The 57671-nt window shown below is 38.9% G+C and carries 36 protein-coding genes, 4 pseudogenes and 1 riboswitch (2 of these 41 running past the window's edge); of the genes and pseudogenes, 31 read left to right on the top strand and 9 right to left on the bottom strand.

What is annotated here, in order from left to right:
* The 7 genes from EJF25_RS05150 to EJF25_RS05120 form a co-directional block, all read left to right on the top strand.
* Nucleotides 1–2029 carry the 3' portion of a RagB/SusD family nutrient uptake outer membrane protein gene (locus EJF25_RS05150; RefSeq protein WP_125040326.1) on the top strand. The gene continues 11 nt to the left of window position 1, outside the view, so 2029 of the gene's 2040 nt are visible here — the last part of the coding sequence; its start codon lies beyond the left edge, outside the window; the stop codon is at nt 2027–2029.
* 30 nt (nt 2030–2059) lie between these two features.
* Complete coding sequence (locus EJF25_RS05145; RefSeq protein ID WP_125040325.1) at nt 2060–3070, top strand: DUF4973 domain-containing protein; 1011 nt, start codon at nt 2060–2062, stop codon at nt 3068–3070.
* 868 nt (nt 3071–3938) lie between these two features.
* Nucleotides 3939–5348, top strand: coding sequence for an IPT/TIG domain-containing protein (locus EJF25_RS05140; protein WP_125040324.1), 1410 nt, complete (start codon nt 3939–3941; stop codon nt 5346–5348).
* 22 nt (nt 5349–5370) lie between these two features.
* Nucleotides 5371–8502, top strand: a complete 3132-nt coding sequence (locus EJF25_RS05135; protein ID WP_125040323.1) for a SusC/RagA family TonB-linked outer membrane protein — start codon at nt 5371–5373, stop codon at nt 8500–8502.
* Nucleotides 8503–8524: 22 nt separating this feature from the next.
* Nucleotides 8525–10564 carry a RagB/SusD family nutrient uptake outer membrane protein gene (locus tag EJF25_RS05130; protein WP_125040322.1) on the top strand — a complete coding sequence of 680 codons (2040 nt, stop codon included), beginning with the start codon at nt 8525–8527 and terminating at the stop codon, nt 10562–10564.
* 30 nt (nt 10565–10594) lie between these two features.
* Nucleotides 10595–11614 carry a DUF4973 domain-containing protein gene (locus EJF25_RS05125; RefSeq protein ID WP_125040321.1) on the top strand — a complete coding sequence of 340 codons (1020 nt, stop codon included), beginning with the start codon at nt 10595–10597 and terminating at the stop codon, nt 11612–11614.
* A gap of 350 nt (nt 11615–11964) precedes the next feature.
* A complete protein-coding gene (locus EJF25_RS05120) occupies nt 11965–14418 on the top strand; it encodes a DUF3987 domain-containing protein (protein ID WP_125040320.1) in 2454 nt (817 codons plus the stop codon).
* A 310-nt stretch (nt 14419–14728) separates the two neighbouring features.
* Here EJF25_RS05120 and EJF25_RS05115 read toward each other — a convergent pair whose 3' ends face one another.
* A complete protein-coding gene (locus EJF25_RS05115; protein ID WP_370685697.1) occupies nt 14729–14977 on the bottom strand; it encodes a DUF4248 domain-containing protein in 249 nt (82 codons plus the stop codon).
* Between the two features lie 246 nt (nt 14978–15223).
* Here EJF25_RS05115 and EJF25_RS05110 point away from each other — a divergent pair, with 246 nt between their 5' ends.
* From EJF25_RS05110 to EJF25_RS05025, 18 genes and pseudogenes are all read left to right on the top strand, one after another.
* Nucleotides 15224–15712 (top strand): HU family DNA-binding protein, encoded by a 489-nt coding sequence (locus EJF25_RS05110; RefSeq protein WP_125040319.1) that lies wholly within the window; start codon nt 15224–15226, stop codon nt 15710–15712.
* A gap of 106 nt (nt 15713–15818) precedes the next feature.
* Nucleotides 15819–16349 (top strand): N-acetylmuramoyl-L-alanine amidase, encoded by a 531-nt coding sequence (locus tag EJF25_RS05105; RefSeq protein WP_125040318.1) that lies wholly within the window; start codon nt 15819–15821, stop codon nt 16347–16349.
* A gap of 171 nt (nt 16350–16520) precedes the next feature.
* Entirely contained in the window at nt 16521–16622 is a 102-nt protein-coding gene (locus tag EJF25_RS24820; protein ID WP_200832868.1) for a smalltalk protein, read from the top strand.
* A gap of 105 nt (nt 16623–16727) precedes the next feature.
* Nucleotides 16728–19739, top strand: coding sequence for a hypothetical protein (locus EJF25_RS05100; protein WP_235016726.1), 3012 nt, complete (start codon nt 16728–16730; stop codon nt 19737–19739).
* 16 nt (nt 19740–19755) lie between these two features.
* Nucleotides 19756–24099, top strand: a complete 4344-nt coding sequence (locus EJF25_RS05095; protein ID WP_160119375.1) for an RHS repeat domain-containing protein — start codon at nt 19756–19758, stop codon at nt 24097–24099.
* 1782 nt (nt 24100–25881) lie between these two features.
* Complete coding sequence (locus EJF25_RS05090) at nt 25882–26469, top strand: hypothetical protein (protein ID WP_125040315.1); 588 nt, start codon at nt 25882–25884, stop codon at nt 26467–26469.
* 232 nt (nt 26470–26701) lie between these two features.
* A pseudogene (locus tag EJF25_RS26750) lies at nt 26702–27349 on the top strand (RHS repeat domain-containing protein); the annotation flags it as partial.
* Between the two features lie 544 nt (nt 27350–27893).
* A complete protein-coding gene (locus tag EJF25_RS05080) occupies nt 27894–28316 on the top strand; it encodes a hypothetical protein (RefSeq protein ID WP_125040313.1) in 423 nt (140 codons plus the stop codon).
* Between the two features lie 199 nt (nt 28317–28515).
* Nucleotides 28516–28944, top strand: coding sequence for a hypothetical protein (locus EJF25_RS05075; RefSeq protein ID WP_125040312.1), 429 nt, complete (start codon nt 28516–28518; stop codon nt 28942–28944).
* Between the two features lie 977 nt (nt 28945–29921).
* Complete coding sequence (locus EJF25_RS05070; RefSeq protein ID WP_125040311.1) at nt 29922–30314, top strand: hypothetical protein; 393 nt, start codon at nt 29922–29924, stop codon at nt 30312–30314.
* A gap of 438 nt (nt 30315–30752) precedes the next feature.
* Complete coding sequence (locus EJF25_RS05060) at nt 30753–32615, top strand: RHS repeat domain-containing protein (protein ID WP_235016724.1); 1863 nt, start codon at nt 30753–30755, stop codon at nt 32613–32615.
* Nucleotides 32596–33375: a hypothetical protein gene (locus EJF25_RS05055; RefSeq protein WP_125040310.1), complete on the top strand. Its 780-nt coding sequence runs from the start codon at nt 32596–32598 to the stop codon at nt 33373–33375. Before EJF25_RS05060 ends, EJF25_RS05055 begins: the two co-directional genes overlap by 20 nt.
* A 5-nt stretch (nt 33376–33380) precedes the next feature.
* On the top strand, nt 33381–33905 hold the full coding sequence (locus EJF25_RS05050) for a hypothetical protein (protein ID WP_125040309.1): 525 nt from the start codon (nt 33381–33383) through the stop codon (nt 33903–33905).
* A gap of 316 nt (nt 33906–34221) precedes the next feature.
* On the top strand, nt 34222–34680 hold the full coding sequence (locus EJF25_RS05045) for a hypothetical protein (RefSeq protein WP_125040308.1): 459 nt from the start codon (nt 34222–34224) through the stop codon (nt 34678–34680).
* Between the two features lie 353 nt (nt 34681–35033).
* A complete protein-coding gene (locus EJF25_RS26530; RefSeq protein ID WP_200832867.1) occupies nt 35034–36899 on the top strand; it encodes an RHS repeat domain-containing protein in 1866 nt (621 codons plus the stop codon).
* Nucleotides 36900–36902: 3 nt separating this feature from the next.
* Nucleotides 36903–37370: an Imm44 family immunity protein gene (locus EJF25_RS05035; RefSeq protein ID WP_125040306.1), complete on the top strand. Its 468-nt coding sequence runs from the start codon at nt 36903–36905 to the stop codon at nt 37368–37370.
* A 269-nt stretch (nt 37371–37639) separates the two neighbouring features.
* A pseudogene (locus EJF25_RS25485) lies at nt 37640–38281 on the top strand (RHS repeat domain-containing protein); the annotation flags it as partial.
* A gap of 681 nt (nt 38282–38962) precedes the next feature.
* A complete protein-coding gene (locus EJF25_RS05025; protein WP_125040304.1) occupies nt 38963–39415 on the top strand; it encodes an Imm44 family immunity protein in 453 nt (150 codons plus the stop codon).
* Nucleotides 39416–39568: 153 nt separating this feature from the next.
* On the opposite strand, the gene EJF25_RS05020 is transcribed toward EJF25_RS05025, so the two are convergent.
* Entirely contained in the window at nt 39569–40156 is a 588-nt protein-coding gene (locus tag EJF25_RS05020) for a hypothetical protein (protein ID WP_125040303.1), read from the bottom strand.
* Between the two features lie 353 nt (nt 40157–40509).
* Nucleotides 40510–40700, top strand: a riboswitch (cobalamin riboswitch).
* A 133-nt stretch (nt 40701–40833) separates the two neighbouring features.
* Between EJF25_RS05020 and EJF25_RS05015 the strand changes: the two genes are divergently transcribed.
* The 3 genes from EJF25_RS05015 to EJF25_RS05005 all read left to right on the top strand — a co-directional run bounded on the left by EJF25_RS05015 (nt 40834) and on the right by EJF25_RS05005 (nt 45275).
* The gene (locus tag EJF25_RS05015; RefSeq protein ID WP_125040302.1) at nt 40834–43227 is read left to right on the top strand and encodes an anaerobic ribonucleoside triphosphate reductase; all 2394 of its coding nucleotides are present in this window, start codon (nt 40834–40836) and stop codon (nt 43225–43227) included.
* A gap of 57 nt (nt 43228–43284) precedes the next feature.
* Complete coding sequence (nrdG, locus tag EJF25_RS05010) at nt 43285–43743, top strand: anaerobic ribonucleoside-triphosphate reductase activating protein (protein ID WP_125040301.1); 459 nt, start codon at nt 43285–43287, stop codon at nt 43741–43743.
* A 137-nt stretch (nt 43744–43880) separates the two neighbouring features.
* Nucleotides 43881–45275, top strand: a complete 1395-nt coding sequence (locus tag EJF25_RS05005) for an MFS transporter (protein WP_125040300.1) — start codon at nt 43881–43883, stop codon at nt 45273–45275.
* A gap of 439 nt (nt 45276–45714) precedes the next feature.
* Here the strand turns inward: EJF25_RS05005 and EJF25_RS05000 are convergent, their stop codons facing one another.
* From EJF25_RS05000 to EJF25_RS04990, 3 genes are all read right to left on the bottom strand, one after another.
* The gene (locus tag EJF25_RS05000) at nt 45715–46803 is read right to left on the bottom strand and encodes a 2-aminoethylphosphonate--pyruvate transaminase (protein WP_125040299.1); all 1089 of its coding nucleotides are present in this window, start codon (nt 46801–46803) and stop codon (nt 45715–45717) included.
* 111 nt (nt 46804–46914) lie between these two features.
* Nucleotides 46915–47703: a phosphonoacetaldehyde hydrolase gene (phnX, locus tag EJF25_RS04995; protein ID WP_125040298.1), complete on the bottom strand. Its 789-nt coding sequence runs from the start codon at nt 47701–47703 to the stop codon at nt 46915–46917.
* A gap of 39 nt (nt 47704–47742) precedes the next feature.
* Nucleotides 47743–49113, bottom strand: coding sequence for a DUF5690 family protein (locus EJF25_RS04990; RefSeq protein WP_235016723.1), 1371 nt, complete (start codon nt 49111–49113; stop codon nt 47743–47745).
* Between the two features lie 190 nt (nt 49114–49303).
* Here EJF25_RS04990 and EJF25_RS04985 point away from each other — a divergent pair, with 190 nt between their 5' ends.
* Both EJF25_RS04985 and EJF25_RS04980 read left to right on the top strand, forming a co-directional pair.
* Nucleotides 49304–50182 carry a hypothetical protein gene (locus EJF25_RS04985; protein WP_125040297.1) on the top strand — a complete coding sequence of 293 codons (879 nt, stop codon included), beginning with the start codon at nt 49304–49306 and terminating at the stop codon, nt 50180–50182.
* Nucleotides 50183–50298: 116 nt separating this feature from the next.
* Nucleotides 50299–50598, top strand: a pseudogene (locus EJF25_RS04980) (transposase).
* Between the two features lie 156 nt (nt 50599–50754).
* On the opposite strand, the gene EJF25_RS04975 reads toward EJF25_RS04980, so the two are convergent.
* Nucleotides 50755–52272, bottom strand: a complete 1518-nt coding sequence (locus tag EJF25_RS04975; protein WP_125040296.1) for a right-handed parallel beta-helix repeat-containing protein — start codon at nt 52270–52272, stop codon at nt 50755–50757.
* A 125-nt stretch (nt 52273–52397) separates the two neighbouring features.
* Here EJF25_RS04975 and EJF25_RS25480 point away from each other — a divergent pair.
* Nucleotides 52398–52666, top strand: a pseudogene (locus EJF25_RS25480) (IS982 family transposase); the annotation flags it as partial.
* Between the two features lie 201 nt (nt 52667–52867).
* Here the strand turns inward: EJF25_RS25480 and EJF25_RS04965 are convergent.
* From EJF25_RS04965 to EJF25_RS04955, 3 genes are all read right to left on the bottom strand, one after another.
* Nucleotides 52868–55171, bottom strand: coding sequence for a GH92 family glycosyl hydrolase (locus EJF25_RS04965; protein WP_125040295.1), 2304 nt, complete (start codon nt 55169–55171; stop codon nt 52868–52870).
* A gap of 35 nt (nt 55172–55206) precedes the next feature.
* Nucleotides 55207–56562, bottom strand: coding sequence for an RIP metalloprotease RseP (rseP, locus tag EJF25_RS04960; RefSeq protein ID WP_125040294.1), 1356 nt, complete (start codon nt 56560–56562; stop codon nt 55207–55209).
* 192 nt (nt 56563–56754) lie between these two features.
* Nucleotides 56755–57671, bottom strand: the 3' portion of a protein-coding gene (locus EJF25_RS04955) for a 1-deoxy-D-xylulose-5-phosphate reductoisomerase (protein WP_125040293.1). Its footprint extends 253 nt past the window's final position; only the last 917 of its 1170 coding nucleotides appear in the window; the start codon falls outside the window, past its right edge; the stop codon is at nt 56755–56757.

Here is a 57671-nt window from a genome sequence, read left to right as displayed (position 1 = left end):
TAAATACATTATATTGGGAGCGGTGGTGCTCGGTTTGGGACTCTCTTCCTGCTCCGATTACCTGAATGTAGATCGCTATTTCAGAGACCAGCAGTCTACAGAACGCATCTTTTCGAATAAAGATTATACACTCCAATGGCTGTCATTCTGCTACAGTCGCCTGCAAGGAGATAACCTGGAGGTGGGACACAGTGACGTATGTCCTTTCAATTTCTCTGATGACCAAGTATTCAACGAACGCGGAGATCGTTTTGCCAAATTCAAGCGTGGTGAATACCTGAATTCTATTGGTGGCCAGAATGCATGGAAATGGTCATATGACGGAATTTATCAAGCCTCTATTCTACTGAATGAGTTACATGAAAATGATGATCTTACTCCGGAGGAAGTGACGGATGTAAGAGGTCAGGCTCGTTTCTTACGTGCCTATTTCTACTGGATGCTGCTGAGAAAATTCGGTCCGATACTTCTTCTGCCGCCGGAAGGAGCCGACTATACAAAATCGTATGACGAGTTGGCGTATCCACGTAACACGTATGACGAGTGCGTGGAATTCATTACCTCTGAACTGGAAATTGCAGCTACTGAGTTGTTCGAGAAACGCGACAACCTGAACATTGCCCGTCCGACAAAAGGGGCCGCACTGGCTGTACGTGCCAAAGTATTCCTCTACGCTGCCAGCCCGCTGGCAAACGGGAATACGGAGATGGCAGACTTCGTCAATATGGATGGCAAACAGTTGATTCCACAAGAATACGATGAAGAGAAATGGGCAAAGGCCGCTGCTGCTGCCAAAGACATGATTGAGTATTCGGAGGCAAGCGGACTCTATAAACTTTATACTTTTGAAAAACGTCCGGTTAGTACAGATGAGGCTTATCCGACCACTATCGAACCGCCCATTCATGATATTTATTCCCATGAGAACTTTCCAAATGGTTGGGCAAATATCGATCCGTTTGAATCATATCGTTCTATTTTCAATGGTGACGTTTATGCAGCCGAAAATCCGGAACTGATTTTTACCCGCGGAACCAATGGTGACAACAATGACTTAACAACAGATAACACCATGGCAGATTTTGTAAAACATCAGTTGCCGGCAACGTTTGGAGGATATAATGTACATGGAATAACCCTAAAACAGAGTGAAGCTTATGCCATGGCGAACGGTGATCCGTTTGATAAAGACAGTTACACAAAGTGGAAAGGTAAATTCACCAACAATGAAAACAAAAACGAGCATCCGTATGACCATGTAAAAAATGGCGTATGGTGGGGATATACCAATCGTGAACCTCGTTTCTACGCTTCTGTAGCTTTCAACGGAGCTCTATGGAATGCGCTTAGTATCAAGGAAGAAGGTGGAAAAGACTCACGAAATAAACAGATCTGGTATTATCGCGGAGCAACCGACGGACGTATCAACGGCTCCGATAACTGGTGTATTACCGGTATTGGCGTTATGAAATATGTCAATCCGAACGATTGTGCCAAATGGGGAGGATCTATCTACAAGAAAGTGGAACCTACGCTCCGTTATGCCGACATATTGCTGATGTATGCAGAAGCACTGAATAACATTACCGAAGGAAAACACTATTCTATATCCTCATGGGACGGAACTGAGACTTACGATATCTTCCGTGACAAGGAAGAGATGCGCCGCGGAGTAAAACCGGTCCGTATGCGTGCCGGAGTACCCGACTATGATGAAGATATTTATGAGGACCCACAGAAGTTCTTTGAAAAACTTGTTCATGAACGTCAGATCGAATTCTTTGCTGAAACACAACGTTACTATGACCTGCGTCGTTGGAAAATTGTAGAAGAGCATGAAGGTGAACAAATTTATGGCTGTAACACGCTGATGAACGAGAACTACAAAGATATGTATTATCTGCCGGTCAGAGTAGCAGAGTTGCAGACTTCTTTCTCTCGCAAACAGTACTTCTGGCCTATCAGCTTCGATGAACTGAAACGGAACAAGAATCTGTCACAAGCACCCGGATGGGAGTATTATAATTAGTGTTATCATTAATAAAGTAAAAAAATCAATATGAGAAAATTATATATTTTAGGAATGATGCTGGGAGTCTGCGCAATGTTCAGTGCTTGCAACGACGAATGGAAAGATGAACTTTACAAACAGACCATTTCTTTCAAAGCGCCCGTAGGAGACAACGGGCTGAGTGAAATTTACGTACGCTACCAGCCGGACGGTACAGGAACCTTCCAGTTACCGGTCATTGTCAGCGGTTCGAAGACCAACGAGCGGAATATCGACGTGAAAATAAGCGTGGATGAAGATACGCTCCAAACACTTAATGAGGCGAGATTTCCAGTAGGTCGTCAAGACCTCTGGTATGTGCCCCTTGCGGAACAGCATTATTCTTTTGAATCAAACATTTGCCATATCCCTGCAGGAGAAAGCATACAGCTCTATCCCATCAATTTCAACTTTGACGGATTGGAACTGGATGATAAATACGTGCTTCCGCTGACCATTGAGGAGGATCCTTCTTATATGTCAAACAAATATAAAGGACGTTATAAAGCACTACTGGGAATCAATCTGTTTAATGACTATTCCGGAACATACAACACCACGCTGATGAACATCTACATTCAAGGAACGTCATCAGATCCTGCCAAAGTAGACACTCGTGTAGCTCGCGTGGTGGATGAAAATACCATTTTCTTCTATGCAGGTTCAACTTGGGTGGAAGATGAGCACCGTTCCAGATATAAAGTCTTTGCCGAGTTTGAAGAAGGAACAAAAGACGAAGAAGGTACTATTAAAGGAAAGGTGAGATTGTATGGTGACGATCATGAACCGGATATCAATATTCAACCGTTGGGTGAATGTACGTATGAAAAACGAATTGTTCAGCACGAAACCATCAAATATATGGAACGCCATCTTACTACTCTGCAGCTGAGTTATAAGTACACGGATATTACTTCTAATCCAGCTTATCCGATGACTTACGAAGTAAGAGGTTCCATGACAATGGAACGACAGATTAACCCGTTGATTCCAGACGAGGATCAAGCTATTCAATGGTAAAAAGAAGGTAGAAGGTAACCGTTTATTAACGTAAAAAAGGGTCGGATCTCAAACAAGGAATCCGACCCTTTTAGTTAATATGTCAATGTACGAACTCAGAAAAACAATTGATAAAGGAATAAGTGAAATAAATGCTCAAGTAAGTGAGAGCTTGTTTAAAAAGACGCTTATACAAAAAAGACACTACTATATATTATATGAAGACCCGGTCAGTATCATAGGTTTATATTCAAAATCTTTATTTCAAACCTGCAAAAGTCGGAAATCTGGAATCTTTCCTCCAAATCATTTTTTAAAAGAACATGGTTCAAATTAAACATTCTAAGCATAGTGCCCTTCACAGTTTTGCTGTAACTCTCCTGAATGGCATTGCAGCATATTATATCTCTCCTAAAAAGCGGACTATCAATATTGAAAGGAACCTTGTTTATCAGCTTACTATATTTTAGATGTTTTCGTCGAACTGAAGTTATTTTAAAGGAAACATGAATTTTTGTTCATAATTTCTTTGTACTTATGTAGTTTGATTATATATTTGTGCCACAATTAACCTATAATTAATAAAATACACACAAATTTAATTAAACACAAAGCACGATCATGAGACCTACACATACAATAATAAGGACGACTTATACAAAAGTTACACTATATCAATATTTACATTCTCAACTATTTGAATGATTAGAAGTCGGAAGAAAAAGAAATAGAAGAATCATTCATTTCATTCAAAAGACCTATTTGCTTTTCAATTAAAACATTTCCTGTTAGAAATTATATGAAATAAAAATTGGAATATTAGTTTTTTAAAAATATTCCGATTCTTTATCCAATATGATATATTTTTATTATTTAACTAATTATATTTATGAAAAAACATCTAGTCACAGCACTTATTTGCTGTTTATCATTCATCGGTTGCAAGGATGATAAGGTCGATTCTACCCAATACGACCCCTCCCAGCCGATAGTGTTTACAGATTTCAGCCCCAAAGAAGGAGGTATGCGAACCCGACTTTACATTGAAGGCAGTAATTTCGGTAGTGATCCTACCAAAATTCATATCACGATTGGCGGAGAAAAAACCAAAACCATCGGAACTGATGGAAAAAGTATTTATTGTATGGTTCCTTCCAAGGCTTTTGATGGAACAATCAATGTACGTGTAGATGGACCGGACGGCAAAACAGTTGCGGAACATACATTCGAACAGGAATTCCTGTATGAACCTGCAACGATTGTAGGTACCCTGCTACGTAAAGTAGATCAGGATAATAATTCTGCATTCCAAGAAGGTTCGTTTGATGAAGGAGCCTCTATTCCTTCCAACGACTGTATGGTGTTCGATCCCAAATACAAGGAGGGAGATGACCGGTTACTCTTCTCTTCAAACTTTTATGACGGTATCCATTTGGTAAACCTGACACAACGGACTGTGAAACGCCTCTTCCCAAGAACGGGATACAGCACCATGTACTCTTTCACGTTCACTGCCGATGGGGATACATTGCTGTTTACCGATGACCATGGTCAAGATAACACTAGTCGTGCAAACATCTATTATTCCCTTCGTCGTGAAAACTTCCGTCGAATCCGTCCCTACAACTATGGCAGGACGTCTTACAGCCTGATATATATGGATGACGGAACCGTCTTTTATACCACTTGGTGGGAGGGTAAAGTCTACAAAATGATACGTAACGGAGCCATTCCCAATATCGATGATAATGCGGAAGTTGCCTTTAGCCTGAGCCAGATATCGTCAGTAGGCGGTTCACATACGATATTGTTCAGACATCCGTCCAATAAATTTATGTATATGCTTTCCGACGGATTCGGAGCGGTGTTCAGAGCCGATTATGACCCGGTAAGAAAAACATTTGGTAATCCTACCATCATTGCCGGAAACATGAATGACAAAGGTTTCAAGGAAGGGACCGGAGGTGGTGCCCGATTCAGTAAACCACAATTCGGTATATTCGTTAAAAATGAGGAATACGGAGAAGGAGTCGGTCCTGACCAAGATCAATACGATTTTTACTTCTGCGACAGGGATAATCACTGTATCTGGAAACTGGATCCTCATGGGGTAGCCTCCCTTGTAGCCGGTAGAAGTAATGAAAACGCCGACAGTAAAGTCTATGGATATGTAGACGGTAATCCGTTGCACGAAGCACGTTTCAATCAGCCGTCCGGCCTTGCTTACGACCCTGATCAAGACATATTCTATATCGGAGATATTGATAACAAAGGGATTCGTTATATGACAACGGAATAATACTATTTAAGCATAAATGAATATGAGAAATATAATCTTATTATTTTTATTGATAGTAGGCTGGACAAGTGTAGTCTACGCTCAAAATGAACAAGAAAAACTTGAAGTGACGGGAATCGTCACAGATGCAAAGAACGAGCCTTTGGTGGGTGTGAACGTTACAGCAAAGAACATACCTGGCTTCGGTGCGATAACCGACATAGACGGACGTTATAAAATCAAAATCCCCAACTATTCTTACCTTGTTTTTTCCTATGTCGGCTTTGATAAACAGGAAGTCTTTGTCAAAGACAAAAAGAATATCAACATCGTCATGACAGAAACCAAAGCAACGGCAATTGACGAAGTCGTCATCACAGGAACAGGTGCCCAAAAAAAGTTAACTATGACGGGCGCCGTTACCACAGTCGATGTATCCCAGCTACGTACCCCAACGTCAAGCATCACGAATGCCCTTGTAGGTAACGTAGCCGGTATAATGGCACGCCAGACTTCGGGACAGCCAGGTAGTAATTTCTCTGAATTCTGGATCCGCGGTATCTCCACCTTCGGTGCCGGAAACGGTGCATTGGTGCTGGTCGATGGTTTCGAGCGTGATATGAATGAGATCAATGCGGAAGATATCCAAGACTTCTCTGTATTGAAAGATGCCTCTGCAACGGCCATTTACGGTTCGCGCGGTGCGAATGGTGTTGTCCTGATTACCACCAAGCGCGGTAAGGAAGGAAAGACACGTGTCAATGCCAAAGTAGAAACCTCGTATAACACACGTACCAGAACTCCGGAATTTGTGGATGGCCCCACATACGCCCGTATGATGAATGAAGCTCTGATTACCAGAAGTCAGGCTCCGGCTTATAGCGAAAGCGATTTGAAGCTGTTTGGAAATGGTTTGGACCAGGATCTTTTCCCGAATGTGGACTGGATGGGCTTAATACTGAAAGACGGTGCTCCTACTTATCGGGCAAATATCGATCTGACCGGAGGTGGTACGGTAGCCCGTTATTTCATTTCCGCCAGTTATGTGAATGAAGGCGGTATGTACGAGACAGATCATGCTATGACAGACTATAATACCAATGCCAACTACCATCGCTGGAACTACCGCATGAATGTAGACATTGACCTGACTAAAACCACGCTACTAAAAGTAGGCGTAGCCGGTTCTCTGGACAAGCAGAACTTACCGGGAAGCCAGTACCATGAAATTTGGAACTCACTGATGGGATACAACCCCATCGCTTCTCCGGTGCGGTACAGTGACGGAAAATGGGCAGCGGTCGGCAGTGCAGGCCAAAGAAATCCTTGGGTACTGACCACTCAGCAAGGATACCAGGAAACATGGAAGAATAAAATACAAACTACGGTAAATCTTGAACAGGATTTTAGTTTTATCACAAAAGGATTAAAGTTCTTCGGACGCTTCGGATTCGATACTTATACAGACAACGGTGACAACCGTTTCAAATGGCCGGAAAGCTGGTTAGCCGAACGTCAGCGTACCTCCGACGGAGAACTCCAGTTCAGAAGAATAGAAACAGAACAACTGATGAGCGGAACGATGTACTCAAGCGGACAACGGAAGGAATATTTAGAAACAGAGCTACACTACAACCGCCAGTTTGGTGATCATATGGTAGGAGCTGTACTAAAATACTCTCAGGATAAGACTACCAATACGTCTCACAATGGCAACTCCAACAGCTACGATAAGATTGTGCAAAGCATTCAGAACCGTCATCAAGGATTTGCAGGACGTTTTACCTACGGATGGAAGTACCGCTACTTCTTTGACTTTAATTTCGGTTACAACGGTTCTGAAAACTTCGCGACAGGCCAACAGTTTGGATTCTTCCCTGCCTATTCACTGGCATGGAACATTGCAGAAGAGCCAATTATCAAGAAGCATTTCAAATGGTTGAATATGTTCAAGTTACGTTATTCTTATGGAGAGGTAGGTAATGACAAATTAATGGATGGCAATAATCAGATACGCTTTCCATACGTACCGAAATTCACAGAATGGAACGGAAAAACAGACGATATGGATAACATAGGTAATCTGAACGGATACTATTACGGTGACATCGGTACCAGCAACTATTATTATCCGGGATTAACCTACTCGAGAATAACATCGGACATCATCACTTGGGAGATTGCCAAGAAACATGACCTCGGACTCGACTTCTCAATGTTCGACGATAAGTTCAGTGGTAGCATTGACTACTTCCACGAACAACGTGACGGTATTTATATGAAACGTAATTTCCTTCCCTATATTATCGGTCTGAATCATATCGGGACGAGCCCCTACGCCAACGTGGGTTCTGTCTTGTCCGAAGGGTTTGACGGTAACATCGCTTATAAGCAGAAACTAGGCGAGGTCGGTCTTACGGTACGTGCCAACATGACCTACAGTAAGAACAAAATCAAGGAGTACGACGAAGAAAACAGCCGCTATCCCTATAAGATGCAGTACGGATTTCGTGTAGACCAAGCACGTGGTCTGATAGCCGAAGGACTATTCAAAGATTACGAAGAAATCCGTAACAGACCATCACAGGGTGCAGGTATTATGCCGGGAGATATCAAATACAAAGATATCAACGGTGATGGAATAATTGACAACAATGACGAAGTGCCCATCGGTGCAACGACTCGTCCTAACTTGGTTTACGGTTTCGGTATATCTGTGGATTGGAAAGGATTTGACGTGAATGTTCACTTCCAGGGAGCCGGCAAATCATCCTTCTTTATCGACGGATTCACAGTATATCCGTTCAGAGATAAGTCTTGGGGTAATATCCTGACGGATGTAGTTGGTAACTATTGGTCACTGGAGACCAACGAGGATCCGAATGCCAAATACCCACGTCTGAGCTATGGCAACAATAGCAACAACTATCGTTCGTCTACTTATTGGCTGCGGAACGGTTCATACATCCGTTTAAAGAATGTGGAAGTCGGTTACACCATTCCGAAACAGTTTGTCAACAAGCTCCATTTAGATCGTGTACGTCTCTACCTGATGGGAACGAATCTGCTGACTTTCTCCAGCTTTAAGCTCTGGGATCCGGAACTGGGTAGCTCTAACGGACAGCAATATCCGTTATCTAAAACTGTTACCATCGGATTGACCGTAGGAATCTAAAACAATCATTAAAAGAAAAGTTATGAAAAAAAATAAATACATTATATTAGGAGCGGCGGTGCTCGGCTTAGGGCTCTCTTCCTGCTCCGATTACCTGAATGTAGATCGCTATTTCAGAGACCAGCAGTCTATAGAACGCATTTTCTCAGACAAAGATTATACACTCCAATGGCTGTCATTCTGCTACAGTCACCTACAAGGAGATAACCTGGAGGTGGGACACAGTGACGTATGTCCTTTCAATTTCTCTGATGACCAAGTATTCAACGAACGCGGAGATCGTTTTGCCAAATTCAAACGTGGTGAATACCTGAATTCCGTTGGTGGCCAGTACGCATGGAATTGGTCATTTGAAGGAATCCATCAGGCTTCTATTCTACTGAATGAATTACATGAGAATGATGATCTTACTCCGGAGGAAGTGACGGATGTAAGAGGACAGGCTCGTTACTTACGTGCCTATTTCTACTGGATGCTGCTGAGAAAATTCGGTCCGATACCTCTTCTGCCGCCGGAAGGAGCCGACTATACAAAATCGTATGACGAGTTGGCGTATCCACGTAACACGTATGACGAATGTGTGGAATTCATCACTTCTGAACTGGAAATTGCAGCTACTGAGTTGTTCGAGAAACGCGACAACCTGAACATTGCCCGTCCGACAAAAGGGGCCGCACTGGCTGTACGTGCCAAAGTATTCCTCTACGCTGCCAGCCCGCTGGCAAACGGGAATACGGAGATGGCAGACTTTGTCAATATGGATGGCAAACAGTTGATTCCACAAGAATACGATGAAGAAAAGTGGGCAAAAGCTGCTGCCGCAGCCAAAGACATGATTGAGTACTCGGAAGCGAGTGGACGCTACAAACTTTATACTTTTGAAAGACGCCCGGTTAGTACGGACGAAGCTTATCCGACCACTATCGAACCGCCCTATCATGAAATTTATTCCAATGAGAACTTCCCGAATGGTTGGGCAAACATCGATCCGTTTGAATCATACCGTTCTATTTTCAACGGTGACGTCTATGCATCCGAAAATCCGGAACTGATTTTTACCCGCGGAACCAATGGTGACAGCAATAACTTAAAAGATGATAACTCTATGGCAGATCTTGTAAAGCATCAACTGCCGGGAACGTTTGGAGGATATAATGTACATGGAATGACTCTTAAACAAAGTGAGGCTTATGAAATGGCTAATGGCGATCCATTTGACCAGGAATGCTACGAATTGTGGAAAGGGAAGTACACAAACGATGAAAACAAGAATCAGCACGAGTACGACCATGTAAAAAATGGTGTATGGTGGGGATATACCAATCGTGAACCTCGTTTCTATGCTTCCGTAGCCTTTAACGGCGCTCAATGGAATGCACTCAGTATTACGGAAGAAGGTGGAAAAGACTCACGAAACAGACAAATCTGGTATTATCGCGGAGCAACCGACGGACGTATCAATGGATCTGACAACTGGTGTATTACCGGCATCGGCATCATGAAATATGTCAATCCGAACGATTGTGCCAAATGGGGAGGATCTATCTACAAGAAAGTGGAACCTACGCTCCGTTATGCCGACATATTGCTGATGTATGCGGAAGCACTGAATAACATTACCGAAGGAAAACACTATTCGATAGCTTCATGGGATGGAAGCAAGACTTATGACATCTTCCGTGACAAGGAAGAGATGCGCCGCGGAGTGAAACCGGTCCGTATGCGTGCCGGAGTACCCGACTATGATGAAGATATCTATGAAAATCCGAAAAAATTCTTTGAAAAACTTGTTCATGAACGTCAGGTTGAATTCTTTGGAGAAACCCAACGTTACTATGACTTGCGTCGTTGGAAAATTGTAGAAAAGCATGAAGGCGAACAGATCTACGGTTGTAATACGCTGATGAACGAAAACTACAAAGATATGTATTATCTGCCGGTCAGAGTAGCAGAGTTGCAGACTTCTTTCTCTCGCAAACAGTACTTCTGGCCTATCAGCTTCGATGAACTGAAACGGAACAAGAATCTATCACAAGCACCCGGATGGGAGTATTATAATTAGTGTTATCATTAATATAGTAAAGAAATTAATATGAGAAAATTATATATTTTAGGAATGATACTGGGTGTCGGCACAATGTTCAGTGCTTGCAATGACGAATGGAAAGATGAGCTTTACCAGCAAACCATTTCTTTCAAAGCACCCGTAGGAAACAATGGTCTGAACGAAATTTATGTACGCTACCAGCCGGACGGAACGGGAATATACCAATTGCCGGTCATTGTCAGCGGTTCGAAGACTAACGACCGGAATATCGATGTGAAAATAAGCGTGGATGAGGATACGCTCCAAACACTTAATGAGGCGAGATTCCCCGCAAATCGTCAGGACATCTGGTATGTCCCCCTTGCAGAACAATATTATTCTTTTGAGTCAAACGTTTGCCATATTCCTACAGGAGAAAGTATACAGCTCTATCCCATCAATTTCAACTTTGACGGGTTGGAACTGGATGACAAATATGTGCTTCCGCTGACCATTGAGGAAGATCCTTCCTACATGCCAAACAAGTATAAAGGACGTTACAAAGCACTATTGGGAGTGAATCTGTTCAATAACTATTCCGGAACTTACAACACCACGCTAATGAACATTTACATCGAAGGAACATCATCAGATCCTGCAAAGGTAGATACGCGTGAAGCTCGTGTAGTGGACGAGAATACCATATTCTTCTATGCCGGTTCCACTTGGAAAGAAGAGGAAGAACGTTCCAGGTATAAAGTGTTTGTTGAATTTCAGGAAGGCACGAAGGACGCGGATGGAACTATTAAAGGAAAGTTGAGAGTATATGGTGACCCGGATGAGGTTGGAGAAAAGAAAACTAATGTTGAACCATTGGGAGAGTGTACGTACGAAAAAAGAGTCGTTCAGCATGAAACCATTAAATATATGGAACGCCATCTTACTACACTACAAATCAGTTATAAGTATACAGATGTTACTTCTAATAAGGAGTACCCGATGACTTACGAAGTAAAAGGCTCCATGACAATGGAACGTCAGATCAACCCATTAATTCCTGACGAGGATCAGGCTATTGAATGGTAAGATAAAGTAGCAGTTTATTAACCTAAAGAAGGGCTGGATTTCAAACAAAAAATCCAGCCCTTTTTAGTTCTTTTATACTTTATGTAGTTTAACGCAGATTCGAAAGTTAAAAAAAAACAGATCATTCGCACAAGCAAAAAAGAATGGCACTAATCTACTGATTTACAACAAACAATAAATCTATTTCATTACAATAGTGTTCGTTTTTAACATTTCATCATATTGACAATAAGTCTACCTTTGCACCCGATCTAAGGAACTGAATATAGTAAGCTTCTCCCCTGGCCAATCTTATTTTCTCTCCCTTCTTCACACAACTAATTTAAACAAAACCATTAAAACAATTAATTATGGGAGCAAGTATTCAACCAGAAATTAAAGACTTACAATTTTCGTTTTCTTTTTTTAGAAATCTCTGGAGTAAAGATTCAACTGTTATTACATTGCATGACCTTTATTTACAGGTCGTCAGTCCGCTTTGGAAACCACAAACCGAGTGTTACCGGAAACTGAAAGATCGTACTGACCGGGATAATGAGGCAAAGATGCTGAAAGACTCAATGCCGATTGTCATCGCTGAAGGAATATGCCGTCCCAATCATAGCCACGCTGCTGCCAACCTGACGGGCCTGAGCCTTCTCGCCATGTACGACCTCGACCATTCCAATGAACGCACTCCGGCCATCAAAGAGTTATTCCGGCAACTTCCTTACGTAGCCTATGCACACACCTCCATTTCCGGCGAAGGTCTCAAGGTATTTGTCTACCTCGACGCACGTACCCCCGAAGAGTATCCCCTCGCCTACGCTATCTGCCAGCAAACACTGGAACGTATCACCCAACACCCATGTGATCCGCAATGCGCCCGCATCACCCAACCATGCTCTTGTGTATGGGATCCGGATGCTTATTTCAATCCTTCCCCGACGCCTTATCCTTGGCGTGAAGAACTGGCTACCGACCCTTCACTGAAATCATTGGTCCAGACTGCCAATAACTTCCCCAACAACCAATCCACTTACACTTACCTCCCGACCGGCAACGGCAAAGTCTCCCCGATCCCTCCCGCTAGCGAAGCCTGTGGATACATCGAAAACTTTATCCGTTCCTTTACCCAATACCATTCCCTGCAGAAAGGCAACCGACACGAATCAATGCTGGCGATGGGAAGAAGCGCACGACGTAAAGGTTTTTCAAAAGTAGAAATAGAAAGTTTAATTTCAAAGATGACAGTAAGAATCGTAAATGACAGTTATTCCCTCCAAGAATTACGAAAGGACTTATACGCTGGTTATCAATATGTTGACCTATCATATACTCCTCAAAAAGACGATTTTTCGGCACTGTCACTTTCAACTGTCACCTATAGAGGTATTTCCCCTGTGAATGACTCGGCAACAGAAGATGATATGTCAATAAAAGATGAAGAACTACGTTCCTCCACTCCCTTCATTTCCAACGAGATCTACCAACATCTTCCCGACCTCATTAATGAAGCCCTCAAGCCAGCACGCAACCCGCGTGCGAAAGACATGTTACTCTTAGGGATACTAGCCAACCTAAGTGGTTGTATGCCTCAAGTCAGCCTCCTCTACGACCAATGTCCCTACAGTCCACACCTGTTTATACTCATTATCGCCAATTCGGCTGCCGGCAAAGGCCTCCTTTCATTAGCAAACAGTTTGCCCTCAGCCATCGACAATTACCTGAAAGGAGAAAACAAACGGAAAAAAACAACTTACGAACGTGAACTGCAAGCGTGGGAACAGCAGAGTCATTCTTCCGGAAAAGGAGCCAAAGTAGAAACAACAGGCTATATTCCCCGTCCTGAGGAACCGGAGTATTATCACCTATGTGGTTCTCCTAACACTTCCAAAAACCAACTCATCAGTCGCCTGAAAACTAACGGGCCCCTAGGACTCATCATCACAGCTACCGAACTGGATACAATTTCAGGAGCCATCAAGCAAGATTACGGTAAACACGACGACGTATTTCGTGCCGCTTTCCATCACGAATCCGTATCGACAGACTTTAAAACGGATAAAGAACTGATTTTTGCCGACGATCCGCATCTGGCACTTTGTCTCTCCGGTACTCCCGAGCAGCTTCCTAGTTTCATCCATTCTTCTACGAATGGAACCTACAGCCGTTTCACCCCTTACAACTGTTTAGTTCCCTGGAAATACCGTTCGGCAGCTCCTATCAAAGGTCAGGAGAATTATCACGATCTCTACAAACGGCTCAGTGCACAGGTGCTCGATATGTTTCTTATCTTCCAACAGTCGCCTACAGAGGTTACACTCACCGACAAGCAATGGGAAGAGCATACCGCCTATTTCAGCGAAATTCTGGACGAAGTTGCCAGTGAGCGTCCCAATGCTCCGGGGGGTATTGTCCTCCGTAGTGCGCTAACGGTAACTCGTATAGCATGTATTCTTACTGCCTTACGAAAATTCGAAGGAGGTATGCACATGAAAGAATATATCTGTACCGATGAAGATTTCCATACTGCCATGGAGATTGTAAAAACTACGATGCAACACAGTTTGTTGCTCGAATCATCGCTTCCGGGTAATGATGTGAAGGGAAAACCTTTGAGACCTTATTTTCGGATAGGCGAAATATTTAACAAATTGCCAACCACTTTTACGCTAAAGGAAATCAAAGAAAAAGTACTGTCAAATGGTATATCCGAGAGTAGTTTATATCGATTTCTCAATAAAATGGCAAAGTCAAAACACATTGAGAAACAAGACAATACATATCATAAACTAAAAATGGTTACTGGCAAAAGGGAGTAAAGTGACAGTGACAGTTTGAGAGTAACTAACAGAGCCTGAAAAAGAGGTTGTTTCAAGGTACAAAAACAAGAAACAACAATTTATAAAATCACACAAATGGTATAATATCCGGTTCTGTCTGATATAGTAAATGCAACCTCAAATCCTCAAAAAGAAACCATATAGAAGAGTGTCGCCAATCATGTAGAAGAGTTATATCAAACAAGTAGAAGAACAGGCGGAGAGAAGTACAAGAGTCTACTAAAAGAAGTACAGGAAACGGTCAAGAGATGTACTAGAGTAGCAGGAAAGAAGTACTTCATCCGCCTTTTCAAGGTTCTCCCAGATAGCGGACGATCTGTTCGACTTCTCTCCGCAGAAAGCGGTGACGTCTCGGATTATATCCGATGATATCCAACGCCTGCATCAACGATTCGCATCCTTTCATCCATCTTACTAATGTTTTAAGAGCCGTCTCGGCTGTACGCCCGGGACAATAGAGTAACGCCAGTTCTGACTTATCATACGCTCTCATCTCAAATTTTTTCTCTTCATTTTCTGCTTTCATTATTCCTTTCATTAATTGGTTTTACAGTGCTATAAAGATAGCAATAATACTTCAAATTGTCAAATTATAATCAATATTTTATCTACAAATACGGATAAAAATATACATTATCGGACAATGCCGGACACCCGCCGACAAATCCGGACACACCCCTTTTGTAATGCCTTACCTTCGTAGTGTCATAAGCAAGGAACCGCTTCTGACCAAGAGAATATCATTCAATTTATATTAAAAGTTTTTTAAACAGTAAAAAGAATTATGGCAAAAGTTTTTTCATTCACCAGCATACTCCGCAAGAATATGCTGGACAAAGAGAAACCCGATATGTACTATGCCTTGGCGAAGTCCAGCGGCGAGATCGGGATTGACGAGATGGCGGAACGCATCCAGCGTTCGAGTACGGTGAACTGGGCGGACGTGGTATGCGTGTTGCGAGCTCTCCAAACGGAGATGATCGACAGTTTCAAGAAAGGCGAGATTGTCCGTTTGGGCGATATCGGATCGTTTTACGTCACCTTGCGAAGTACAGGTGTACTCATCCAGAAGGATGTAAAAGAGGGAGTTATCAAAGGGGCACGTGTCCGTTTCCGCCCGGGTAAAGAGATCAAGGATGCACTGAAAACGCTAGCGTACAGCAAGTTTAAACAGGAAGGGAACGGTGAGAACACTGATGATCCCGATTCGGGAGGTGAAAAGCCGGATCCTAAACCGGACGAGGGAGGTGAATCTCCGGACCCTACTCTTTAAGATTCAGGAATTGAGAATTAGGGAAGAGGTGAGGTGGGAATTAGGAGTTGAAAGACTGAGAATCAAGAGTTAACAGTAACGAATCAAAAAAATAAACGAAAGGAAAATGAGAAAGATAAATCTGATTGTGATTCATTGTTCTGCTACGCGGGAGGACCGGACGCTGACGGCATTCGATCTGGATTTACTTCACCGCCGGCGTGGTTTCAACGGCACAGGGTATCACTATTATATCCGCAAAGATGGAACAGTGGTCCTCACCCGCCCTATCGAACGCATCGGGGCTCACGCGAAAGGTTTCAATGAGGGCAGTATAGGAATCTGTTATGAGGGTGGATTGGACCGCCGGGGACACCCGGCGGATACACGAACACTGGAACAATGTATGTCACTGTATTTACTGGTGAAAGAATTGGGGCAACGCTTTCCTGATTGTAGGGTATGCGGACACCGGGATCTTAGTCCCGACCTGAACGGCAACGGGGAGATTGAACCGGAAGAGTGGATTAAAGCGTGTCCATGTTTCGAAGTGAAAGAGTGGTTTTCAAAGGCTTTCGATGAGACGGGAAGTAGTTCGCTTCCGCAACTCCGGGTACTGCCGAAACCTCCGGAGATTCAGCAATCGACAAAGCTTTAACAAGTCTTATTGCTTCGGTAATTCACAGGATTTCAGCAACTTTCAAAACTTCAACAAGTGTGATTTTTCAGTTTTTCAGATAAAGTTCTAAGGTAGAAAGTTTTCGGGTAACATTTAAGTTTTCAGGTAACAAATCATTTTTTTAAGAATCGGAAAGGAGGTGTGGGAATTATGGCTATCAGTAGATCTCTTTGGGATACAATCCTGAAAGTGGTGATCGCAGTGGCTTCGGCAGTGCTGGGCGCAGTGGGCGGTAATGCGATGAATTTGTAGAAGCAAGAATCGTTGAATCATTGACATGAGAGGGAGTATATGAATATAATTATGCTTCCTCTCTTTTTTAGACAAAAGTACAAAAACAAGAATAAAAATATGAGAATGAAAAATAAATTAAAATATGTATTGTGCCTTTTCCTGTTGTTAGGAACGGCTACCGGCGTACGGGCAGACGGAGGATCACAATTTATCCCGAACAATCTTCAGGGATACTATTTCTCGCCAGAGAACCTAGGTTTCGCTACTCCACAAACAGCGGAGTTCGTACAATACGGCAATATCCCCATGAACTTATACAACGGGCTACTTAACCTGAATATTCCGTTGTTGGATTACAAAGATCCGGCTTTTCAACTGAATACATCCATCAAATATCTTTCGGATGGATTCAAACCGGGAAGACGACCTTCCATAGTCGGTAATAATTGGATTCTGAATGTCGGTGGATCAATTACGAGAAATGTAGTTGGAAATCCCGATGATATCCGTCAGGATCTACATACGGGCCTGTTGGCAGCTATCCGTGATGGTAAATTCAAGCAATATAGCAAAGAAGATTTGGTCAATCTGAGAATAGAGACCACTGACGACTACCAACAATTTCAAAAAACGAAATATGATATGACCCCGGATATTTTCGAATTTAATTTCGGAAATCACAAAGGTAAGTTTATCATCGACAATAGCGGTCAGGTGAAATGCCTGACAGGTGGCGGATACAAGATTGACCTAAGTGAAATGGCAGTTCAAAATTTTAGTAAAACAAACGCTCCAACTTCCTCCTGCATTCAAATTACAACTCCGGACGGATACCTTTACAGTTTCGGAGGTGGAACTTCTTTTTTGGAATATAGCATACCCAACAATCCGAACAAACTTAAGCCAAGGCCTGTCCAGATCAGCTCTTGGTATCTGAGTTCAATAAAAGACGTAACTAGAAATCGTACGGTTACTTTCAGTTATGAAAGTCGTTTACAGAAAAACAAATACCGGCTTTTCGTTCAAGATTACTACTTTGGAGACAAACGAACCCAATATAATCGTCCCATTAATGGACAAACAAAGCCGGATGAGATAAAATATTTCGATGATGGTCAGAGTGAACATTTTCTTTTGGAAGATAAAGTCTATACCCCTATCCTGAAGAAAATCAGCACAGATGACATTGCTATTCAATTCACAGTCGAAACATTTCCAACCAATTTTTACGGAGAAACAACCGGAAACGATTTGCTTTATTTGTCCAACGTACAAATGACAGAAAAATCACAGGTTATAAAATCATGTAAGTTTGATTATCAAACCAAAGGGAAGTATTTCTTTCTGAAAAAAGTAACTCTCGATGATCAGAGTGATAATCCTTCGGTCTACAACTTTGATTATGATCTGAGTCGTGAAGCTCCCGACCCACTGACTACCAGTATTGACCACTGGGGATTCTGGAATGGTAAATATGAAGCAATTGATAAAGCTAATATTTTTTTAGAATCCAAGGAAAAAATAGATGAAAGAAAAGCCGTCAATACAAATGTTGCTAGTTATGCAATGCTTAAAAAGGTGACCTATCCTACCCGAGGTGAAGAAAAGATTGATTACGAATACAACCGCTACCGATTTTATCAGACCAAAAGAACAGATATGTTTGGATGGGACAGTAATCAAACAACTTATGATACACCTTTCGGCGGAGTTCGTATTGGAAAACTGACAATGTACGACCCCAACACCGGGAAAACAAGACAACGCTCTTTCCGATATACTAATCCGAATACGGGAATGGAGTGCGGAAGAATTAACGAACTACCCAGATACATTATGCCGGTAGAAATCATAAAATGTGAGAATTCGAGCATTGATAGTATCGTAACCACCAACATCAATGTATATTCCAAAAGTAGTAATTGCATGGGACGTCTCAACAATATATCGGAACATCCAATCCGTTACAGCTATGTAACTGAGACTTACGATGACGGAAGTTACAGCCGCTATCACTTCTCCGACAATACAGGCGAAGCTGATCTCCACCAGAAACTAAGTTATTACATTCCCGATTTGAGAAGCAGAAATTTCAGCACCTATCAAATATTGGATAAAGCACTAAACTATGCTCCAAACGATCTATCTGCTTTCAGGGGAAAACTTCTTTCGAAAGAGACTTATAACAACCACTCTAAAAAAGTTGCAACGGAAGAATACGACTATAACTTCGCAAATCGGGTGTCCAGCTATGAAGTGTCGATATCAAACGTTGCCGGAGCATTTATATCCAACAAGATATTTACTACTCCCTGCCTGATGACACAGGAGAAACTGACGGACGAAAACGGGGTAACAGTGATTCATAATTTTGAATATAATGACAAAGGGATTGTTACACAAAAAGAGACGGTGAATAGTAACGGAGATCATGTGTATTTGAAGTATGTACATCCGGGAGAACAGAAAGGTTTGTATCCTGAAAATAATTACAATAGGTTAGTCAATGAAAACAGGATAGAAGAGCCTATCGCTGTTATCAAATATCTTAAGAAAGTTGGAGAAAGTGAACGAAAAATAGTTGATCTTATTCAGTTTATGTATAACTCATTCGAGGGTTGCGGGCTTCAGAAGATAAACCTGCTAACATTTAAACTACCTGAGCCACTCCCTGAAAACACAAACTTCACTGACATTAGTGTAGCATTAAAATACGAGCAGAGTATTGAAACCTATCACAATTATGATCGATACGGCAATATTATCACGTATAGCATTAATCGAGGTAAAGAAGAAACCAACTATATATGGGATTCGCCTACACAGGTAGCCGCCGAAATAAAAGGATCTACCTATGAGGACATAAAGGAGGCATTGGGCATGAAACCGGAGGAATATTCAATGAACTACTTCGACAAACCTAAACTGGAAGATTTACGCGAGAAACTGCCGAATGCACATATCACACTGTATGAATATAAACCTCAAATAGGAGTAAAACATCTTTCTGATCCTACCAAACGTGAGTCCTTTTACCAATATGACCGAAGTGGACGCCTAAACAAAACGTATCGCCTAGAAGAGAACGGGAAACTTCAGCTGATGGAATACAATAATTATCATTACACGAAATAATAAAATGAAATTCAATATGAAAAGATATTTAGTTTTTATAATATGCTTGGTGGCAATTGTCAATATAGCCAACGGGCAAGGCACACCTCCTTCGGAAGGGGGAGTGAGATTCAACATAGATATGAATGAGGCTACGAAAGCCATCCATCATACTTTTGATACGGAAAGAGCAACTAATGTATATGCAGATCCTTCCAATGATATCATTTACACCTTTACAATCGGTAATCATTCAACCTTATTTATGGCCAATGCAATGGGATCAAGGCTTTCATCCAGCCAAATGTTTCTTGTATACAAACCACTGAACAGCACACAGCCGGCAAAGATCATCGATGGAGCCACAAACAGCGGAAAGGCTCAAACTGCAATAACATACGAAAATATGTTTGACCTTACGTATGATGAAGATCTCACCAAGATACCTAGCCAGTGTCCACTTATTTTTCGATCTCTTGACCCGGGAGAGTACGCTCTTTTCTGTGAAGGAGGTCGGAGCAGTAACGGTCTGCTGACTACGAATCTTTATTTCTCAGCCATCGGATGCAGCCGTACCAATGCCATTGATTTAGGAACTTTCGTTAACGGGACTCACAATGATGTATTGCCCGGTATGTTTGGGAAAACAATCGTTTATTATAAACTCAAACTAAAAGAATTAAGTCTCGTTAGTATCGTTCATAAAGGTCCCGCAGCCATGAAACCTATCATATCCGTAAGTGGTCTTTCGGAAACCAGCGAATCGTTTCCTTTGACAGAAACAGGCGTACCACAAATAAAAGAAGTCAAGTTGAAAGCGGGAGAATATTATATTCAGGTAAATTACAAAGGGGAGGTATGTGCTCAAGCCGGACTAGACGTAAAATGTGTTGTAAACAACATAGGAAGTAGTTGGGAACAACCGTACGAAATGGGAGCTTATACGGATAGTCTGCGTTATACTCACAAATACAGCCATGCTTTTACTGAAACGATTTTTCATCGTTTTGAAATTAAAGATACAATGGATATTGCCATAGAAGTTCCTATATGGACCCCAAAAGGTAATAATCCTACTACAATAACATTATATGACGCAAGCCATCATCTGATCCGGAAAGCCGATAATGAAGAATACATACAATGTCTAAACGAAGACCGTTTATCCCCCGGTATTTATTATTGCACTACAAGCGGAGCTTCTTATTTAACAGATTTGAACGTGACAGGAAGAAAACCGATACGTCAAGTGGATGAGAGCAGAAATTACATCACTACCATAAAACCTATTGCCTATATGCCTTCTATGGTAGAAATGAAGAATCCGAAGTATGCCAGTCAAAACATAGTGTATGCCGATGTCTTTGGAAGAACGGAGCAGACTGTGCAATACGGGGCTAGTCCAAATATGAAAGACATCGTCAATGCGAAAGAATATGACCGGATGTATCGGGATAGTTGTACTTGGCTTTCTGTAGTGAGTCCTATTAAAGGAGCGTTTCTGTCCACACAGAAAGTTCGTCAGTATGCCCAAAACCAATACAATGATGCATACGCTTATGAAAAGTCGATGTACGATGATTCTCCGTTGAATCGGATGATTGAAAAGTATAATCCCGGAAGCAGTTGGCACACCACCGGACATAGTGAAAAGACAAACTACCTGACCAATACATCTGCTGCACGTTGCCGTCTGTTCGCCGTAACCGGAACTAAAGCAAATCCTCAGCTTTCCCAGAAAGGCTATTATGCAACAGGCGAACTAACTGTGACCGAAAATAAAGACGAAGACGGACACCTGACGTATATTTATACTGATAAACTAGGTCAGGAAATTCTGTCTCGCTCCATCAATGGGAACGATACTTTGGATACTTATCAGGCATACGATGATTTCGGTAACCTCTGTTTCGTACTGCCACCTCTGGCTATCGAAAAGCTACAGACTCTCGGATTACAAAAAGTATTGGATTTATACACTTACCAATATCGCTACGACGGACTAAACAATTACTCCGCCAAAAAGATGCCGGGTGCAAAATGGGTAAACTATGTATATGATAAAAAAGGACGGTTATTGCTAACTCAGGATGCGGGAATGAAGGCACAAAACAAGTGGAAATGTTTCTTCTATGACCAACTTGGAAGAAAAGTATTAACTGCTATTTATAACGGTGCCGAGCAGCCAAACATTCATTATATGATGATCAATTTTGATGCAAAAAACTCTAATTCCTTTTACGGCTATACCATCGAATATTATATCAATAAGTCCAACCTTGAAATGCAGGAAGTAATCTACTATGACACGTATGATTATAAAAGGGTGAATGCACAATTTACCACAGCCTATAATTACGTGGAAGATACGCAATATGGTCTCCGCTGTAGTGATGACACTGAACTGCTGAAATGCAAAGGTCAGCAAACCGGAATGATATCTCGTGTATTAGGTACAAACCAATTGTTATACACCAGTACTTATTATGACTATTATCAACGTCCGGTACAAACCCGTAGCACAGATATCAACGGAAAAGTATATGTCCAGAAGTTTAAATATGATTTTAACGGGAAGGTACTAGCTAGTCACAACGGTGTAGATCAGATCTCATTTACACAGACTATGACATATGACCATAGCGGGCGATTGCTGACAAATGCTCACCGAATCAATAACTCTGTATCTGCCACTCTTTCTTACAATTATGACGAATTAGGCCGACTCACCAGTGTTACAAGAAGTGGAGGAAGTAAATCTCTCACCACCACTAATCAGTACAACTTACGTGGATGGACGATCTCCACTCAAAGTCCTTTATTCTCTCAACGCCTCTATTATACGGATGGTAAAGGCACTCCATGTTATAACGGTAACATCAGCAGTATGACATGGAAAGCCGGCAATGAAACAGTCACCCGCGGTTATCGTTTTGAGTACGATCCATTGTCCAGATTGAAAAATGCAACTTATGCCGAAGGGGAAACTCTCTCTCCAAAGCCTAACTATTACGACGAACAAATAACCGGTTACGACAAGAACGGAAATATTCTGGGGCTCAAACGTTACGGACAGACTTCTGCCAGCGGATACGGTCTGATAGATAACCTGGCTATCACACTCAATGGTAACCAACTGTTAAGTGTAAACGACGCCGTAACAACATCAGCATTCAACAATGGTTTTGAATTTAAAGACAACTCAAAACAGGCTACAGAGTACATTTACGACGATAACGGTAATTTAATAAAAGATTTGAATAAAAAAATCACCAAAATCCAATATAATTACCTAAATTTACCAGACCGTATTGAATTTGAAGGCGGAAGTTCTATTTCTTACCTCTATGATGCAGCAGGGAAAAAACTACGTGCTGTACATACCATCGCAGGAAATACTACTACTACCGATTACTGCGGTAGCGTGATCTTTGAAAATGGAACTCCTAAGACTGTATTGACAGAAGCCGGATTCGTCTCGTTGAGCGACAACAAGTATCATTATTATTTGCAGGATTATCAAGGAAACAATCGTGTGGTAGCCGATCAAAATGGAAATGTAGAAGAGGTGAATCATTACTATCCTTTCGGAGGTGTGTTTGCTAATACATCTTCTATCCAACCGTATAAGTATAATGGTAAGGAACTGGATACAAAGAACGGACTGAATTGGTATGATTACGGAGCAAGACAGTATGATGCAGCGATAGGTAGATGGCATGTGGTGGATCCGATGGCAGAAAAGTGCTATGGGTTAAGTCCGTATAATTACTGTTTGAATAATCCTATGAAGCTGATCGACCCGGATGGTAAACAAGGGGTAGTCGTGGTTCCAAGAACTGTACCAATACCCTTTTTTACTCCTTATATGCAATCACTAGAAAAAGATATAGATCTAGTTGCAAACGAAATAGGAAAATCAATCGATAAAGGGATATATGATCTAAAAAAAGAAGTAAAGAGGACTTATAACTTTGCCAAATTCGAAGTTATAACAATGTATGCTCTAACGCAAAAAGCATTTAGTCCTGAATACGATCATCAAAGAAAAAGAGATAGAAGAAATAAGGAAGGATTGGATCGGAATCAGGCTAATATAGCAAAAAGCATCGAAAACAATATTACTGCTACAACACCTAGTGGAGATCCATTACCTAAAAAAGATCCGAAATATTGGGGAAAAGTAAGAACTTGGGGACTTGGAGTTACTTTTGGTACAGAAATTGGAGTTCAACTAACAAATCCAGATCCAAGTAAAGATGCTCATGAAGCTAAATTGGAACAATTAAAATCCATACAAAATTCAGAACAGTCTTCACAGCAAAGCCCCCAAAAAAGAAATTTTATTGATAATTTAATACAATGGTTATATAAAAAATAAGAATATGAAAGATGCCTTTTTCAAATTTGTTGGTAAATTAATAATGCCAATGTGTTTCATAATGATATGCATGTCATTATTCAGAGATTATTTATATATGTTGCCATACATATTTGTAGTAAGAATCATACTACTTATATGCGCAATAACAATGGTTATTGGAGCTATAATGAAACCATATACCCCAAAAAGTTTTAGTCATCGGGGAAAAAATCTGAAAGAATATTTCTACTTTAATTCTTATAACATTATTGAAAACATCTTCAGTTGGTATATCTGCATTTATATCTTACTAAGACTTGATAGGGTTTCGATTGTATTTTCTTATATTATGATACTAATTTTTGGAATTTACTATGGACATAGAATTGCAAATATTGCAGACATATATTATAAGAATAAGTATAAACAAGATTGATTATTAATTTGTCTTGACTAGATAGGGGGTATCATTAATTATACCCCCTACTTTTTTATTCATAAAAATAAATATCTCTATTCGATGAAATAAATACTATATTTGAGATATTGTTTTACCTGAGTCAAAAACTCAAAACAAATTAATCAAATGGTTTAATTCCATCTTTGAATAATTAAATAATAGTATTATGAAATTGATTTTTATAACGATATTTAGAAAAACATATTTACTAGCATGTTTTCTAATAATTGCTTATCATATATTCTATTTTGATATATGTGATCTTCCTTATATATTCTTTATCCAAATAGCACAATTGGCAATAGCTATAATAGAATTTACGGGCTTGATATTAAATCTAAAATATCCTCATCTATATCCCAAAAGTCTATTACCAGAAGTCAATCCTAAGATTAGGGAACCATATTATTTTATGGTAAGATTATATTGTTACAGTCTTACTATTTACCTTTTTCTCCCTAAGCATTATATATGGCCAAACTATTTAATAATGATTTTATCAGGATTATTAGTGGGATATTGGATAACAATAAAAGCAAGTCATTTTTCTAATAAATTAAAGAAACAATTAGATAATACCCGTTTGGTTTAATTAACATATTCCCAGCTACGTTTCAAAATATGTAGCTGGGAATAAACCTATAAAAAAAAACAAATGAAAAAAAACTTGATTTTTATTGACAAAATAATTCTACCACTATATTGTGTAGTTATCTGTATTGCGTTATGTTATGATTACGCATTTATATTTCCTGGCTATCAGATAATAAGAGATATTTCCATATTACTAGGAATATTTCCTATCGGAATAGGAAATATAATAAATCTATTCTATATAAAACATTTAATAAATAAGCAAGGAAAAAAGCTAAAAGAGATATTATTTCTCAATTCATACATCATCATAGAAACTTTATTTAAATGGTATTTCTTTTTCTATGTTATTTGTGAGCTATACACGTATTCTAATTTATATACTTATTTAATATTATTAATAGGAGGAATTTATTATGGAGTCAAAATCGCTAATCATAAGCTTTTAACATAATTAATTTATAAATATAAGGAAGAGTTGATCCCATAATTTATTTAACTACTTTTTCTGAATAATGGACTTAGGCAGAAGCCTTATAAAGTCATTTTATTAATAAAGAATAGAAAAGACGATTTATATTTTCTATATTCTGCTGATAGAAGTTAGTGTTTTAGTTAGAATTCATACCAGAATATTTCTAACTCACTCTGGTATGATACTTCTATTCACTAGAAATATTTTAGAAACTAGGGTAATCTTTCATAGTATAACTCCCAAGGATGGGATACAAAAAAAATAGTTAGTTATGAAAAAATATAAATTCATATTACTAAGTCTGGTTTTAGTATTGATTTCATGTAAAAATGAATATGTGCTAGACGACATCGAGAATGTACCAGAATTAAGAAATGAAATACTCGAATCGGAGAAGTATATGAAAAAGATAGAAGTGTTACCTGCTTATTCTGGTAGGTATTATGCCGAGTTCGGAAATTTACATTTTGGAAAAATAGGCCTACTTTATTCGATATTGAATTATGATCCAAATGATTCTATACAAGAAGGACATCTCAATCCTAACTGGCAAGCAGATGTTGATACTGTACAGAATATACCCGGATTGAATCAGGAAGAATGGAGAGAACTAAAGTGTAATCTTAAAGTTTTAGGAAAATACGGAATATACTTTAGCGAGCAAATAGCCTATCATGACGACAAATTTGAATTTTATGTTTATCTATACAAACTTGATAAATATAAAGTAATTGGTCCAAGAGCATTTTTAGCTGTTTTGTCTGAGAAACAGACTCAAACGAAGGACTTCAAAAAAAAATTTATTATAATGGATAAAAAAGAAGATTTGTACCTGTTGATTTCTAGTGATAGAAATTAGTTTTGGTGCAAAAAATCATACCAGAGTGCTTTTAATTCACTCTGGTATGATACTTTCTACTTATCGGAAGTATTTTTGAAGTTCTAGAAATCTTCAAAGAAACACTTCCCCTACAACTCTCCTTTTTCTATACGTTAAAGCAACTCTTCTTTCTTTTTCTTATATTTCTGTGAAAGCGGATTATAACGATAGAGACTGATATGTTTCATTCATTGCTCATCCTTCATTCAACAATGGTTTTGAATTTAAAGACAACTCAAAACAGGCTACAGAGTACATTTACGACGATAACGGTAATTTAATAAAAGATTTGAATAAAAAAATTATCAAAATCCAATATAATTACCTAAATTTACCAGACCGTATTGAATTTGAAGGCGGAAGTTCTATTTCTTACCTCTATGATGCAGCAGGAAAAAAACTACGAGCTGTACATACCATCGCAGGAAACACTACTACTACCGATTACTGCGGTAGCGTGATCTTTGAAAATGGAACTCCTAAGACTGTATTGACAGAAGCCGGATTCGTCTCGTTGAGCGACAACAAGTATCATTATTATTTGCAGGATTATCAAGGAAACAATCGTGTGGTAGCCGATCAAAATGGAAATGTAGAAGAGGTGAATCATTACTATCCGTTCGGAGGTGTGTTTGCTAATACATCTTCTATCCAACCGTATAAGTATAATGGTAAGGAACTGGATACAAAGAACGGACTGAATTGGTATGATTACGGAGCAAGACATTATGATGCAGCGATAGGTAGATGGCATGTGGTGGATCCGATGGCGGAAAAGTGCTATGGGTTAAGTCCGTATAATTACTGTTTGAATAATCCTATGAAGCTGATCGACCCGGATGGTAAACAAGGGGTAGTCGTGGTTCCAAGAACTGTACCAATACCCTTTTTTACTCCTTATATGCAATCACTAGAAAAAGATATAGATCTAGTTGCAAACGAAATAGGAAAATCAATCGATAAAGGGATATATGATCTAAAAAAAGAAGTAAAGAGGACTTATAACTTTGCCAAGTTCGAAGTTATAACAATGTATGCCCTAACGCAAAAAGCATTTAGTCCTGAGTACGATCATCAAAGAAAAAGAGATAGAAGAAATAAGGAAGGATTGGATCGGAATCAGGCTAATATAGCCAAAAGCATCGATACTAATATTTCTGGGAATATGCCTAATGGAGATCCAGCACCAAAAAGAGATCCGAAAGATGGGGGAAAGAAAACTGCTTTTTTTACAATAGGACTTACTATTGCAGGAGCAGAAAGGGTAAATTTGGAACTAACGAACCCTGATCCAACACAAGATGCTTATGAGTCACATATCAATAAAGTTGAAGAAAAAAATAGAAATAACCCGGATTTCCTTGAAAGAATTATAAATTGGATAATAAATAAATAAAAAATATATGAAACGTTTTTTTATATCAATGTACAAGAATACAGCCGTCACAGGGAGCATTTTGATGATTGTTTATTGTATTTTATATCCTTATTTATCAAGTATTCCTTATCTAATTTCAGCCATCAGGATAATGTTTATACTCTTGTGGTTATTTGTTATAGTAGGCATAATATGTAATTACCTGTTTTCTTACATACATCCCAAAGAAAAGATATTAAAAGATAGTTTTATTAAAACATTCTATTTAAAATCTTATCAAATAATAGTACAAGCATACTGTTATTATTTTATAGTATATATGATTTTCTTTTTAGATCGAAAATCTGTGCTATTTAATTACTTAATGTTGCTTTTATTAGGCTTATTCCTTGGATATAAAGCAGCTATAAAAGCTGAACAATACAAAGATAAAAGGAAAAACAAATAATATTATAGTCCTGATCCTCAAAATTTATAGATTCTGAGAATCAGGACTTTTTAATTGTCAAAGTCTATAGTGAGATAGAAAAAACAAAAAAGGGAATAACTTAAATCTAATCAAAATCCAGAAAAGTCTCCAAAGCAAAATGCATTGGAAGAAAATCTGATGTATAAAATGATAAATTGGCTTATAAAATAATAAAAGTATGAGAAAATTGCTTTTTAAAATTGCTGGCAAAATAACAATGCCTATGTGCTTCATAATGTTATGTATGTCTATTTTCAGAGATTATCTGTATTTAATTCCATACATATTTGTGATAAGAATTATACTACTAATAGGCGCAATTCTAATGGTAGTTGGTGGTCTTGCAAGACCAGTTTGCAAAAAAACATCATTCAACCATCAAGGACAAAATTTAAAAGAGTGGTTTTATCTCAATTCTTACGATATTATCGAAAAAATATTTGTATGGTATTTTTTCTTTTACCTAATACTTCGCTTAGATAAAATATCACCTATATTCATGTATATCATGATAATGATTTTCGGTATCTATTATGGACATAGGATTGCAAATATTGCAGATATATATTACAAAAATAAGTATAAGAAAAATTCATTACCAAGATAGTTACATATCAATATTAATAATAAATAGGTTAGATGAAGTATTCAACAAAAGCTGATAAATATATAGGACACATGCAAAATCTTGTATATTTGATATGTATCGTACATTTGGTCTTTTATATATTCTTTAAAGAATATATACCTAGTCCACTACGACATCCTATATTTCCATTAATTCTTGTAATTTGTATTATAGGTCTACCATATTCTATTCTTTGGAGATCTATTAGTTATGGTTATAATGCGTTGTTTCGACATTGATTTTAACGTACTTTTCGGATACTTATTTTTTCTATTATTAGGGTTATGGACTGGTAGTGGAGCAGCTTTATCTGCTACTAGTTTTATGAAAAAAGTACATCGCAAAGAACAAGAAAGCAAGATTAAGAAATAACTTCAAACATTGTCCTGATATAAATTATCTTCATGATAACTGATTATCAGGACATTTGTACAATACTCATGAAAAAAAAGACAGAATATAAAGCCACAATCAACGGAGTGAAATTGATTTTTATTACGATATATAGAAAAACATGTTTACTAGCTTGTTTTTTAACAATTGCTTATCATAGTTTCTACCTATATATATTTGACTCTCCTTATTTATTCACTCTTAAAATAATGATATGGATAATGTTGATGATTGAAATCACAGGTTTTATATTGGATAAAAAATATCCTAGTATATATCCTAAAAGATTGGTCATGAAAATCAATCCTAAAGTTAGAGAGTCATACAATTTCATAGAGAATTCGTTTTACATTTGTCTTTTAATTTATGTTTATCTACCAAAAGTTTATTTATGGCCTAATTATTTAATGATGATTCTATCAGGATTATTCATAGGATATAGGATCGCAATTACAACTAACAGATATTCAAATAGGCTAAAAAGCAATTAAATAATACCCATAAGATTCACAACTGTGTTCAAATCAAGACACAGTTGTGAATTAACTTTAAAAGTACAAGAAATGAAAAAAAGATTTTTGATGATTGCAGATAAAATGACATTACCTTTATATTGCATAGTGATTATTATTGCTATTTTTATCGATTATATCCTCCTAATCCCCGGACAACTAGTGATTAGAACAATCGCTGCATTAGGAGTCATCCCAATAGGGATTGCAAATATAATAAAGCTTTTCAACATTAAATATTCAATTAATAATCAAGGGAAAAAGTTTAAAGAAAAACTATATCTTAATTCATATAGTATAATAGAATTTATATTCATATGGTACTTCTTCTTTTACACATTCTTTGACCTATATATATATTATTCCCCATATCTTTATCTCATGTTATTTTTAGGAGGAGTCCATTATGGACTTAAAATGGCTAATCATAAACTTTATAAATAAATAATATACAGATATTTATAAGATAAAACAACCTACAAACACATAAATATATGAGATATCTTTTTATAGCAATATTTGAAAAAACAGCTTTATGGGGTAGCATTTTAATGATTGCCTACCGTGTGTTTTTACCCTATATATATATAAGATTCCTTATCTGACATCTACCACTCAAGTCATTTTTTTGATCTTTTGGGCAATTACAATGATAGGTGGAATGATGAGTTATCTATATCCTTATATACGTTCACCCAAACAACCGATAAAGACAGAAGGTATCATTCGGACATTTTATTTAAATTCTTATCAAATAATAATGCAATCATATTGTTATTTTTTTGGAGCATATGCAATCTTCTACTCAGATAGGATATCTGTGCTATTTGATTATTTGATGTTACTTTTATTGGGAATATCTGCTTTATCCTTCCGCCATCTGTGTCCGATTCTTTAAACGCTGACGGTACTTGGAATGAGACGACTTTAACCTCAATCGCAAACTTCGCTTACTTATATAAATATGATTCACGTGGCCGCTGTATCAGTAAAAAGCTCCCCGGCTGCGACTGGACTTATTATGTGTATGACCGTTCCGACCGACAAATATTTGTTCAGGATGGCGAACTTCGTCTAAAAGGAGAATGGCTCTTTTCCATTCCCGATGCCCTGGGACGCCCGGCATTAACCGGAATTTGCAAAAATAATCTCAACTACTCCGACAATCCTCTTAGCGATGTATGCATACAAGGAATGCGCTCAAATGCAACGAACATTACGAAGGGATACATCGTGTCGGGAATTTCATTAACTACTCCTGTTATATTGACGGTGAACTATTATGATAATTACGATTTCATGGGATATAACGGAATTCCGGATGCTATAAATGCGGACATGAAATATGAAGTGGTACAAGGATTCGGAATACGCTATGAGGACAGCAAAGGCTTATTGACCGGCACATTAGTAGCACAGCTACCGGCTGACGGTACAGCTTCTGCCTCGTTTCTGAATTCTGTATTGTATTATGATTACCGGGGACGTGTGATACAAGCGAAAGCAGAGAATCATTTGGGAGGAACAGAAAAAGTATATACAGCATATAGCTTTACCGGAAATCCGTTGCACGTGAAAAAAGTTCATACAGCCTCAGGAAAGGATACACAAATGGAAGTTTATACCTATACCTATGATAACGCCGAGCGATTGCTAAAAACAATGTATCAACTGAATAATGCCACAGCAGTAACACTAGTAGACAATGCCTATGATGAAGTAGGACGACTGAAATCAAATAGCCGGAACGGGAACGCAAAACTGAAAACAGAGTATACGCATAACCTACGTTCCTGGACAAAAAGTATCACAGGTTCGTTGTTTAATCAGACTATTAATTATCAGGAGAATGTGGCCGGAAATACTCCATGTTACAATGGAAATATCAGCAGCATGTCCTGGAAGTCCGGAGCTGAAACTGTAGAAAGGGGGTATCGTTTTACGTATGACGGACTTTCAAGGCTAAAGAATGCAACATATGGAGAAGGAAACAATCTGGCTAATAATAGTAACCGATTTAACGAACAGATTACAGGGTATGACAAGATGGGGAACATTCTGGGATTACAGCGTTACGGACAGACTGCTGCCAGCACTTACGGATTGATTGATAATTTGACTTTGACTTACAATGGTAATCAATTGCAAGCAGTAAAAGATGCTTCTACAAACTCAGTATATGGCAATGGAACTGAATTTAAGGATGGGACAAACCAGACAATTGAATACGTTTATGACAAAAACGGCAATATAACTAAAGATTTAAACAAAAATATTAGCAATATTGGGTATAACTGTTTAAATTTGTCAGACCAGATAACATTTGCAAATGGTAATAGTATTAAATATGACTATGAAATGGATGGAACAAAGCTCCGTACAGTTCATAAAATTGGCACTACTACCTTGACAATGGATTATTGTGGTAATGTGGTCTATGAGAACGGGGCGTTGAAGATGTTGCTCAATGAGGCGGGGTATGTTAGTTTCCCGGATAAAAAATACCATTTTTACTTAAATGACCATCAGGGGAATATTCGTGTTGTGGCGGATAAGGATGGGATTGTGGAAGAGACAAATGTTTATTATCCATTCGGGGGAACGTTTACGTCTGCGAATAGTGTTCAACCTTACAAATATAATGGGAAAGAGCTAGATCAGAAGAATGGACTAAATTGGTATGATTATGGCGCGAGACATTATGATGCAGCAATAGGAAGGTGGCATGTGGTGGATCCTGAATGAAAATCGATATACAGTTTCTACATACACTTATGCAAGTAATAGTCCTGTAAATCGCGTTGATTTAGATGGTAAATTAGATGATTGGGTGGAAGATAAATCAAAAAGAATTTATTGGGACCCGGACGCTACTTCGCAGGTAACTACTAAACCCAGTGAAACATATTTAGGGAAAACGGTTGTTGATTTTAAAGGTTCAAGACAAGAAACTTTTGGAACGAAAAATGGTAAAAGTGGATACATAAATGGAGAAGGAGCTATCACAGCACAAGTAACTGTATATGGTGCTAATGGACCGGATGATATTCATAATTTCACTGGGTATTCTATGTCGTCAGATGCAAAGGTTTTAGGGGCAATTGATGAAGGTATCTATGATGGAAATTACGATGTAATAGGTAAAAGTGGATCACTAAAATCTAATTGGGTTTTAAACCACAGAGGAGCTATTCGTACATTAGATGGACAAATCAATCCGAATGTTCCTAATCAAATTAGTGCAAATGGAGAAGGATATAAGGATCAGATTTTTATCCATAGCACAAATAGCAATGGATTTGCAGGAGTGGGAGACGGATGGGCTATCTCTAAAGGATGTTTATTGATATCTCCAAAAGATTGGAATAGATTTAACGGTGTAATGTCGGGGACTCAAAACTTTAAAGTAAGGGTTTCAAGAAGTAATATTGAAAAAGTTCCATTACAAGGAGTAACAGGTCCTGTGACGGGTGTAAATATCATTAACAAAAAGGTAATCTACTAAGAATTATGAAGAAAATATTTTCATTTATCGTTATTTTAGTGTACGCAATTATTGGAAATTCTCAAACTATTAGTAAAGAATGTTTGTGTAATTCTGCTGCTTTTATAGATATTGAATACAAGGACTCAATATTATTATATGATAAGCCTGGTGGCAAGGTAATTCAATATTTGAAACATAATTTTGAAAATGAAGCGTATATTCACTTTAAAATATTAAAGAAAAAAGGAAAAATGCTCTATGTAAAGGCTTCTACCATTGACTCAGTATATCCTAATGGCTGGATTAATATTAATAGTCATATTGGAGTATATTCAAGGGCATATAATGGAGGACTAAAACTATATAGTTTACCTAATGAAAAATCGAAAGTGCAAAGTACTATAAAGGAGTATGATAACGATATGTATACAGTTATAGACTGTTGTGGCGATTGGTTGAAAGTAAAAAGAATACTCCATGGTAAAACATATATAGGATGGATGCCTCCGGAAATGCAATGTGCTGATTTATACACTACATGTTCTTAATTATTTTTATTCCACATATATAATAAATTTTACCCTGATATTAATTAATCATAGATAATTTGCATCAGGGTAAAATTTATGTACTGCAAACAACCGAATACCACAGTCTTAATAGAAACATTCTAGAAACCTTGATAATCTTTCATTGTTTAACTCCCAAGGATGGGATACAGAAAAATAGTTAGTTATGCAAATATGTAAATTCATATTACTAAGTTTAGTTTTAGTATTGATTTCATGTAAAAATGAATATGTGCTAGACGACATCGAGAATATACCAGAATTAAGGAATGCAATACTCGAATCGGAGAAGTATATGAAAAAGATAGAAGTGTTACCTGCTTATTCTGGTAGGTGTTATGCCGAGTTCGGAAATCTAAGATTGGAGAAAATTGGTTTAATTTACTCAACATTGAATTATGATCCAAATGATTCTATACGGGAAGGACGTTTCAATCCGAACTGGCAAGCAGATGTTGATACTGTACAGAATATACCCGGATTGAACCCGGAAGAATGGCAAGAACTAAAGCGTAATATTAAAGTTTTAGGGAAATACGGAATATCCGGTAGCGAGCAAATAGCCTATCATGACGATAATTTTGAGTTTTATATTTATTATTATAAATTCGATAAATATATAAAGATTGGTCCAATAGCGTTTTTAGCTGTTCTGTCTGAGAAGCAGACTCAAACGAAGGACTTCAAAAAAAAATTTATTATAATGGATAAAAAAGAAGATTTGTACCTGTTGATTTCTAGTGATAGAAATTAGTTTTGCAGCAAGAATTCATACCAGAGTATTTCTAATCCACTCTGGTATGAAACTTTCTATTCACTATAAACATTCTAGAAACCTTGACAATCTTTCATGGTTTAACTTCTAAGGATGAGATATAGAAAAAACTGTTAGTTATGAAAAAAATATAAATTCATATTACTAAGTCTGGTTTTAGCATTGATTTCATGTAAAAATGAATATGTACTAGACGATATCGGAAATGTACCAGAATTAAGGAATGCAATACTCGAATCGGAAAAGTATATGTCCAGAAGTTTAAATATGATTTTAACGGGAAGGTACTAGCTAGTCACAACGGTGTAGATCAGATCTCATTTACACAGACTATGACATATGACCATAGCGGGCGATTGCTGACAAATGCTCACCGAATCAATAACTCTGTATCTGCCACTCTTTCTTACAATTATGACGAATTAGGCCGACTCACCAGTGTTACAAGAAGTGGAGGAAGTAAATCTCTCACCACCACTAATCAGTACAACTTACGTGGATGGACGATCTCCACTCAAAGTCCTTTATTCTCTCAACGCCTCTATTATACGGATGGTAAAGGCACTCCATGTTATAACGGTAACATCAGCAGTATGACATGGAAAGCCGGCAATGAAACAGTCACCCGCGGTTATCGTTTCGAGTACGATCCATTGTCCAGATTGAAAAATGCAACTTATGCCGAAGGGGAAACTCTCTCTCCAAAGCCTAACTATTACGACGAACAAATAACCGGTTACGACAAGAACGGAAATATTCTGGGGCTCAAACGTTACGGACAGACTTCTGCCAGCGGATACGGTCTGATAGATAACCTGGCTATCACCCTCAATGGTAACCAACTGTTAAGTGTAAACGACGCCGTAACAACATCAGCATTCAACAATGGTTTTGAATTTAAAGACAACTCAAAACAGGCTACAGAGTACATTTACGACGATAACGGTAATTTAATAAAAGATTTGAATAAAAAAATTACCAAAATCCAATATAATTACCTAAATTTACCAGACCGTATTGAATTTGAAGGCGGAAGTTCTATTTCTTACCTCTATGATGCAGCAGGGAAAAAACTACGTGCTGTACATACCATCGCAGGAAATACTACTACTACCGATTACTGCGGTAGCGTGATCTTTGAAAATGGAACTCCTAAGACTGTATTGACAGAAGCCGGATTCGTCTCGTTGAACGACAACAAGTATCATTATTATTTGCAGGATTATCAAGGAAACAATCGTGTGGTAGCCGATCAAAATGGAAATGTAGAAGAGGTGAATCATTACTATCCGTTCGGAGGTGTGTTTGCTAATACATCTTCTATCCAATTGTATAAGTATAATGGTAAGGAACTGGATACAAAGAACGGACTGAATTGGTATGATTACGGAGCAAGACATTATGATGCAGCGATAGGTAGATGGCATGTGGTGGATCCGATGGCGGAAAAGTGCTATAGTTGTAGCCCCTATAGTTACTGTTTGGGAAATCCGATAAGATTTATAGACCCAACAGGAATGTCAATAGGAGACCCATTATTACAAACTTTTGGCAGATATGAATATGGTAATAATACCTTTACTAACGCATTTAAGTTTGTACATAATACCGTAGCCTCTGTTGTGAATACTCCCATACAGATGATAAATGATCTGGCTTCAGAAACTGAATATATTTATAATAACGGAGTTGGGTCATATCTTTCATCAGGAATTCAAGATGCAACAGATGCAATTGGTTCTCAGATTTCATACCTGGCAAAGACTCCAATATCGAAACAAGTTTCGGATACATGGCAGGAAATGAAAGAACCGCAGAACTGGGAGAATACCGTTGCTGAAGGAACTCTTATGTTTATGCCGATGAAAGTTGGCATTGGTACGAAACGTAGTATTTCGACAGCGGCCAAAGGAGTTGGGGTAACAAAAACAGAAAACATAGTAAAAACTGCTGTACACGGGAATTCATTAAAAAGTCAGAGACCAACATGGGGGTATAAGCTTTATTCTACTGATGGAACTTTCTTGAAGAATGGCATTACATCGCAAGAAATACCGCAAAAACGATATACTAAAGCATTCATGGAAAATAAAAAAATGAAAACTATAGAGCTATTCCCCAACAGACAGGCAGCTTGGAATTGGGAATATCAACAAAATTTAATCGAACAAGGACCTTTAAATAAAAATATGCATTAAGTTATGGATAAAACTAACATTTTAGGATGCTTCACTTCATCAGGAGGTTATGAAGCATCAGACACAGATTTAATAAGAAAAACAAAAGACAAAAAAGATGATTTGTTTTGTAGTTATATATGGGGAGAGAAAGGAATTAACAACAAACTAGCCCTATTAAAACGTGAAGACTATGGAAGCGACATGAATTTGATTCTTTTTGAATTTTATGTAGATCCAATTCCTTGTCTCAGACAACATCTGAAAGAAATTGAATCTTATCGTAAAAAAGAGAAAGCAATTGGCATTCCTATCATCATAACCGATGAGAACTTCTTCAACAAATCAGAAGAGGAAAGATATGAATTTCTCAAGGTATCTATTATGCAAAAGATGGATTTGCTTGAAGCTGTAATAAAAAGAAGAAAACTGGATACTAACATGAAGCAACTTAAGTCTGACCTAGTCAAACTATTATCTCGTCTTCCCTAATTAGGACTTGTCTATTCTCGCTAATTACTTCTTATAGAAATTAATTTTTAGTCAGAAATCATACCAGAGTGCTTTTAATTCACTCTGGTATGATACTTTCTACTTACCGGAAGTATTTTTGAAGTTCTAGGAATCTTCAAAGAAACACCTCCCCTACAACTCTCCCTTTTCTATACGTTGAAGCAACTCTTCTTTCTTTTTCTTATATTTCTGCGAAAGCGGATTATAACGATAGAGACTGATATGCTTCATTCGTTGTTCATCCTTCATTCAACAATGGTTTTGAATTTAAAGACAACTCAAAACAGGCTACAGAGTACATTTACGACGATAACGGTAATTTAATAAAAGATTTGAATAAAAAAATTACCAAAATCCAATATAATTACCTAAATTTACCAGACCGTATTGAATTTGAAGGCGGAAGTTCTATTTCTTACCTCTATGATGCAGCAGGAAAAAAACTACGAGCTGTACATACCATCGCAGGAAACACTACTACTACCGATTACTGCGGTAGCGTGATCTTTGAAAATAGAACTCCTAAGACTGTATTGACAGAAGCTGGTTTTGTCTCTTTGAACGACAACAAGTATCATTATTATTTGCAGGATTATCAAGGAAACAATCGTGTGGTAGCCGATCAAAATGGAAATGTAGAAGAGGTGAATCATTACTATCCGTTCGGAGGTGTGTTTGCTAATACATCTTCTATCCAACCGTATAAGTATAATGGTAAGGAACTGGATACAAAGAACGGACTGAATTGGTATGATTACGGAGCAAGACATTATGATGCTGCGATAGGTAGATGGCATGTGGTGGATCCGATGGCGGAAAAGTATTATAGTTGTAGCCCCTATAGTTACTGTTTGGGAAACCCGATAAGATTTATAGACCCAACAGGAATGTCAATAGGAGACCCATTATTACAAACTTTTGGCAGATATGAATATGGTAATAATACCTTTACTAACGCATTTAAGTTTGTACATAATACCGTAGCCTCTGTTGTGAATACTCCCATACAGATGATAAATGATCTGGCTTCAGAAACTGAATATATTTATAATAACGGAGTTGGGTCATATCTTTCATCAGGAATTCAAGATGCAACAGATGCAATTGGTTCTCAGATTTCATACCTGGCAAAGACTCCAATATCGAAACAAGTTTCGGATACATGGCAGGAAATGAAAGAACCGCAGAACTGGGAGAATACCGTTGCTGAAGGAACTCTTATGTTTATGCCGATGAAAGTTGGCATTGGTACGAAACGTAGTATTTCGACAGCGGCCAAAGGAGTTGGGGTAACAAAAACAGAAAACATAGTAAAAACTGCTGTACACGGGAATTCATTAAAAAGTCAGAGACCAACATGGGGGTATAAGCTTTATTCTACTGATGGAACTTTCTTGAAGAATGGCATTACATCGCAAGAAATACCGCAAAAACGATATACTAAAGCATTCATGAAAGGTAAAAGGATGGATGTAATAAAGCAATTTTCCAATAGACAAGCAGCTTGGAATTGGGAGTATCAACAAAATTTAATTGAACGAGGACCTTTAAATAAAAATATGCATTAAATTATGGACGATAGTATTTTAGGATGTTTTTTAAAAGTTGGATTTGATCCAAATCTGAAAGCACCAGATTTAAAAAAAATGGGAGATCTGGTTAGTTCCTATATTTGGGGGGAAAGAGGTATAGACAATAAATTGGAGAAATTAAAGAGTGTAGATTATGGAGAAGATTTAAAATTAGCTCTATTTGAGTTTTATGTAAAGCCAACTCCTGTCGAATTAAAATATTTCAAAGAAATTGAATCTTATCGTAAAAAAGAGAAAGCAATTGGCATTCCTATCATCATAACCGATGAGAACTTCTTCAACAAATCAGAAGAGGAAAGATATGAATTTCTCAAAGTATCTATTATGCAAAAGATGGATTTGCTTGAAGCTGTAATAAAAAGAAGAAAACTGGATACTAACATGAAGCAACTTAAGTCTGACCTGGTCAAACTATTATCTCGTCTTCCCTAATTAGGACTTGCCTATTCTCGCTAATTACTTCTTATAGAAATTAATTTTTAGTCAGAAATCATACCAGAGTGCTTTTAATTCACTCTGGTATGATACTTTCTACTTACCGGAAGTATTTTTGAAGTTCTAGGAATCTTCAAAGAAACACCTCCCCTACAACTCTCCCTTTTCTATACGTTGAAGCAACTCTTCTTTCTTTTTCTTATATTTCTGCGAAAGCGGATTATAACGATAGAGACTGATATGCTTCATTCGCTGTTCATCCTTCTTTTGTCTCTGCAATTCCTGTTGTTCTTCCTTTGTGATCCGTAGTTTATGCTTACCTTTGAATAAATCTGATTGAGATTTAACTCGAAGTTGATGGATAAAGATCCTTCTAAGCCGACGAAGAATTGCTCCTTCACGAACAGAACAAGGAGTAGACTGACAGGCAAAAAAGCAATTCAACTTATCAGCCAATTGATGCAGGCAATTCGTACGAGCAGCTATACAAAAAGGATGATCCGGAGGTAAAGCAAGTCGGAAATAATTCTTCATACCGAAAAGCCGAATGAAGTTACACCTGCTATTCGTACAAGAAAAATAAGGTTTTAAAAGACTCTCCTCCATCCTGAATGTCAGTAGTTTTATGATCGAAGCAAGCAGTTTCCATTCCCGGTTGGAATAAGGTTCACTCACCTGCCGGGCAAAAGGAACATAAAAATTATTTAATACATCTTCCAAAACCGATAAACATCGCATACGTATATGTGTGTCAATCGGCTGTTTTTTAAGAGGACAATCCTCTTTTATTGTTTTTTTTTCATAACTTTGGAGTATAAATCAAAGGATTACTCTGCTAAAAAATAGAACGTGCTTTAAACAAGGTCCTTATATAAAAAAGATACTGGCTTGTATTTAAGAAAATACACTCAGTATCACAAGTTCTATATTCAAAACCACTATTTTAAACCTACAAAGGTCAGAAATACAATATTTTCCTCCAAATCATTTTTTAAAAGTTTTCCAAAACGGAAAACTTTCCGTATCAGAGAGAAAGAAAAGTTTCCCAAAATTTAATGTTAAAAGTCATCCGGGCTATCACTTTATCCTTTATCTTTGTATCCGGTTTCGGAACTAAAAAGAGGTTTAGTCATGAGGGAACGCTGTGCAAATCAGCGACAGTACCCGCTGCTGTAATTCTCTAGGAATCCGCACACAAATGTCACTGTATCCGTCAATGGATGTGGGAAGGCGCTGCGGGGGAGGGATAAGTCAGAAGACCTGCCGGAACTTTGGAAATGAAAAACGAAAGATGAAGAATGAAGAATGGAAAGATGGCTGATAGAGTCATGGCTCAGTGATTCTTTTTTCGATTTCCGGCTCATTTCTACTTTTAATCAATCAATGTTTAATTAAAACTTTCGGGAGTTAAAGTTATGAACTACGCGGAAATTTGTATCATCAAACGGGATGGTAAAAGAGAAGATTTCTCTATTAGTAAGATCAAGAATGCAATTAGTAAAGCATTCAGTGCAACAGGTGTTCGGGATGAGCAGCAATTGATTGCTGACATCACAATGAATGTAATCAGTCAGTTTGTGTCTCCTACCATCACTGTGGAGGAAATTCAGGACTTAGTGGAAAAGGAATTGATGAAAGTTCGTCCGGAAGTCGCCAAAAAGTATATCATCTATCGTGAATGGCGGAATACGGAACGGGACAAGAAAACCCAGATGAAACAGGTAATGGATGGTATTGTAGCCATCGACAAGAACGATGTGAACCTGAGTAACGCAAATATGAGTAGTCATACTCCTGCCGGACAGATGATGACATTCGCTTCGGAAGTAACAAAAGACTATACCTATAAATATCTATTACCCAAACGTTTTGCAGAAGCACATCTATTGGGAGATATTCATATCCATGACCTTGATTACTATCCTACCAAGACGACGACTTGCATCCAATATGATATGGACGATCTCTTTGAACGGGGGTTCCGCACTAAGAACGGCAGTATCCGTACACCACAAAGTATTCAGAGCTATGCAACGTTAGCCACTATTATCTTCCAGACCAATCAGAATGAGCAACATGGTGGTCAGGCTATTCCTGCTTTTGACTTCTTCATGGCAAAAGGGGTAGCCAAATCATTCCGTAAACATCTGGCGTCACTCATCAGTTTCTATGTAAACATGGAGAATGGAAGTCAGGTAAACGAAAAATCGATCCGGACACTTATTAAAGAATATCTTCCTTCTATCAAATCCAGTGAACTGGAGCGTGAAACGTTACGTATTTCACTGGCTGCCCTGCAAATCAATATAGATAAAGAACATCTTGCCCGTATCATCGACAAAGCTTACCAGCAGACACAGAAAGATACTCATCAGGCGATGGAAGGTTTTATCCATAATCTGAATACGATGCACTCCCGCGGTGGTAATCAGGTAGTGTTCAGCTCCATCAACTACGGTACGGATACTTCTGCCGAAGGTCGTATGGTAATTGAGGAATTGCTGAAAGCAACTATAGAAGGACTCGGAACACGTGGAGAGGTTCCTGTATTCCCGATTCAGATTTTTAAAGTGAAAGACGGGGTGTCTTATTCGGAAAAGGACTTTGAGAAGGCAATGAAAACGGAGAACTTCGAGGAAGCAATAAAGGAACATTATGAGACTCCTAACTTTGACTTACTACTGAAGGCTTGTCAAACTACCGCAAAGGCGCTCTTCCCGAACTTTATGTTTCTGGATACACCATTCAACCAAAACGAGAAGTGGAAAGCAGAGGATCCGAAACGTTACATTTATGAGTTGGCAACAATGGGTTGCCGTACCCGGGTATTCGAGAATGTAGCCGGTGAGAAGTCGTCTTTGGGACGCGGTAATCTCTCGTTCACTACACTGAATATGCCTCGTTTGGCTATTGAAGCACGCATCAAAGCCGAGAGTCTGATAAATGACGAACGCAATAAAGACGCTATCGAACAGAAAGCAAAAGAGATTTTTATAGAGTCCGTACATTCTATGGCTACGCTGGTAGCAGATCAGCTTTACGAACGTTATCAATATCAACGTACTGCTTTGGCACGTCAGTTTCCTTTTATGATAGGTAACGATGTTTGGAAAGGCGGCGGTGCATTGAATCCTAACGAACAGGTGGGTGACGTTCTTCGTAGCGGTACTCTCGGTATTGGTTTCATTGGTGGGCACAATGCTATGGTTGCACTTTATGGAAAAGGTCATGGACACAGCCAGAAGTCATGGGATACGTTATACGAAGCCATCATGGAACTGAATAAAGTGGCAGACGAATATAAAGCGAAATATAACCTCAACTATTCCGTACTTGCCACACCTGCCGAAGGTCTTTCGGGACGTTTCACCAAGATGGACAGACGCAAATACGGTAAGATTGAAGGTGTAACAGATCGTGACTATTATGTCAATTCTTTCCATGTGGATGTGAAAGAACCGATCAGCATAGTAGAGAAAATAAAACGTGAAGCTCCATTCCATGCCATCACTCGTGGCGGACATATTACTTATGTGGAACTGGATGGAGAAGCACAGAAAAATATCCGCGCTATCGTCAAGATCGTCAAAGTGATGCACGACGAAGGTGTTGGCTATGGTTCCATCAACCACCCGGTAGATACTTGCCACAATTGTGGATATAAAGGGGTGATCTTTGACAAATGTCCTGTTTGCCAAAGTGAAAGCATTCTCCGTATGCGTCGTATCACCGGTTATCTGACAGGGGATTTAAGTTCCTGGAACTCAGCTAAACGGGCAGAGGAAATGGATCGAGTAAAACATAATTAAATGAAATGAGGAACAGTCCATCGTTCCTCATTTTACCGTTCTTAATTTTTTCTTAGCATGCATTTATTAGGTACTTATCCGGAAACAATTGTAGACGGTGAAGGCATTCGGTATTCTATTTATCTGGCCGGTTGCTCTCACCACTGTCCCGGTTGCCACAATCCGGAGAGTTGGAATCCAACAGCAGGAGAACTCTTGACAGAAGACCGTATTGATGAGATCATTCGGGAGATTAAAAAAAATCCTTTACTGGATGGAGTCACGTTTTCCGGAGGAGATCCTTTCTACGATCCGGAAGCATTTCTACTACTTGTGAAAAGAGTAAAGGAGAAAACCGGAATGAACATATGGTGTTATACAGGTTACACGTATGAGGAAATCAAATCACAACCTCAACTGGATGCAATTCTTTCTTATATAGATGTGTTGGTGGATGGTCGTTTCGATCAGTCTCTCTTCTCTCCTTATCTGGAATTTCGGGGAAGTGGCAACCAACGGATACTGCGATTGAAATAATTCATCATGAGGACTCTAAAGTAGCGAGATAAGTTCTGCGCTAAAAAAACTTATTTTTCAAAGGATGCAGAAACAGCTGTAGCATTGTTTTGTTTACTTTTATAGCACCAACAATTAGTGTTAGAATAATAAGTTTTATGGTACAAACAATCAACCCAACTCAAATAGACGAAACCGACGGATTACCAATGCCAAGACGAATCTGGGCAGTGGTTTCCGTCGGTTTTGCCCTCTGTATGTCGGTACTTGATATCAATATAGTCAATGTCGTACTTCCTACACTTTCGCATGACTTCGGGACTTCTCCCGCTGTGACGACATGGATCATCAATGGCTATCAGCTGGCTATCGTCGTATCTCTATTGTCTTTCTCCTCGCTTGGAGAAATCATCGGTTACCGAAAGGTTTTTCTTTCAGGAATCGGCTTGTTTTGTATTACTTCACTGATTTGTGCGCTGTCCGACTCTTTCTGGACATTAACAATTGCCCGTATCTTTCAGGGATTCAGTGCATCGGCTATTACTAGTGTAAATACGGCACAGTTACGCTATATCTATCCGAAAAACAAAATTGGACAAGGGATGGGAATTAATGCGATGGTTGTGGCAATATCGGCTGCCGCAGGACCTTCAGTAGCAAGTGGTATTCTGTCAATAGCCTCCTGGCACTGGCTGTTTGCTATTAATGTACCTTTGGGAATTACTGCATTAGTCTTGGGCATTAAATATCTTCCCCGTCAAGAAGAACGGACGAAACGGAAGTTCGATACAATCAGTGCGGTAGCAAATGCATTGACTTTCGGTTTACTTATTTATACGTTGGATGGTTTTGCACATCATGAGAAAATGGATTTTGTCTTTATTCAAGTGATTGTGCTGGCAGTTGTCGGAACTTATTATGTACGTCGGCAATTAACTCAAACAACTCCGTTGCTTCCATTGGATTTATTGAAGATTCCCATTTTCCGTTTGTCTATTCTGACGTCTATTTGTTCGTTTATCGCTCAAATGTCAGCAATGGTATCTCTTCCGTTTTTCCTGCAAAATACGTTAGGACATAGTGAAGTGACGACGGGGCTTTTACTTACTCCATGGCCTTTGGCAACACTTGTCACTGCTCCGTTAGCGGGTAACCTGGTGGAACGTATTCATCCGGGAATACTTGGAAGTATTGGTATGGCATTATTTGCCATCGGGCTGTTCTCGCTTTCAAGCCTGACTGCCGAATCATCCGATATTAGCATTATCTTACGCTTAATGCTGTGTGGTGCAGGATTTGGGCTGTTCCAGACTCCAAATAATAGTACAATTATCTCTTCCGCACCAACTAATCGTTCTGGGGGAGCAAGTGGTATGCTTGGGATGGCACGATTATTGGGACAGACTTCGGGTACTACGATTGTGGCACTAGTATTCAGCTTTGTTATACAAGATCGGAGCACTTCGGTTTGTCTGATCGTGGGAAGTGTATTTGCTGTTCTTGCAGCAATTGTCAGTAGTTTGAGGCTGTCACAACCATCTACTCTTAAATAATAGATATAAGGTTGAGACAACAATAATGCAAAGCTGAGACAACAATAATGCAAGGTTGAGACAGCAATAATGCAAAGCTGAAACAACAATAATGTAAGACCGAAACAGCAAGTAACCTTAATCAGTTATTTCTTCACTACACAAATTATTGACATTTGTAACCTAAGTCAATTCGTTCCACCCATATGGAACTAAACGAACACAGTTGTGGAACGAAGCGGAAACAACTGTGGAACGGAACGGAAACAACTGTGGAACGAACCGAAACTTATAATTACGTCTATTAATACTAGAACGATTGATAGGAGGACTTTAATGATGATTGATCTTCTATCATTCCACCCTAAAATAGAAAACTAAGAATGAAGATAAGTATGCAATGTGCTCTATCCGTTGCATCATCTTCATCCCTAGTTTTTATCTAACAGTATCGAATAAATCAATACTCCGTTTCGCGTACTGCTTCTACCAAACGGCGGAAGTCATCAGGATGAACATCGCCAATATTACCGATACGGAAAGTATCTGCTTTGGAGATTTTTCCCGGATAGATTACAAATCCTTTGGCTTTTAACGCCTGATAGAAAGCTTTGAAATTGAAATCTTCATAAGGATAAAGAAAAGAAGTAATGATAGGAGACTGAATGCTGTCATCTAATAATGTTTGGAATCCGAGAGAACGCATACCTTCTACCAAGATACGATGATTCTCACAATAACGTTGATAGCGTGCCTCTACTCCACCCTCTTCGAGCAGTTCTGTCAATGCCTGTTTGAAAGCACGTACCACGTGAGTCGGAGAGGTAAAACGCCATTTGCCATGACCTTTTTCCATCGTTTCCCATTGGTCGTAAATGTCCAGAGAGAGGGAACGGGCAATGCCTTTACAACGTACAAGTTCTGAATGGCGGGCTATAACAAAACCGAATCCCGGTACTCCTTGGATACATTTGTTTGAACTACTGATCAGGAAGTCGATATTTAATTCGTCTACATCAATTGGAATACCTCCGAAGCTGCTCATACAGTCTACAATTAACTTCTTGCCATGCATCTTGATGATATGTGACAGCTCTTTAATCTGATTCAGGATACCCGTAGTCGTTTCACAATGTACAAATGCTACGTGGGTAATGTCCGAGTTATTACTCAAATAATCATCTACATACTCCAAAGAGATTGGTTCAGTCTCCTCAAACGCCAGCATATCATAGTCCAGATGATAATATTCAGCAATATTGCCCATTCGGTCACCATAGGCTCCGTTACTACAGATCAACAGTTTATCTTTCGAGGTAATGGTAGCTCCTAATACCGCTTCTACGCAATATGTACCACTTCCCTGCAAAAGGACAGAAGTGTATTCTTCAGTATTCTTGGTGGCAATGCCTACCAATTCTTTACGCAATTCTTGTACGATACCGAGGTTGTAATCTTCATCCCATGTACACCAATCGGTCATCATGGTTTCTTTTACAGTTTCTGAAGTAGTGAGAGGTCCGGGAGTTAATAGTAAATATGGTTTCATAATCGTTTTCTGTTTTTAATGTGAATGAATATAGTTCGTTGGAAAGTATCTATTTTGAAAGATAAATCTCATACTAATTATTTTTCAAACAAATGCTGCATTGGCTAAAGGTTAATTAAGCCTTGCATTTATTGTCTCAATCAGAGCGGGAAGTTCTTCCATTGTACGGATGACATAGGAAGCTCCGGCAGCAAGCATACGTTCTTTTACCTCTTCAATACGAGCTTCCAGATCTGTAGCAGACAAGGCCTTCGTTTCCTCCTCCGTCAGTGCCATCTCGTTGCTACCGAGAATTACACCTACACTCCATACTTTAGCATTTACACCTTCTTTAATATCGGCGATTGTATCTCCTACCTTCACTACCGTATCCAGACAAGGTACAGCAAGCTTTGTCATATTCTCAAAAATCATATAAGGAGCAGGACGTCCCGAAGGAAGCAGATTGGGAGTGGCACAATAATCTACGCGATACCCTTTTGCCTGAGCTGCCGGAAGTACGACATCCATCATCTGGCGGGTATATCCGGTAGTAGAACCAATTTTAAGACCTTCGCTACGCAACTTATCCAAAGTAGGAATTACTCCCGGAATAGGATCAGTATAGTTCTCAAGTGAAGCAAACAGGTGCTTTTCAAAAAGACGATTTAGCTCTACAACATCCTCTTCTGTCCATGCACGTTGGTAACGATTGACAAATTGTTCGTTTACTTCAGACATTGACAACAATTCACGAATGTGCTGAATCTTGGGTAATCCCATCGGTTTACGAGTCTGTACAACGTCAATTGACAGTCCTTTTTCGGCAAATGCCTCAATGAAAGCAGCAACAGGTGCAAAGCATCCATAATCTACAGCCGTACCTGCCCAGTCCATAATAATACATTCAATCTTTTTCATTCTTGCTTATATATAAATTGTTTATTATTCTATTTTTCATTAGTAAGACAATGCTTCTTCTTTCCTTACTGTACCATTCTTTAACCATGCCTTCTCATCGATCAGAGGGGCTATGGCAGTTGCTTCATATCTTCCTTTTTTGTAACGTTGAATCAGGTATATAAGGGAGATACTGAAGGCAACACAGCAGACAATACCTACCGTACCCGCCATGGTGTTATAGAATTCGAGCCAGTTAAGGTCGGGGTTAAAACATTCTTTGAACAACAATACTAGTACGGTGCCTGTATATCCGATGGAATCAACCATAGCAATGAAAAATCCTACATTCCCCTTAATACGGAAACAGGCGATAAAACGATCGAAGAAAATAGTCTGAAAACTGAGATAAGAGAAATAGAGACAAAGGCTTTGGATAAATAACCACACTAGCGGAGACAATTGCAGGGTGTGATAATTGAAAGCTACGAAACTAAGCGTGACAGCGCCGGCAACGACTAATGCCAAGAGAGTGGAAAGCACTTTAATATGGCTTTTCATCAATGCTAGCGATGCAAAGACTGCCAGAATGATAAGAGTCACTATTCCATCTACTTTGGCAAATATCCAGGAAGAGAAACCTGCTGCATTCACATCGACTATTTTCACAAGAAAATCTTCTTTTACATCTTGAAGTACGGTCAGGAAAAGGTTGGCGAAGAAAAGCAGTGTCAGTACAGGGGCAAAACTACGGAAGAGCTCCCAACGTTGTTGTTTATTTAAGGTGATTCGTTCCACTCGCAATGCTTTGTCTTCGGCAGTCGGTTTGGGAAGGTGATCGAGTAGATAGCCTAATCCTGCCAGAAGTGGTAATGCTACTACACCAATCAGAGCCGGCATCCAAAATTCGCTAACATGCAAGGTATTGACTACGAAAAGTCCGATAGACTTAGCTGTACCGCTACTGACAGCAATACTCAGCCCGAAAAGGGAAGCCAACAGATCGGTCACCCGCCTTCCTTCGAGGAAACTAAAGATAACACCCCACATACATCCCAAAGAGAGTCCGTTAAAGAATAATGCCAATACATTGAATGGTTGAGGCAGACATCCAAAAAGAACTAAAGAGAGTTCAGCAACCAAAATGGATACAAGAATGAATTTCAGGCGGCCTTCTCTCTTTAGCTCAGAAATAAGTTTGATCCCGACAAACTTGGATACCATGTATCCGAATATCTGGATAATACTGGTTGCTATCTTATAATCCATGCCAAACAGTTCCATGCCGTCGAATGTAGCAGCCGTAAACGGTTTGCGAAGTGCATAAACTAATGAGTAAGATAGCAGCGCCGCTCCTCCTGCATAAAGGATAAAGAGTATATCAGAAAGTTTCTTTTGTGCCGAGGGCGACAGTTTTTCTTTGAAATTCATAATACATTGTTTTTTGTTTCCGGTGCAAAATTAGGACTCAGTGAGCAGTGAAAAAATGAATTTCAATGAATCATATTATATATTTCGCGCTTTTGATGTATTGAAATATTAATGTAATATTCATGCAACAGGAACATAATATAACAGTCATTCCTTTGCAACATAATTCAAAATTACGACAACCAAAATCATGGATGAACTGACAGATATATATAAAAGAATAGAGTACCTACGCAATAGCGGAGTAAAGATGAAAGAAATTGCTGATCGGGTGGACATGGCTCCAAGTGTATTGTCTGCTTTATACTCCAGCGTTTTACCTGCTTATATCGATTTCTTGAAAACACGTACTCCCGATGATGCATTAGACGAAGCACTTGCATTGGTTAATAATGTCTCCAAGAAACGCTTATTAAATAATGTAAGTTCCATGAAGCTACTATTGTTCGAAATGGAACCTGAACAGCAAAGTGAAACAGACGGAAATCCTTTGGTCAAGTTACTTGGAATGGAGATGAAGGAATCTATACAGGATGTTTATAATTATAGTGGTATTTATCTTAGTTACAGCCTTTCCTCTTCAACGGATAGTCTAAAAATTGAACCTTACATGATTTGTGCTTCCGAAAACAGTGAATATGTGAAGGTCGGCATGATTAATGCTTATAAATCCGTTCATTGGGGAGGCGGTATTATCAGCAATCATCAGAATTCATACCTGATGTTTAACGAAAGGGACTTACCTCAATTTGCCCTGGTCACTATTTATCTGCAACTTCCGCATTATGAATTCCCCAATATGTTGAAAGGATTGTATCTCTGTCTGGATTACAATCATAATCCAATAGCCCGACGGATCGTTTTGGTAAAGCAATCAGATAGTACGGACATTAATGAATTTCTGAAAATGGAAGGTAAATTGGTTCCGAAGGGTGAACTGACACCGGAATTGGAGGTGTACTACAATTATACTTGCCAGGAAGGAGATTACATCAAGACCTGTACAGTACCTTCACCGAAACTGGATGAAACGGATTTGGAACGGGAGAAAAAGATGTTGAAAATATAGCAAATAACATGATTCGATATAACCAAATGATTCATTTTAAAATAGGAGCATAGCGATAAAAGGATTTAAATTTATAGTGTTGAATTATAACATTTAAACAATTATCACTATGTTCATTGAGGATTAAGTTATGGAGATTTATTGTACGGCAGGTGATTTTTACTAAGAATTTGCATCTCGACAGAAAAAAATCTTTGATGAGTACAGCCGACAAAATTCTGCTAAGAAAAAGAGTACTGATTGAAACTGTCAATAACGAATTGAAGAATATTGCATAGATTGAGCTTTCCCGACATCGTTCCTCCAACAACTTTATATCCAATGCACTGACTACAATTTCGGTCTACCGTTTCTTTGAAAAGAAGCCCGCTATTGATGTGAAATTCATCAATAACGGGCAATTACAAATGTTTTGAATTACATCGAAGCACGTTAATTTATTTTTTCTTCCTAAGGAATTACAGCCAATAAGAAAAAAGGAATCTTACAATACAATACTACTAAAAAACATCTCGAGTAATAATGTAAATCCTTAAGTTATGAAGAGTGGCATTCTATGAAAAGAGAAAACATTATTTCTTCATTTCCTCAAAAAAGTGATGAATCACTTCACTATTTACGACTTTCAATATAGCAGATCCGTCACCCACAATCACTGTATCAAAAAGGAATGACAAAGCATCAAAACCTAGCGGATCTTTACTGATACACGTATTGTAGTAGGCAGAAACATATTTACCATATGTGTCAATCGGGATTTTTTTGAAATTTCCCAAATAATAATTACCTTCAAAAATATTGTTAGTAGAACGAGTCAGACGAATTTCTGATTCTTGAGGGACAAAGAACACATTTTCCCGGAAAGTCGTAGAATCGGCATAACCGTCCCATGAATCAGAAGTAATAACACTACGATCAATAAATGAGGCTATTTTAGGATTGACATGCAGAATATTACGGCTTATTAATGTATTCTTACATGGACCACCAATATGTATATTGGCAGAAAAAATACCGTTACGAGTGGCACGTGGACGAATGGCATCATTGATGCTAACATTATATTGCACCACCGTTCCCTGATTTCCCACACCGGGATCAGCACCCGAATTGCATATCAAGACCATACCTCCGTCATTATCATGACTATAATTATATTGAATTGTCGTATTATAGCAATTATAATCAGAATCAAAACCCTGTGCATCCCAAGGTGCTTTATGGTCACTCACTTCATTGAACTGCATCACTGTATTATCACAGCTCCATGGCCAGAAACCGGCAGCTGCCTCACTATGAGGCAATGTGCCTGGACAATTACGCATCAGATTATATTCTATTAAAGTGCCTTCACAACCTATTGGCACGATGCCATCACCGGGAACTTCCTCTATCAGATTCCTTCTTATGATCGTTTTAGTATTGGGATGCCAGTTATTACGATCGCTATAAGCCGACCAAATAATCCCGTTACGTTCACAACGACGAATAACACAATTTTCAATTGTCAATGCGTTAAAAGTGGATATCACTCTCTCTCCTTGGTTTATTATCAAAATGCCCGAACCGCCTCCTTCCTGTTTCACTAAACTTCCATTCACATCGTGTATTTCCAGTGCGTTAAGCACAATGTTATGCGATACTCCATAATCTTCACAAAGAATCTTTACCCCTGTACGGTTTGGCATACGTTCCTTCCCCGTATTCACTACCTCTATATTCTGCAAGGTAAGATAATTAGAATTGTATACCAACACAGCATACAACGAAGCGTCAGGTGCCTGAATACAAGGCTTTCTGCCATTACCATAGGCATCAACAACAATAGGTTTTCCAGCTTTACCTTCGGCTGACAACTCCAAAATATCAGTAAAAACAGAACCTCTACGTAATAATAAGGAGTCACCAGCACATAAATGTAATTTTTTGATACGTTTCAAACTCTTCCAAGCGCTTCGCATGCTTCGTCCATCAGCTTGGTCATTGCCATTCTGTGCATCAATATAATAATTTTGCCCATTTTTTCCATAACATGGAATAAAGAAGATCTCAATTATCACAATAATTACGATTAAAAACTTAATTCTCATATTTTTGATTTTTAAACAATGTAAGTTGATATAATAGATAAATTATCTATCTGAATAATAGAAACATAGCAATTAGAATCATTACATTCATAGTGCTCAATTATAATATTTAAACAATTATCACTATGTTTATTGAGGATAAAGTTACGGAAATTATTGTACGGAAGATGATTTTGGTTAAGAATTTGCATCTCAACAGGAAAAATATCTGGCTGAAACTAAAGAAGGCAAACATCGTAACAAGCCCAATCGTATGAGCAATGCGGAAATAATGGTCATCCTTATTTTGTTTCACTCCGGTGGTTTCCGATGTTCCAAGCATTACCATCTGTAATATATTTGCCAACACCCGATACATCCGTTTCCCAATCGCGTATCTTATAACCGGTTTGTCTTTGATAAGCATAACCGACAAAATTCTGCTAAGAAAAAGTATCGTGCACACGTTAAATAGAGAACAGTCGGTGAGGATATATACCCACACCATAATGAATATTTAGCTCTATCTTATAAAGCATAACTCACTATAAAACAAAATCTTATAACTCAAGTTTTTCTTTAAGGAACGAAATTCAAAGTAATTGCAACCTTCCCACTATTTAGAAATGGAATAAGGAATGTCTCCTGTCCCACTACCCCATGATGTAGAAGGCTTTTCACCCATGACAAGCTTCAGTGTACCTCCCTTCATCAGATCCGAATGTCTCAGATAATTCTTCGTATAAGGCTTACCGTTGAGAGTTGCAGACTGAATATAGATATTCTTCTCACTTGCATTCTTAGCGATGACTTTAAACGTTTTTCCATTCTTCAACCGCATCGTCACTTTAAGAAAAGTAGGACTTGCTATCGCATACTCAGGAACTCCGGGACATACAGGATAAAATCCCAGAGCCGCAAATGCATACCAAGCTGACATCTGCCCGGAATCATCATTTCCTGATAATCCTCCCACGTCCAGCAGGTATTCTTCCTCCATGATACGACGGATATGTTGTTGAGTTTTGAACGGTTTTCCGATCCAGTTGTAGAGATAAGCAACCTGATGGCAAGGCTCATTTCCATGCCAATATCTGTTTTCTGAGAACATAGAGTCCAGTTTCGCTTCAAAAGTATCTTTACCTCCCATGATATTTGCCAATCCCTGAATATCCTGGGGAACATACCAAGTGTAGTGACAAGGATACCCTTCAGTAATAAATCGTGCAAATACAAACGGATTAAAGTAATCGATAAAACGTCCGTCTTTATGTCTTCCTCGTGCATAACCTGTAGTAGGATCAATTACATTCCGATAGTTTAATGCTCTTTCTCTTAACAAAGCCGCATCTTCTCTCTTACCAAGTTTATCGGCTACTTGAGACAGTACGAAATCATCATAAGCATATTCCAACGTACGCGATACCTGTTCTCCGGTGTGGAATGCTTCTTTTACAGGATCTTCTAAAGGAATATACCCATACTTCTTATAAGAAGTCAGACCTCTGCGCCCCTTGCCATCGGTATAATCTGCATGCGAAGCCGGAGATTCAAATGCATTCTTACGCATTCCTTCATAGGCTTTTTCCAAATGGTGAACGGGAATATCTTTCATGATAGCATCGCCTATCATAGCAATTGCATGGTCTCCTACCATTGCAGAAGTGTAACTATTCCAACAAGGGAAAATAGGCAACCACCCTCCCTGTTCATACTTCGAAACCAGAGAAGAGACCATGTCTTTCCCCTTCTCAGGATCCATCAAATGTACCAAAGGCATTAACGCACGATAAGTATCCCATGCACTGAAGTCATCATAGTATACAAAAGAGGGATTACTGACTATCGAATCTTTTAAAGAAAAAGCAGGATGTGTCCCATCGACATCGCTATAGATTCTTGGTAAGATAGAGCAACGGTATAAAGCACTGTAAAACATCTTTTTATCAGTTTCATTTTCAGTCTCTACTGAAATAGACGACAGATGTTTATTCCAACGATTTTCGGTCGCAACACGTACCTTTTCAAAGTTCCAACCGGGGATCTCTGCATCCAGATTGCGGGACGCAGCTTCCGAACTGGTAAAAGAGGTAGCCGCTTTTACTTGCAACTTCTCTCCTTCTTTCAGCTTAAAACCAATATAGGCTCCCAACTCACGCATATGGTCCATTTGAGTAGCGTTCTGCAAACGCTCTTTCTCATTATATACCCCATATACAGTAAACGGATGATCGAAACGGACAACAAAATGTCCGCTAAACCCTGCGGGTTTACCCATCCCCTGATAAATTCGATAAACGGGATTGTATCCTCTAATCTCTTGCTTTTCTACATTGATAGTAATAGATCCGTTCCGATGATCATTATTAGGAGTGATGACCACATACACAGAATCTTCTTTGTCTACTGTATATCGGAATATAGCCGCTCTGTCTGTGGCTGTCATTTCCGACAAGAACCGGGAATCAGGAAAACGAACCGAATAATAAGCAGGTGTACCCACTTCATCCTCATGATGAAAAACAATCTTTCTTTCACCGGACAAGCATTTCAGCGAACCGCTCATTCCCATAATGGTGTATGAACCGTAATCCTGAGCACATCCCCCATTTATCCAATGAGAGGCACGAAAACCATAAAACAAAGAATCTCTGTAATAATAAGGAGCAACACATTTATTCTCCGTCAATCGTGTTTGAGGTGTCCAACTATTCATCCCATTAGGAGTCAATACGGCAGGAATCGTTTGACCTAATTCTTCCGTACCTTTTCCATGGGCGTTAGCTGCCTTTGTTATACTGGGAGAAGTACCAATAAAGATATTCACCCAGTCTATCGGGCGTGCCTGCTCCGTCTTCATTGTAAAAGCAACTAACAGACACCCCAATAATCCTATATAGCTATATTTTATTTTGTTCATAGTAAATTAGACACGCACGATTGCTACTTCAAAAGCTAGAAGAAGAACCTCAATATATCGTTAAAGTTCGCCCATATCAACAGTCCGAAGAGCAGGATCATTCCAGCCATCTGAGCATACTCCATAAACTTATCACTCGGTTTACGGCGTGCTATAATCTCATAGAAAAGGAAGAGTACGTGTCCTCCGTCCAATGCAGGGATCGGAAGGATATTCATGAATGCAAGGATAATAGACAGAAAAGCTGTCATATACCAGAACTGGTGCCAATCCCATGTAGCAGGAAAAATGCTACCGATTGTTCCGAAACCTCCCAGCTGTTTCGCTCCTTCTTTTGAGAAGAGGTACTTCATGTTACCTACATATCCTTTCAGTGTTTTTACCCCCAAAGCAACTCCTGCCGGGAAAGATTCAAAGAAGCCATATTGTTTCTTCACCATTGGCAGAAGACGTTCAGTCTCGATACAAGCATTTACACCCATCAGATAAGCTGTATCCACTTGCATGGTCAGATGATCTGTCACACCGCCACGCACATAAGTCAATGTGATCAGGCGAGGATCAATGCTGTCTTTACGAAGTGCAACTTCATTCTTTTTACGTTCTGCCATTGCTTCTTTAAAGTCTGAATAAGAAATAGGTTTTCCATCCAGAGCAATAATGCTATCTCCCGGTTGAACACCGGCAAGTGCAGCCGGAGAATTAACTCTCACACTATCTACTACATACGGGAAACGATAAGAAGCAAAACGGATACTATCCGTCATCAAGCGTTGCATCATATCTTCGGGAATGTATACAGAAGCCTGCTTGCCACCACGAAGCACACTTACCTCACGAGCGTCAGCAATCTGGCTCAACATATCACCATCATAACGTACAAAAGGAACACCGTCAGCAGACAATAGAATGTCTCCGTCTTTGAAACCTACAGATTTAGCTGTTTCATTGAAATCCATACCAAGGGGAACTTCCTGTACTTTAATATACTGGTCACCCCACGCAAAAAGGATCATTGAATAGATAAACAGTGCCAGCAAGAAATTGAACAGCACACCGCCTACCATAATCAACAAACGTTGCCAAGCCGGTTTGGAACGGAATTCCCATGGCTTTTCCGGTTGCTTCATCTGTTCGGTATCCATAGACTCATCTATCATACCGGCAATCTTTACATAACCACCCAATGGCAGCCATCCTATAGCATATTCAGTTTCACTCTTCTTGGGTTTGAACTTGAAGAGGGTAAACCAAGGGTCAAAGAATAAGCAGAATTTTTCTACACGCACCTTAAACAAACGGGCAAAAAGGAAATGCCCACCTTCGTGAATGATGACGAGCAACGAAAGGCTCATAATCAATTGCAGGGCACGAATCAAAAATGTTTCCATATAATCAACAATTTAAAACCTCTTTCATCCTATCTCCCTAAAGGGAAGAACCTGAGGCTACTTTCAATTTATATTAATACTAATCTATTTCTCTACAAAAATATCTTTTATCAGGCATACCTGAGATAGCTCTGAAATATCTATCAGTGAGATATCTCTATTCCTTCTCACCAAGAGAAAGATATGAAGCCGTTAGATCAAACTTTCCGCAATTCTCCGGGCCTCCGCATCAGTTGCTACATAATCATCATACGTTGGCGTAGATACAAAAGCTGTACGTTCCATTGTTTTCTCTATCACGTCACTCATACCGAGGAAACTGATACCATCCTTTAAGAAGGAAGCAACGACCACTTCATTGGCTGCATTTACGATGCAAGGCATATTTCCTCCATGATACATCGCTTCATAAGCCAACGCCAAATTACGGAAACGTTTCGTATCAGGTTGTTCAAACGTCAGATTCGTACATTTAGTAAAGTCGAGCCTGTCGAAAGAAGAAGAAATACGATCCGGATAAGAGAACGCATACTGAATGGGCAGACGCATATCCGGCATACCAAGTTGTGCTTTCACCGCACCGTCTTCGAACTGTACCATCGAGTGAATAACGGATTGTGGATGTACTACTACTTCTATCTGACCGGGCTGCACACCAAACAGCCATTTGGCTTCGATTACCTCAAAACCTTTATTCATCATAGATGCTGAGTCGATTGTGATCTTAGCTCCCATTTCCCAGTTTGGGTGTTTCAAAGCTTGTGCCTTCGTCACAGATTTCAGTTGTTCCAATGTACAAGTACGGAAAGGTCCCCCCGAAGCTGTCAATATTACTTTCTCAATCGGATTACCTACCTCTCCCGCTAAACACTGAAAGACAGCGGAGTGTTCGGAATCAACCGGCAAAATCGGAGTACGATATTGCTGTGCCAACTGATTAATCAGCTCTCCGGCTACAACCAATGTCTCTTTATTGGCCAATGCTATGGCTTTTCTTGCCCGGATCGCATTGATCGTTGGTTTGAGTCCTGCAAATCCCACCATAGCAGTCAGCACCATATCAACAGGTCCTGCCTCTACAATCTGACAAATGGCGTCTGTACCCGCAT

Origin of the sequence: Bacteroides faecalis, from assembly GCF_003865075.1 — a bacterium.
Classification (GTDB): domain Bacteria; phylum Bacteroidota; class Bacteroidia; order Bacteroidales; family Bacteroidaceae; genus Bacteroides; species Bacteroides faecalis.
The sequence above is the reverse complement of the archived record's forward strand: the minus strand, read 5'-3'. Positions and strand labels throughout refer to the sequence as shown.

Excerpts from the sequence above, each read along its gene's own strand:
- EJF25_RS05145 (WP_125040325.1), top strand. The coding sequence starts at position 2,060 with ATGAGAAAATTATATATTTTAGGAATGATGCTGGGAGTCTGCGCAATG.
- EJF25_RS05140 (WP_125040324.1), top strand. The coding sequence starts at position 3,939 with ATGAAAAAACATCTAGTCACAGCACTTATTTGCTGTTTATCATTCATC.
- EJF25_RS05135 (WP_125040323.1), top strand. The coding sequence starts at position 5,371 with ATGAGAAATATAATCTTATTATTTTTATTGATAGTAGGCTGGACAAGT.
- EJF25_RS05130 (WP_125040322.1), top strand. The coding sequence starts at position 8,525 with ATGAAAAAAAATAAATACATTATATTAGGAGCGGCGGTGCTCGGCTTA.
- EJF25_RS05125 (WP_125040321.1), top strand. The coding sequence starts at position 10,595 with ATGAGAAAATTATATATTTTAGGAATGATACTGGGTGTCGGCACAATG.
- EJF25_RS05120 (WP_125040320.1), top strand. The coding sequence starts at position 11,965 with ATGGGAGCAAGTATTCAACCAGAAATTAAAGACTTACAATTTTCGTTT.
- EJF25_RS05115 (WP_370685697.1), bottom strand. The coding sequence starts at position 14,977 with ATGAAAGGAATAATGAAAGCAGAAAATGAAGAGAAAAAATTTGAGATG.
- EJF25_RS05110 (WP_125040319.1), top strand. The coding sequence starts at position 15,224 with ATGGCAAAAGTTTTTTCATTCACCAGCATACTCCGCAAGAATATGCTG.
- EJF25_RS05105 (WP_125040318.1), top strand. The coding sequence starts at position 15,819 with ATGAGAAAGATAAATCTGATTGTGATTCATTGTTCTGCTACGCGGGAG.
- EJF25_RS24820 (WP_200832868.1), top strand. The coding sequence starts at position 16,521 with ATGGCTATCAGTAGATCTCTTTGGGATACAATCCTGAAAGTGGTGATC.
- EJF25_RS05100 (WP_235016726.1), top strand. The coding sequence starts at position 16,728 with ATGAAAAATAAATTAAAATATGTATTGTGCCTTTTCCTGTTGTTAGGA.
- EJF25_RS05095 (WP_160119375.1), top strand. The coding sequence starts at position 19,756 with ATGAAAAGATATTTAGTTTTTATAATATGCTTGGTGGCAATTGTCAAT.
- EJF25_RS05090 (WP_125040315.1), top strand. The coding sequence starts at position 25,882 with ATGAAAAAATATAAATTCATATTACTAAGTCTGGTTTTAGTATTGATT.
- EJF25_RS05080 (WP_125040313.1), top strand. The coding sequence starts at position 27,894 with ATGAAACGTTTTTTTATATCAATGTACAAGAATACAGCCGTCACAGGG.
- EJF25_RS05075 (WP_125040312.1), top strand. The coding sequence starts at position 28,516 with ATGAGAAAATTGCTTTTTAAAATTGCTGGCAAAATAACAATGCCTATG.
- EJF25_RS05070 (WP_125040311.1), top strand. The coding sequence starts at position 29,922 with ATGAAAAAAAGATTTTTGATGATTGCAGATAAAATGACATTACCTTTA.
- EJF25_RS05055 (WP_125040310.1), top strand. The coding sequence starts at position 32,596 with ATGTGGTGGATCCTGAATGAAAATCGATATACAGTTTCTACATACACT.
- EJF25_RS05050 (WP_125040309.1), top strand. The coding sequence starts at position 33,381 with ATGAAGAAAATATTTTCATTTATCGTTATTTTAGTGTACGCAATTATT.
- EJF25_RS05045 (WP_125040308.1), top strand. The coding sequence starts at position 34,222 with ATGAAAAAGATAGAAGTGTTACCTGCTTATTCTGGTAGGTGTTATGCC.
- EJF25_RS26530 (WP_200832867.1), top strand. The coding sequence starts at position 35,034 with ATGACATATGACCATAGCGGGCGATTGCTGACAAATGCTCACCGAATC.
- EJF25_RS05035 (WP_125040306.1), top strand. The coding sequence starts at position 36,903 with ATGGATAAAACTAACATTTTAGGATGCTTCACTTCATCAGGAGGTTAT.
- EJF25_RS05025 (WP_125040304.1), top strand. The coding sequence starts at position 38,963 with ATGGACGATAGTATTTTAGGATGTTTTTTAAAAGTTGGATTTGATCCA.
- EJF25_RS05020 (WP_125040303.1), bottom strand. The coding sequence starts at position 40,156 with ATGCGATGTTTATCGGTTTTGGAAGATGTATTAAATAATTTTTATGTT.
- EJF25_RS05015 (WP_125040302.1), top strand. The coding sequence starts at position 40,834 with ATGAACTACGCGGAAATTTGTATCATCAAACGGGATGGTAAAAGAGAA.
- nrdG (WP_125040301.1), top strand. The coding sequence starts at position 43,285 with ATGCATTTATTAGGTACTTATCCGGAAACAATTGTAGACGGTGAAGGC.
- EJF25_RS05005 (WP_125040300.1), top strand. The coding sequence starts at position 43,881 with ATGGTACAAACAATCAACCCAACTCAAATAGACGAAACCGACGGATTA.
- EJF25_RS05000 (WP_125040299.1), bottom strand. The coding sequence starts at position 46,803 with ATGAAACCATATTTACTATTAACTCCCGGACCTCTCACTACTTCAGAA.
- phnX (WP_125040298.1), bottom strand. The coding sequence starts at position 47,703 with ATGAAAAAGATTGAATGTATTATTATGGACTGGGCAGGTACGGCTGTA.
- EJF25_RS04990 (WP_235016723.1), bottom strand. The coding sequence starts at position 49,113 with ATGAATTTCAAAGAAAAACTGTCGCCCTCGGCACAAAAGAAACTTTCT.
- EJF25_RS04985 (WP_125040297.1), top strand. The coding sequence starts at position 49,304 with ATGGATGAACTGACAGATATATATAAAAGAATAGAGTACCTACGCAAT.
- EJF25_RS04975 (WP_125040296.1), bottom strand. The coding sequence starts at position 52,272 with ATGAGAATTAAGTTTTTAATCGTAATTATTGTGATAATTGAGATCTTC.
- EJF25_RS04965 (WP_125040295.1), bottom strand. The coding sequence starts at position 55,171 with ATGAACAAAATAAAATATAGCTATATAGGATTATTGGGGTGTCTGTTA.
- rseP (WP_125040294.1), bottom strand. The coding sequence starts at position 56,562 with ATGGAAACATTTTTGATTCGTGCCCTGCAATTGATTATGAGCCTTTCG.